Below are 57,671 nucleotides of genomic sequence, written 5' to 3' on the forward strand. Positions count from 1 at the left end.
CCAGGGCGAGCTGCCACTCGCCGCGATCCTGCGCCGACCAGACGAGCGAGACGACGCAGATCAGCGCCACCAGCGGCGGCAGGGACAGCAGCAGGACGAGGACCCCGCGCCCGAACACGCGGCCCCGGACGGCGAGCGTCGGTCGCCCGCGGGCGTGCCAGACGTACGTCACGTCGGTGAGCGACACGACCCGCCCACCGGCCCGGATCGACTCGGAGGTCACCTGCACCGCGTCGTCCCGGTAATAGACCGTCATCGTTCAGCCTAACCACGCGTCGGCAAGCTCTCGCCATCCCGCGGCCGGTTCCCGACCAGCTGCCCGCGTCCTGTCGAGCTGCCCCATTTCTGGGGCAGGCTCGGGCGGATTTGGGCGGTGGACCGGGTGGACCCGGGCGGGACGGACCGGGCGCGGTCCGGGCGGGCGGACAGGTCCGGGCGGGCGGCCGGACGAAGGGCCTTCGGTGAGTTGGAGGGACGGCCCCGAGGGCTGCCCCATATCCGGGGCAGCTCGACAGGATGCGTAGGAATGGTTGCTCGCTCCGGACCCGTCGCCGCGCGGGCTGCCGCCGGACAGCCGGACAACGCCGAAGGCTCCGGACCCGGGTAGCTTCGCGGCATGACCGAGGAGGAGCGCAACGTCGAGGTGGTGCGCAGGTACCTGCGTACCTTCGTGACGAAGGATCTGGCGGAGCTGCGCGCGGTCGTCGCGGAGGACGTGCTGATCTACGGCTCCGGCACCTCGGTGCGCGGCCGGCGCTTCGTCGAGCAGGCCGTGTCGTCGCCCGGGCTCACCGTGGTGGACCAGCGGATCCTCGAACTCGTCGCCGCCGGGGATCGGGTCACGACGGTCCTGTCGCACACCTACCGGCGGGACGCGACCGGTGCCACGGCGGTGCAGAGCGCGTGCAAGATGTACCGGCTGGCCGGAGCGCGGATCGTGCAGTTCTGGGGCGAGCAGGACCTCTACGGCCTGCTGCGCGGCCTCGGCATGCTGCCGGACGACCCGATCGTCTTCTAGCGCCGGCGCACCGGCTGCCCGTGCTCGACAGCCCGCTGCACGGCCCGGTAGATCTGGCCGAACCGCAGCGCGTCACGCGTGCACAGCAGCCGCACCGGCTGGCCGCGCCAGCGCGCCCAGATCTCCAGTTGACGGCTGCCCCGGGCGTACGAGCGGTCCAGGTGCTCGAAGAGAAAGTCGGCGACCGGCCCCACGGCGAGGCCCACCAGCACGGAGGCGCCGATGATCGCGGTCGTGACCGTGGCCGAGCGGTCCAGCCAGATCGCCAGACCGACCCCGAGGACGGCCGCCACCAGCGGCCCGGCCATCGCCGCGCCGATCGCGCCGCGACCGGCGAGCACCCGCCACGAGCGGCTGCCCCGGCGGTGCCAGACCATGCCGATCTCGGCGAGCGGGAACGTGCGCCCGTCCACCCGGATGGCGGTGGAGGTGACCTGCACGGATCTGTCGTCGTAGTACGTGACCATCGCTGGCCTCCCGGCAAGGGGCTGCTACCAGACTACGTACCCCAACGAGGCGGGCCGTAAGGTTGGCACGCGACTTCGACGAGGAAGTGAGGGCAGCGTGGGCGAGTTCGTGCGGCTGGAGACCAAGGACGGCATCGGCACCATCCGGCTGGAGCGGCCGCCGATGAACGCGCTCAACACGCAGGTCCAGGAGGAGCTGCGCGCGGCGGCGGCCGCCGCGTCCGCCGACCCCGAGGTCCGCGCCGTCATCGTGTACGGCGGTGAGAAGGTCTTCGCCGCGGGCGCGGACATCAAGGAGATGGCCGACATGTCGTACGTGGACATGGCGGCCCGCGCTGCCGACCTGTCCAGCGCGCTCGGCGCGATCGCCCGGATCCCCAAGCCGGTGGTCGCCGCCATCACCGGGTACGCCCTCGGCGGCGGCTGCGAGCTGGCCCTCGCGTGCGACTGGCGGGTGGTGGCCGAGGATGCCAAGCTCGGCCAGCCGGAGATCAAGCTCGGCATCATCCCCGGCGCCGGCGGCACGCAGCGGCTCGCCCGGCTCGTCGGCCCGGCCCGCGCCAAGGACCTCGTCATGACCGGGCGGATGGTCGACGCCGAGGAGGCGCTGCGGATCGGGCTGGCCGACCGTGTGGTCCCGGCCGCCGAGGTCTACGACGCCGCCGTCGCGTACGTGAAGCCGTTCCTGACCGGTCCCGCGCAGGCCCTGCGCGCCGCGAAGCTCGCCGTCGACGGCGGCCTGGACATGGACCTGCACTCCGGCCTGGCCTGGGAGAGTCAGCTCTTCGCGGCGCTCTTCGCCACGGAGGACCGGCGCGAGGGCATGACGGCCTTCGTCGAGAAGCGCAAGCCGGACTTCACCGGCCGCTGAGGCGTACCGCCGGCCGCCGCCCGTCCCGGCGGCGGCCGGCGCACGGTCAGACCCAGCCGCGGCGGACCGCCTCCATGCCCGCCTGGAAGCGGGTCTCGGCGCCCACCATGGCCATGAGCCGGTGCACGTGCCGGTGCACCGTCCGGACGCTCCAGCCCAGAGTGCGGGCGATCCGCTCGTCGGTGGCGCCGCCGGCCAGCAGGCCGATCAGCTCGATGTCCCGGTCGGAGAGCCGGTCCGGCCGCTCGTCGCCCGTCGGGTCGGCGCCGGTCGACTGGTTGGCGACGACGGAGCGGTTGATCGCCACGGCGCGCTCCCAGAGCGCCTCGAACAGCTCGCTGACCGCGTCCAGCAGCGACGAGGGGTGCACCAGATACGCGGCGTCGGCCAGCTGCCCGCCCGTCATCGCGGGAATGAGCGCGAGCCGGTCGTCGCAGAGCATCATCTTCATGGGCACGTGACTGGCGACCCTTGCCCGTTCGCCGCTCTGGATGCCCCGCCAGATCTCCGCCATCCGCCCCGGGATGGCCAGCGCCGACTGGTCGTAGATGACGCGGTAGACGAGCCCGCGGTCGGCGAGCTGGTGGGTCTCCTCGGAGTTGCCGCTCACCGGGTTGTCGAGGTAGGGCGCCCGGTCCAGGCCGCGGATCTGCACCCGCGCCTCGCGTTGCAGCCGGACGAGCGTGGCCCGCAGGTTCGCCGCGCCCTCGATGACCTCGACCAGCTCGGCGGGGTGCCGGCCGCCGCCGTCGCGCAGGCGGATCTCCTTGGCCAGTTGGTCGGCGTGGGTACGCAGGCGGAGCAGGTCCCGCTCCCGTTCGGCGATGAGGAACGTGGCGACCTGGTCGGGTGGCGTGGCCGCGTACCGTGTGGGACGGCCGGGCAGCCGGTTGGCCAGTCCACGGTCGACGAGGCGGCCGAGCGTCCGGGTGAGCTGCGCGCGCGAGAGCGCGACGTCGCCGAGGAGGTCGACCTGGGTCGCCTGCCGGCGGCGGGTCAGCGCCTCGTAGACGCGCTCCTCGGGCTCGGAGACCCCCACCACATTCCACATCCGAAGCCTCCGTCGGGAACCGGCCAGCTGTCCGGAACATGAACGTCCCGGGACATTGTCCGTGCTGTCGCGGCCGTGCCAAGATCGCCCGTCGAACGCGTGCCGGAATTCGTGTCAGGAACCTGGCCGGAGGTGCGCCGGGGCCTCAACGGCGAGGCGTCCCCGTGGTGTCCTTGGTAAGGAGTATTGAATGGCCGTGCCCTTACGGCCGAGACGGGTCCACAGGGGTCGTCTCGGCGGGCTGATCGCAGCCCTCACACTGGCCCTGCTGGCCACCGGCCCGCTGCCCGGCACCCCGGCGAACGCGGCACCGAAGACGACGGACCCGGGCTCCTCGTCGCCGAGCTGGCAGGCGAACCGCTACAAGCCCGCCGGCTGCAACACCGCCGCCGAGGACACCCCGCTCGCGCGCTGCTACGCCCTCGGCCTCGCCACCTCCGACGGCCGGCTCGTCCAGCGGGACGCGGCGCCACCAGAGGGCGCGCTCGGGCCGGCCGACATCCGGTCCGCGTACCGGTTGCCCGATGGCGGCGAGGGCCAGACCGTCGCCGTGGTGCTCGCGTTCGGGTACGAGGCCGCAGAGGCCGACCTCGCGGTCTTCCGCGCCCACTACGGGCTGCCGCCGTGCACGAGCGCCGACGGCTGCTTCCGGAAGGTCGACCAGCGCGGCGGTACCGACTATCCGGCCGAGGACGCGGACTGGTCGATCGAGGCCGCCCTCGACCTCGACGCCGTGTCGTCCGCCTGCCCGAAGTGCCACCTCCTGCTCGTCCAGGCCGACGACAACTCACCGGCGAGCCTGGGCGCGGCCGTCGACACCGCGGCCCGGCTCGGCGCGCTCGTCATCTCCAACTCGTACGGCATCGCCGGCGAGACCCCCTTCCAGGACCTCTACAACCCGCACTACGACCACCCCGGCGTCGCCGTGGTCGTGGCCAGCGGCGACATCGGCAACCTGCAGAGCTTCCCGGCCACCAACCCCAACGTCGTGGCCGTCGGCGGCACCCGGCTCACCCGGGACTCCTCGGCGCGCGGCTGGTCCGAGACCGCCTGGGAGAACGCCGGCAGCGGCTGCTCGCTGTACGAGGCGCGGCCCGCGTACCAGTCCGGAGTGGACACCCGCTGCGGGGACAGGCGGGCCAACGCCGACATCGCGGCGGTCGCCGACCCGGAGTCCGGGCTGGCCGTCTACAACACGCTCGGCCAGGACGGCTGGGCGCAGTGGGGCGGCACCTCGCTGGCGGCCCCGCTCGTCGCCGGCATGTACGCGCTCGCCGGCGACCCGCTGCCCGGGACGTACCCGGTGACCTACCCGTATCGGCGGGACAGGGCCGCCAATCTCTTCGACGTCACCGAGGGGTCGAACGGCTGGTGCGGCGACCTGCTGTGCACCGCGGGGCCCGGCTGGGACGGCCCGACGGGGCTCGGTTCCCCCAACGGCGTCACGGCGTTGACCCTGGGCGAGACCGGCCGGGTCACCGGCGCCGTCACGAACGGCGGGTCAGGGGCTCCGGTCGTCGGGGCCACGGTCACGGCCACCGACGGCACCGGCGCGACCTTCCGCGCGGTGACCGACGCGGCGGGCCGCTACACGCTGCCCCTGCCGGCCGGGCGTTACGACCTCGTGGCCGCCGAGTTCGGCTACCGGGCGCCCGCGCCGGTCGCGGTCACCGTCCAGGCCGGCGCCGACCTCGCCCACGACATCGCCCTCACCGCGCTCGCGAGCCGGACGGTGACCGGTACGGTGACGGACGGGTCCGGGCACGGCTGGCCGGTCTACGCCAGGATCGCCATCGACGGCTACCCGGGCGGCGCCGTCTTCACCGACCCCTACACCGGCCGTTACGAGGTCGACCTGCCGGTCGACAACGACTGGACCCTGCACGTCTCGCCCGTGGCCATGCCCGGGTACGTGGCCGGCACGGTGACCACCCGGGTGGACCCGCAGCCGAAGGGGCGGCCGAGCGACGTCCGCCAGGACGTGCGGCTCTCCGTCGACGCCACGTCCTGCCATGCCCCCGGCTACGCCCCCCGCTACGAAGGTGCGAGCGCCGACTTCACCGGCTGGTCCGGCTCCACCGGGAAGGACGGCTGGCGGGTCACCGACGCGGCCGGCGGCGGCCAGACCTGGCGCTTCGACGACCCCGGGTCCAAGGGCAACCTGACCGGCGGGGACGGCGGCTTCGCCACCGTCGACGGCTGGAGCCAGTCGGGCGTCATCGACACCAGCCTCGTCAGCCCGCCCGTCGACCTGACCGGTGTGAGCGCGCCGGTGATCGGCTTCGACACGGACTACTCCACTTGGGACGCCCAGACGGGCGACGTCGACCTCAGCCTGGACAACGGCGCGACCTGGACGGGTGTCCGGCACTACGCGGGCGACGCCGTCAACGGGCACGTGGAGATCCCGGTCCCGCAGGCGGCGGGCCGGTCCGGGGTGCTGGTGCGGTTCCGCTACCAGGGCGAGTACGACAACTGGTGGCAGCTGGACAACGTCTTCGTGGGCCGCCGGTCGTGCGCCGCGGTGCCGGGCGGACTGGTCGCCGGGCAGATCCGCGACGACAACACGGGCGCGGCCCTCGTGGGCGCCACCGTGACCGCCGGCGGGAGCGCGACGGCCACGAGCCGGGCCACCGACGAGGACACGAACCTCGGCGACGGTTTCTACTGGCTCTTCGCGGCCGGCACCGGCTCCGTCCGGATGACCGCTTCGGGCCTGCACTACGGCGACGGCACCGCCGCGGTGCGGATCGACGGCGACGGCGTCGTCCGTCGGGACTGGCGGTTGGCGGCCGGTCGGCTGGCCGTCCGCACCTCGGACCTCGCGCTGTCGGTCCGGCCGGGCCGCAGCGTCACCCGGGAGGTCCGGCTCACCAACGACGGGGACCGGCCGCTGCGGGTCGACCTCGTCGAGCAGGACCGCGGCTACGCGGTGAGCGCCGACGCGCGCCGGGCGAGCGCGCCCGGGGCGCCGCTCGTGCGGATCCGGACCGAGGCGTCGGTGGCGGCCCACGGCGGCGGCCACACACCGCGGCCCACGCCGCCGCAGCAGGCGGCGGGCGGCACGGCGTGGACGGACCTGCCCGACTACCCGGCGCTCGTGATGGACAACCTGGTGGCCGACAACGACGGCACCGTCTACTCGGTCGGCGGGAGCGGCGAGGCGGGCTCCCTGGTCGAGGGGTACGCCTTCGACCCGCAGGCCCGGACGTGGAGCCGGATCGCCGACCTGCCCGAGCCGCGGGCGGCCGCCGTCGGCGGGTTCGTCGACGGCCGGCTGTACGCGGTCGGCGGCTGGGACGAGGCGAGCAACGCCGCGTCCACGACGTACGCCTACGACCCGGCCACCGACCGGTGGTCGCGCCGGGCCGACCTGCCCAGCGGGGTGACCGCCGCCGCGGCCGCCTCGGTCGACGGCCGGCTGTACGTCGTGGCGGGTTGCACGACCGCCGAGTGCGAGCCGGCCTCGAACCGGACCTACCGCTACGACCCGCGCACGGACACCTGGGCCCGGTTGGCCGACTACCCGCTGGCCGTCGCGTTCCTCGCCTGCGCGCCGGCGGGGAACGGGGTGGTCTGCGCGGGCGGCATCGACCCGGCCGAGCGGGTGCCGGTGAACGACACCTTCCGGTACTTCGCCGACTCGGACACCTGGGTGCGGACGACCGGCCTGCCGATCTCGGCCTGGGGCATGGCGTACGCCGGTGTCGGCGGGAAACTGCAGATCGTCGGCGGCATCTCGGCCGGATCGGTGACCAACCAGGCGCTGGAGTTCGACCCCGGCACCGGCACCTGGTCGGAGCTGCCCAACGCCAACAACGCCCTGTACCGGGGCGGGGCGGCGTGCGGCCTGTACCAGGTCGGCGGCTCGCTCGGCTCGTTCGCCATCACCCCGTTCGCGCAGCAACTGCCGGGCCACGACGCCTGCGTGCGCGGCAGCGACGTGTCGTGGCTGTCGGCGGGTCGTACCGAGGTGACCATCCCGGCGGGACGGACGGTCACGGTGACCGTGACGGCGTCCGCCCCCGCCGTCGCGGGGCACGGTGAGTACCGGGCACGGCTCGCGTTCGAGACGGACACGCCGTACCGGACCGAGCCCCTCGCGGTGGTGATGAAGCTCCGCTGACACACCCCGCCGACCGCGCCCGCCCGGTGGACCACCCCCCTCCCCGGGCGGGCGCGGCCGCTCCCGGCACGACCGCGGCGCCGGCCGGGGGCGCGGTCGCCCGCCACAGGTGACCGGTGGGTAACCTGTGACCCCGGCCACGGACGAGGGGAGCGACCATGACGGAGCGGATCGAGGGGCACGGTGGGGAGCTGGCGCTCGCGGCGCTACGCGCCCACGGCGTACGGGAGATGTTCACCCTCTCCGGCGGGCACGTCTTCCCGCTCTACGACGCGGCCCACAAGACCGACTTCCCGATCTACGACGTCCGGCACGAGCAGTCCGCGGTGTTCGCGGCCGAGGCGGTGGCGAAGCTCCAGCGCCGTCCCGGCCTGGCCGTCCTCACCGCCGGCCCGGGTGTGACCAACGGCATCTCGGGCCTCACGAGCGCGTTCTTCAACGCCTCGCCGGTGCTCGTGCTCGGCGGCCGGGCGCCAGCGTTCCGCTGGGGCTCGGGCAGCCTCCAGGAGATGGACCACCTGCCGCTCGTCGCCCCGGTCACGAAGCACGCCGAGACGGTCTTCAGCACCGACGACATCCCCCGCGCGGTGACCGCGGCGCTCACCGCGGCGCTCACCCCGCACCGTGGGCCGGTCTTCCTCGACTTCCCGCTGGAGACGGTCTTCTCGGTGGCGGACGCCGAGCCGCCGGCGGCGCCCGGGATCGCCCCCGTGGAGCCCGACCCCGACGAGGTCGGGCGGGCGGCCAGCCTGATCGCCTCGGCGCAGCGGCCGGTCGTCATCGCCGGCTCCGACGTCTACGCGGGCGACGCGACGGCCGCGCTGCGCGAGGCCGCCGAGGCGTTGCAGGTGCCGGTCTTCACCAACGGCATGGGTCGCGGCTCGCTCCCGCCGGAGCACCCGCTCGCCTTCGCGAAGGCCCGCCGGGCCGCTCTCTCCGGCGCCGACGTGGTCGTGGTGGTCGGCACCCCGCTGGACTTCCGGCTCAACTTCGGCGACTTCGACGACGCGAAGGTGGTGCACATCGTGGACGCGCCGAGCCAGCGGGCGGGGCACGTCCAGCCGGCCGCCGCCCCCGCGGGCGACCTGCGGCTCATCCTCTCCGCCCTGGCCGACCACCCCGGTGACCGGGCCGACCACGCGGGCTGGATCGCCGATCTGCGCGCGGCCGAGGACGCCGCCAAGGCCCGCGACGCCGCAGAGATGGCCGCCGAGACCGACCCGATCCGACCCGCCCGCGTCTACGGCGAGCTGCGCCGGGTGCTGGCCCGCGACGCCATCACGATCGGCGACGGCGGCGACTTCGTCTCGTACGCCGGTCGCTACCTCGAGCCCGCGCAGCCCGGGACGTGGCTCGACCCGGGACCGTACGGCTGCCTCGGCACCGGGATGGGCTACGCCATGGGCGCCCGGGTCAGCCACCCGGACCGCCAGATCTGTGTGCTCATGGGCGACGGCGCCGCCGGCTTCTCGCTGATGGACGTGGAGTCGCTGGTCCGCCAGAAGCTGCCCGTCGTCATCGTGGTGGGCAACAACGGCATCTGGGGCCTGGAGAAGCACCCGATGCGCGCCATGTACGGCTACGACGTGGCCGCCGACCTCCAGCCCGAGCTGCGGTACGACCAGGTGGTGACCGCGCTCGGCGGCGCCGGCGAGACCGTGGCGAAGGCCGCCGACCTCGGGCCGGCGCTGCAGCGCGCCTTCGACGCCGGGGTGCCGTACCTCGTGAACGTCATCACCGACCCGGCCGACGCGTACCCCCGCTCGTCCAACCTGGCCTGAGCCCGCGAGCCGGGCCGTCGCCGCCGGCGGTGGCGGTGGCGGCCCGGGGCGGGCCGGCCGCCACGCCGCCCGCGGCGGACCTAGACCTCCGGGCGGTCCTGTTCGCGTGGTGGCTCGCCGTCGCGTGCCCCGCGCGGGGCGTCCGGCGACCCGGCCTCACGGCGGCGCAGGTCGTCCTCGCGGCGGCGCAGGTCTTCCTCCCACCGGCGGAAGAGCTCCTGGTCCTGCTGCCGGGAACGCTCGGCGACCCGCTTGAGGAACTCCGGGTCGTCGTCCGGCGCGACCTGCCGGTGGCGGTCCTGCTCGGCGAAGCCGTTCCCGACGGGCCACGCGGTGCGGGGGCGGGCCTGCCCCGGCTCCCGGCCGGCCACGAACCAGGCGATGGCCCCGACCAGCGGGAAGAACAGGATGATCAACACCCAGGCGATCCGGGGCAGCGCCCGGATCTGGCCCTCCTCGGCGGAGAGGCAGCTGATCAGCGCGCAGATGCCGAGCACGATCTCGGCGAGGAAGAAGAGCCCGTACAGGCGAACCATGCCAGCATCATGGACCAACGGCCGCGTTCAGCGCAGCCCGTGTAGCACCAGCAGCACACCCAACACGGCGAGCGACGCCGTGCCCAGGGCGGCCAGCGGCAGGGACCGCCCACCGCTGGGCGCCGGGCCGGTCCCGGTGCCGCGCCGCCAGCAGACCGCGAGCACCGCGCCCCAGGTGACGATGGCGAGCCCGGCCAGCACCGCACCGAACCGGCCGTCGGCCGGCGCCAGCCGTACGACGAGGACGGTCACCACGGTCGACGCGAGCGCGGTGCGTCGCCAGGCCAGCCGGGTGCGCTCCGGTTGCAGGCCGGGGTCGCGTGGCGGCCGGCCGTCGGCCGGCCCCGGGGCGTCACGGGCCACCGACGGCCCTCACGAGGACGGCCGCCACCAGGAGCAGCGCGCCCACACCGACGACGAGGGCGAGGAACGCGGGGAAGCGTGAGGCGGGCAGCTCCTCGCCGAGCCGGATGGCCCGTTCGGTACGCGCCCAGTGGTCGACGGCCCGGACGGCGACCGCGCCGCCGAGCAGCAGCAACGCGATGGCGATGGCCTCACGCAGGTGCCGCAGTGGCAGCGGGGGCAGGAACTGGGCGGCGGCCAGCCCGCCACCCACCAGCGCCAGCCCGGTGCGTAGCCAGGCCAGGAAGGTCCGCTCGTTGGCCAGCGAGAAACGGTAGTCGGGAGTGCTGCCGACCGAGCGCAGCTCCCGCGGGTCGAACCAGCGCCTGATCGACTCCCACACGACCCCGATTATCCGCTGGCCACCGGTCGTAGCCTGAAGCGATGACGGATCTTGATGCGAACACGCTGCGCGCCGCGTACGACACCCAGTTGCGGCCGGAGCTGCCCGACCCGGTGCCGGCCGGGGCGACCGTCGAGCGCGACGGCCCGCTGTACCGGGTGCTCGGCCTCGGCCGCGGCGGCTTCCTCACGTACCGGGACCTGGGTGGCCTGACCGGCGCGGCGCTGGACGAGCTGATCGCCCGGCAGGTCGAGCTGTTCCGGCGGCGGGGTGAGTCGGTGGAGTGGAAGCTCGCCGGCCACGACGAGCCGGCGGACCTGGGCGACCGGCTGCGGGCCGCCGGGTTCGTGCCGGAGGACCGGGAGACCGTCGTGATCGGCGCGGTCGCCCCGCTGGCGGCCACGATGCCGGTGGTGCCCGAGGGCGTACGCCTGCGGGAGGTGACCGCCCGCGCGGACCTGGACCGGATCGTGGCCATGGAGGAGGCGGTCTGGCAGGCCGACCGCAGCCACCTGGGCGACGCCCTCGAGGTGGAGATCGCCACCGATCCGCAGTCGATCACGGTGGTGGTGGCCGAGGCCGAGGAGACGGTGGTGAGCGCCGGGTGGGTCCGCTACCTGCCGGGCACCGGCTTCGCCACGCTCTGGGGCGGCTCGACGCTTCCGCAGTGGCGGCGGCGGGGGATCTACCGGGCGCTCGTGGTCCACCGGGCCCGGCTGGCCGCCCAGCGGGACCGCACGCTGCTCCAGGTGGACGCCTCCGACGACAGCCGTCCCATCCTGGAGCGGCTCGGCTTCGTCCCGGTCACCACGACCACCCCGTACGTCTACACTCCGTGATCATGGCGCAAGGGTTGACGGACGAGGAACGGCTCACGCTCAAGACCGGCGCGTTCGGCGCGGTCTTCCTGGTGTCGAACGTGGACCCGGGCATGCTCTCGGTGCTCAAGGAGAGCATGGCCGCGTCGGGAGCCTTCGCCGGAAGCTCCGGCGTGGTGCGGGAGGCGCTCACGACCGGCCCGCTGCCCCGGCTTCCCCGCGACTCGACGCTGGAGATCGAGGCGACCGTGCTGCCGGCGCTCGGCCGGGCCGTACGGATCCTGCGCGAGAAGTCGCCGGGGGACGTGGCGGCGTACCGCGAGGTCGTGCTCGCGGCCGCCGACCGGGTGGCCCGGGCGCACGCCGGAGTCGCCGCCGCCGAGGCGGCCGTCATCGAGCGGATCAGGACGGCGCTCGCCGAGCCCGCCTGAGCCCCGTCGGCGCGGTGAGCTGTGTCACTGCGGGTGTCAGGGAGCCCGAAGCTACTGACAGGTAACATGACGCTCGTGGGCAACTGCACAGCACCCCGCGGTTGACCGAGCGTGACGTCACGCGGGAGGCTGCGCCCCAGACCGGGCGAGCGATCGCAACACCACCACAGGAGGGGTCGTCGAAGCGCGATGAACATCGTCGTACTCGTCAAGCAGGTGCCCGACTCGGGCGCGGACCGCAACCTGCGCAGTGACGACAACACCGTCGACCGCGGTTCGGCGAACAACGTCATCAACGAGATGGACGAGTACGCCATCGAGGAGGCGTTGAAGATCAAGGAGGCGCACGGCGGCGAGGTCACCGTCCTGACCATGGGTCCGGACCGGGCGACCGAGTCGATCCGCAAGGCGCTCTCCATGGGGCCGGACAAGGCCGTACACGTCCTGGACGACGCCCTGCACGGCTCCTGCGCCGTGGCCACCTCGAAGGTGCTCGCCGCCGCGCTGGGCACCCTCAACGCGGACCTCGTCATCTGCGGCGCGGAGTCCACCGACGGCCGCGTGCAGGTCATGCCGCACATGATCGCCGAGCGGCTCGGCGTCGCGGCCCTGACCGGCGCCCGCAAGCTGACCGTCGACGGCGGCACGCTCACCGTCGAGCGGCAGACCGAGGAGGGCTACGAGGTGGTCACCGCCTCCACCCCGGCCGTGGTCTCCGTCTGGGACACCATCAACGAGCCGCGGTACCCGTCCTTCAAGGGCATCATGGCGGCCAAGAAGAAGCCGGTGCAGACCCTCTCCCTGGGCGACCTCGGCGTCGCACCGGCCGAGGTGGGCTTCGACGGCGCCACCAGCGCCGTGGTGGAGCACAGCAAGCGTCCGCCGCGCTCCGGCGGTGCGAAGATCACCGACGAGGGCGACGGCGGCGTCAAGCTGGTCGAGTTCCTCGCCACCGAGAAGTTCGTGTGAGAGGTCTGGACATGTCTGAGGTTCTCGTCGTCGTCGAAGCCACCCGTGAGTTCGGCGTCAAGAAGGTCACCCTGGAGATGCTCACCCTCGCCCGCGAGCTGGGCACCCCGAGCGCCGTCGTCCTCGGCGGCGCGGGCGCGGCCGAGGCGCTCAGCGCCAAGCTGGGCGAGTACGGCGCCGCGAAGATCTACGCCGCGGAGGGCGAGGAGATCGACGGCTACCTGGTGGCCCCCAAGGCCACCGTGCTGGCCGACCTGGTGCGGCGGGTCGAGCCCGCGGCCGTGCTGCTCGCGTCCTCCCAGGAGGGCAAGGAGATCGCCGCCCGGCTGGCGGTCAAGCTCGACAACGGCATCCTGACCGACGTGGTGGGCCTCGAGGCCGACGGCACCGCCACCCAGGTCGCGTTCGCCGGCTCCACCATCGTGAAGTCCAAGGTCACCCGGGGCCTGCCGCTGGTCACGCTCCGGCCGAACTCGGTGAACCCGGTCCCGGCCGCCGCCACCCCCGCGGTCGAGCAGCTCACCGTGACCGTGGGCGACACCGACAAGCTCGCCAAGGTGGTCGACCGGGTCGCCGAGCAGAAGGGCTCGCGTCCGGAGCTGACCGAGGCGTCGGTGGTCGTCTCCGGTGGCCGCGGCGTCGGCAACGCCGACAACTTCAAGCTGGTCGAGGAGCTGGCCGACCTGCTGGGCGGCGCCGTCGGCGCGTCCCGGGCGGCCGTCGACTCGGGCTTCTACCCGCACCAGTTCCAGGTGGGCCAGACCGGCAAGACGGTCTCCCCGCAGCTCTACATCGCGCTCGGCATCTCCGGTGCCATCCAGCACCGGGCCGGCATGCAGACCTCGAAGACGATCGTCGCCGTGAACAAGGACGGCGAGGCGCCGATCTTCGAGCTGGCCGACTACGGCGTGGTGGGCGACCTGTTCAAGGTCGTGCCGCAGGCTGCCGAGGAGATCCGCAAGCGCAAGTAGCTCCGGCCGGGGCGGCGGCTCCGCCTTCCGGCCCGGACGACACGAGTGGCCATCCGGTACGCCGGGTGGCCACTCGTCGTCTCGCGGGTCGGCCGGCGGGTGTCGGTGGTGGCGGCCGTGGGCCGGCGGGTGTCGGTGGTGGCGGCGTGGGCCGGCGGTGCCGACGGTCGGGCCCTGCGTTGGCCGATGTCGACAGGGAGCTGATCGGCGGGCCGGGGAGCTGAGCCGGCCCGCCGATCAGCCCGTCCTGGTGCCCCGCGGCGTGCGGTCGCCGCCGGGACAGGCTGGGGTCGTCCCGCCGGAGCGGAGACGTCGACAACTGAGTATGCCTGAAACGCGGCCGTCCGTGGTGCGCGCGGTCGCCGTTCCCGATTTGTTGGTACCCCGGAACGCCCCGAAGATTCGTGCCGCGCGTCACGGAGGCCAATCGGCCCCGTTATGTCCGCCCGACACGACGGCGGTGCCTCCGGCCGTCGGCCGTCCGTCGCCCGGCCGTAGGCTGAACGGTGATGGCTTACCTGGATCACGCGGCGACCACTCCGATGCTCGACGAGGCACTGGAGGCGTACGTCGCCACCGCTCGCGAGGTCGGCAACGCATCGTCGCTGCACGCGGCCGGTCGGCTCGCCCGACGGCGGGTCGAGGAGTCGCGCGAGCGGGTGGCCGCCGTGCTGGGTGCCCGACCCTCCGAGGTGATCTTCACGGGCGGGGGGACCGAGAGCGACAACCTCGCGGTCAAGGGCATCTTCTGGGCCCGGCGGGCCGCCGACGGCGACCGTCGCCGGGTCGTCTCCAGCGCGGTGGAGCACCACGCCGTGGTCGACGCCGTGGACTGGCTCGGCGCGCACGAGGGCGCCGACGTGGGCTGGTTGCCGGTCGACGGCAGCGGCCGGCTCGAACCCGCCGCCCTCCGCGCGGAACTCGAGGCGTACGGCGACAGGGTGGCGCTGGTGACCGCCATGTGGGCCAACAACGAGGTCGGCACCGTCCAGCCCGTCGGCGAGCTGGCGGCGGTCGCCGCCGAGCACGGCGTGCCCTTCCACACCGACGCGATCCAGGCCGTGGGCCAGGTGCCGGTGGACTTCGCGGCCAGCGGCGTCGCCGCGCTCACCGTGACCGGCCACAAGCTCGGCGGTCCGGTCGGTGTCGGCGCCCTGCTGCTCGGCCGGGACGTGGCGGCCACGCCGCTGCTGCACGGGGGCGGCCAGGAGCGGGACGTGCGCTCGGGCACCCTGGACACCGCCGGCATCGTGGCGTTCGCGGTCGCCGTCGAGGCGGCGGTCAAGGGCCAGCAGGAGTACGCGGCCCGCGTCGCCGCGCTCCGGGACGATCTGGTCGAGCGGGTCCGCCACGCGGTGCCCGAGGCGGTCTACAACGGTGACCCGGTCGACCGGCTCCCCGGCAACGCGCACTTCTCGTTCCCCGGTTGTGAGGGGGACGCGCTGCTCCTTCTGCTCGACGCGCAGGGCATCGCCTGCTCCACCGGGTCGGCCTGCTCGGCCGGCGTGGCCCAGCCGTCGCACGTCCTGCTGGCCATGGGCGCCGACGACGACCGCGCCCGGTCGTCACTGCGCTTCACCCTCGGCCACACCTCCACCCGCGAGGAGGTCGACGCGCTGATCGCGGCCCTGCCCGGCGCCGTCGAACGCGCCCGCCGAGCCGCCGCCTACCGCACCCCCCGCTAACCCCTGCCCCTGCCCCTGCCCCTGCCCCCGGCCCCCGCGCCCCGCCCTCGCCGAGGTCGATCATGCAGTTGTGGTGCCTGGTCTGCGCCCGCTCGCCCGTTTCGTCCACCACCACAACTGCATGATCGACTTTGTGTGGCGCCGCGCCTGCCTCGTCGGCGGGGAGCGCGGGTGGCGAGCGCGGGTGGGAGCGTCGGTGGGGTGGGGCGGCTTGGTGGTTAGGGTTGGGATGGCGCGGGGGCGCGGGAGGGCGCGGGGCGCGAGGGGAGTGGGCTGGTGAGGGTTCTGGCGGCGATGTCCGGCGGGGTGGACTCCGCGGTCGCGGCGGCGCGTGCGGTGGACGCCGGGCACGACGTGACCGGGGTGCACCTGGCGCTGGCCCGCAACCCGCAGACGTACCGCACCGGCGCCCGGGGCTGCTGCACCCTGGAGGACTCCCGCGACGCCCGCCGGGCCGCCGACGTGATCGGCATCCCGTTCTACGTCTGGGACATGGCGGACCGCTTCCACGAGGACGTGGTGGACGACTTCGTGGCCGAGTACGCGGCCGGGCGTACGCCCAATCCCTGCCTCCGCTGCAACGAGAAGATCAAGTTCGCCGCGGTGCTGGACCGCGCCGTGGCCCTGGGCTTCGACGCGGTGGTCACGGGCCACCACGCCCGGCTCGGGGCGGACGGGCTGCTGCGCCGCAGCGTCGACGTGGCGAAGGACCAGTCGTACGTGCTCGCCGTCCTCACCCGCGAGCAGCTGGACCGGTCGATCTTCCCCCTCGGCGACTCGACGAAGGCGGAGGTGCGGGCCGAGGCGGCCCGGCGCGGGCTGGCGGTCGCCGACAAGCCCGACTCGCACGACATCTGCTTCATCGCCGACGGTGACACGCGGCGTTTCCTCGCCCAGCGGCTGGGCGAGCAGCCGGGGGACGTGGTGGACGCGTCCAGCGGCGCGGTGGTCGGCAGCCACGCCGGCGCGTACGCCTACACGGTCGGCCAGCGGCGCGGCCTGCACCTGGACCGGCCCGCGCCGGACGGCCGGCCGCGCTACGTGCTCTCCATCACGCCGAAGACCAACACCGTGACCGTGGGCCCCGCCGAGGCACTGGAGGTCTCCCGGGTCCGCGCCGAGCGCCCGGTCTGGACCGCGGGGCCGCGTCCCGAGGCGCCGGTCGAGTGCGAGGTGCAGTTGCGCGCGCACGGCGACGTGGTGCCGGCCACCGTGGCGCTGGACGGCGACACGCTCCACGCCGAGCTGCGCCGTCCGGTCCGGGGCGTGGCCGCCGGTCAGGCCGTGGTGGCGTACCGGCCGGACCCCGCCGGCGACGTGGTCCTCGGCTCGGCGACCATCGCCGGCTGAACACCGCCGGAGCGCCGGGCCCGGCCGTCCCGGCACCGGATACCCTTCGCCCGTGACAGATGAGGCGTGGCCGTGGCCGGCCGGGGCGGCGACCGGCATCGGATCGCTGCCCGGCACCGACATCGCCGAGGCGCAGCGGATCGTCCTCGGTGAACTTCCCGCGCTGCCCCACCTGCCGGAGCTGCCGGCGCGCGGTCCGGGCGCCGACCTGATCGGCCGCACCGCCGGCCTGCTGGTCGAGCTGCCGGTGGAGTTGTACGCGGCCCGCTGGCGTATCGCTCCGCGTCCCGGCCGCGACCTGCGTCGGGCCCGGGACCTCATGGAACGCGACCTCGACCAGCTCGCCGAGCAGGCCGAGGGGTACGCGGGACCGGTGAAGGTGCAGGCGGGCGGGCCGTTCACGCTGGCTGCGTCCGTGGAGCTGCCGATCGGCGGCCGGCTGCTGCGGGACCCGGGGGCCGTACGCGACCTGGCCGGCTCCCTGGCCGAGGGGCTGCGTGAGCACGTGGCGGCCGTGAGCCGCCGGCTGCCCCGGGCGTCGGTGCTGCTCCAGCTCGACGAGCCGTCGCTGCCGGCGGTCCTCGCGGGCCGGGTGCCCACCGAGAGCGGCCTCGGCACCTACCCGGCGGCCGAGTCCGGCATCGCGGCGACCCTGCTGCGCTCGATCATCGAGACGGTCGGGGTGCCGACCGTCGTGCACTGCTGCGCCCCCGACGTGCCGCTGGAGCTGATCCGCACGACCGGCGCCGTCGGTGTCGCCCTCGACCTGTCGCTCGTCACCGACCTGGATTCGCTCGGCGAGGCCATCGACGCCGGGTTGGGGCTGCTGGCCGGCGCCGCGCCCACGCGTCCACCGTCGACCGGTCGCGCGCCGACCTCGGCCCAGGTGGCCGATCAGGTACGCACGCTCTGGGAGCGGCTGGGCTTTCCCCGCGCCCGCCTGCCCGAGCAGGTCGTGGTCACCCCGGCCTGCGGGCTGGCCGGCGCCACCCCCGAGTACGCGCGGGCCGTGTTGACGGCGTGCCGCGACGCGGGGCGGCGGCTCGCGGAGGAGTGAGGTTCTCCGTCGTACCGGCGGGGCACGATGAGGCGCATGATTGGACAGCTGCGTTCGACGGTGATCGACTGCCCGGATCCCCGGGCCCTGGCCGCGTTCTATTCGGAGCTGCTCGGCCTGCCGGTCGTGGCCGCCGACGAGGACGACTGGATCGTCCTCGGCGGTCCGCCCGGGCACCAGCCGCGGCTCGCGTTCCAGAAGGCACCGGGCCTGCGCCCGCCCGCCTGGCCGGACCCGGAGCGTCCCCAGCAGTTCCACCTCGACGTCACGGTCGACGACATCGAGGCCGCCGAGAAGGCCGCGCTGGCGCTCGGCGCCCGGCGACTGCCCGGTGAGGGTGAGGGTTTCCGGGTCTACGCCGACCCGGCGGGCCACCCCTTCTGCCTCTGCTGGGACTGACCCCTCGACCCGGCCGCCGCCTCCCCTCCGCGGCGGCGGGAGCATCCCGTCGGTTGCTGGTCACGGTGTGGCGGGCGGCAGGCGGGTTGTCGCACCTTCCGGATACGGTGCCCAGGTAGCGTGATCAGGGAGGTCGGTCTGGTGGCTGAGGGTGGCGGCGTGTCCGAGGAGCAGATCGGCCAGCAGGTGAGCCCGGCGCAGGAGGCGGCGGCGGGTGGCGAGCCGACCCCCGAGGCACGCGACCGGCACACCACGCTGAGCCGCGAGCTGACCGAGCACCAGTACCGCTACTACGTGCTCGACGCGCCCACCATCTCCGACGCGGAGTTCGACCGGCAGCTGCGCGAGCTGGAGGCGCTGGAGGCGGAGTACCCGGCGCTGCGCACACCCGACTCGCCCACCCAGCGGGTCGGCGGCACCTTCTCGACCGAGTTCACGCCGGTCCAGCACGCGGAGCGGATGCTCTCGCTCGACAACGCCTTCGCCGACGAGGAGCTCGCCGCCTGGGCCGAGCGCGTCGAGCGCGACGCCGGCGGGCCCGTGCCCTACCTGTGCGAGCTCAAGGTCGACGGCCTGGCGATCAACCTCACCTACGAGCGCGGGCGGCTGGTCCGGGCCGCCACCCGGGGCGACGGCCGCACCGGTGAGGACGTCACCGCCAACGTCCGCAGCATCCGGGACGTCCCCGGCACGCTCACGCCGTCCGCGGAGTACCCCGACGTGCCCGAGCTCCTCGAGGTCCGCGGCGAGATCTACTTCCCGGTGGCCGCCTTCGCCGACCTCAACGCGGGCCTGGTCGAGCAGGGCAAGGCGCCGTTCGCCAACCCGCGCAACGCCGCGGCCGGCAGCCTCCGCCAGAAGGATCCCCGGATCACCGCCTCGCGGCCGTTGCGGCTCGTGGTGCACGGCATCGGCGCCCGGCGCGGCTTCCAGCCGGTCGCGCAGTCCGAGTCGTACGCGGCACTGAAGGCGTGGGGCCTGCCGACCAGCGACCGCTGGCGGGTCGTGCCCGACCTGGCGGGTGTCGCCGAATACATCGCCTACTACGCCGAGCACCGGCACGACGTCGAGCACGAGATCGACGGTGTGGTGGTCAAGGTCGACCCGGTGTCCATCCAGGGCCGGCTCGGCTCGACCAGCCGCGCGCCCCGCTGGGCGATCGCCTTCAAGTACCCGCCGGAGGAGGTGACCACCAAGCTGCTCGACATCGACGTCAACGTGGGGCGCACCGGCCGGGTCACCCCGTTCGCGGTCCTCGAACCGGTCCGGGTGGCCGGCTCCACCGTGGCCCTGGCCACCCTGCACAACGCCCGGGAGGTCGAGCGCAAGGGCGTGCTCATCGGCGACACGGTCGTCGTCCGCAAGGCCGGCGACGTCATCCCCGAGGTGCTCGGCCCGGTGGTCGACCTGCGCCCGGCCGACGCCCGGCCCTTCGTGATGCCCACCACCTGCCCGGCCTGCGGCACCCCGCTCGCCCCCGCCAAGGAGGGCGACGTCGACATCCGCTGCCCCAACACCCGCAGCTGCCCAGCGCAGTTGCGGGAGCGGGTCTTCCACCTCGCGGGCCGCGGCGCGTTCGACATCGAGGTGCTGGGTTACAAGGGCGCGGCGGCCCTGCTCGACGCGGAGATCATCCACGACGAGGGCGACCTGTTCCAGCTCGACGCCGAGCAGCTGTCCCGGTCGCCGTTCTTCGTCAACAAGGACGGCAGCCTCGGCAGCAACGCCGTGAAGCTGCTCGACAACCTGGCCGTCGCCAAGGAGCGCGACCTGTGGCGGGTGCTCGTCGCGCTCTCGATCCGGCACGTCGGGCCGACGGCCGCGCAGGCGCTCGCCCGGCACTTCCGCTCGATCGAGGCGATCGACAAGGCCAGCGAGGAGGAACTCTCCTCGGTCGACGGGGTCGGTCCCACCATCGCCGCGAGCATCCGCGAGTGGTTCGCCGTGGACTGGCACCGCGAGGTCGTACGCAAGTGGGCCGACGCCGGCGTACGCATGGCCGAGGAGGCCGTCGACGAGGGGCCCCGCCCGTTGGAGGGCGTCACCGTGGTGGTCACCGGCACGCTGGCCGGGTTCTCCCGGGACCAGGCGGCCGAGGCGGTGCAGAGCCGCGGCGGCAAGGTCAGCGGCTCGGTCTCCAAGAAGACGAGCTTCGTGGTGGTGGGCGAGAACCCGGGTTCCAAGGCCGACAAGGCGGCCAGCCTGAAGGTGCCGGTCCTCGACGAGGCCGGCTTCCAGCGCCTGCTCGACGCGGGGCCCGACGCCGCCCGCGAGGTGGCCCGGGTCGAGGGCTGACCACCGATCCGACAGCACCGACCCGGGGTCGTCGTGGTCCGGGTCGGTGGCGGCACGGTCGAGACGGCCACCGGTGTCTCGGGAGGCTGGGCGGGCCTCGGCCCGGTTCGTCGGCGCTCGGCCCGGTCCCCTTGGCCGTCTCGGACATTGGCCACTCACGAGCAGGGGCATGAGCCGTGATCCGCTCGGGCGCTCGGGCAGGAGCCTGATCGACGTAGACGGCCCGGACGCGAACCATGATCCACTCGACTTCCGTGAAGGCGCGCCATCGGGCCGGTCGGGACACCGCGACTTCAGGGAAACGGAGTCGATCTCGCTTCGGACGGAGGCTGATCGACACCAGCTCGCCGATATGGCGGTATCCGGTGCGGCGGGACCCCGCCACATCGCCGGAATGGAGTCGATCACGGCTGGGCGAGGAGTTTCGCCCGCTCCCGGTGCCGGCGAGCGCGCGGAGGCGTATACCAAGTTAATTACGACTACGACCGATTCGTGACTGTCATACCGGGAACTGCGGCATCGAGGGCGTTTCATTGGTGCACGGCGTGTGCACGGGCACGCCGACCGTTGTCCGGGAGGGTGTGATGGAGGTCGCCGACCCGCGCAACGTCGTCCCGCCGGGGCGGGTGGCGCCGTTCGGCGCCTTCATCGCGGGCGTCCTGGCCCTGGCGGTGCTCGTCACCGTCGGTCCACTGGTGACGTTGCCGGAGCTGCTGCCCCGGATGCCGGTGGCGTTCTGGACCATGGCGGTGCTCGCCGTGGTGTGCGACGCCCGCCCCTTCGTGCCACCGGGCCGACGACAGTCCTCGGCGGTCTTCCCGTCCACCTGCTTCACCTTCGCGATCCTCCTCGGCTGGGGCTTGGGCCCGGCGGTGGCCGTGCAGGCGGTCGCCGTGGTGGTCTCCGGCTGGCGGCTGCGCCACGCGGCGTGGCGGACGGCGTTCAACGTCGGCCAGTACGCGTGCGCCCTGGCCGCCGCGTACGCCGTCACCCGCCTCGGGCCCGGCACCGTCTTCTCCGGCGGCGCGCTGCACGGCTCCGACGTGGCGGCCGTCGGCGGCGCCACGGTGGCCTGGTTCGTGGTCAACTACGTGCTGGTGAGCATGGCGGTGCGGCTGCGCTTCGGTGAGCGGTGGTGGCCGAGCTTCCGGCAGGGGCTCGGCTTCGAACTGCTCTCCACCGGGTCGCTGCTGCTGCTCGCCCCGGTGCTGGTGGCCGCGGCCCGCACCAGCGCGGCGCTGATCCCGCTGGTGCTGGTGCCGCTGTTCGCCGTCTACCGGATGGCCCGGCTCACGGTCGAGCAGCAACAGCTCGCCTCCCTGGACCCGCTCACCGGCCTGCCCAACCGCAAGGCGCTGCTCGCCGAGGTCGCCGAGCAGGTGCACCTGCACGCCGAGCGCTCCGCAAGGGGCGCACCGGACGGGCGCCTCGCGCTGCTGCTCATCGACCTGGACCGGTTCAAAAACGTCAACGACGCGCTCGGCCACGCGGTGGGGGACCGGCTGCTGGTGGAGGTCAGCCAGCGGTTGACGGCGCTGGTGGCCGGCCGGGAGATGGTGGCCCGGCTCGGTGGGGACGAGTTCGCCATCGTGATGACGGGTCTGCGGGACGTCACCGAGGCCCGCGAGCTGGCCGACCGGGTGGTCCGTACGCTCGCCGAGCCGGTGCCGCTCGACGGGCTGCCGCTGGACGTGGGCGGGTCCATCGGGATCGCGCTCTACCCGGAGCACGGCGAGGACTTCGCGACCCTCATGCGCCACGCGGACGTGGCGATGTACGACGCGAAGCACCGCAACGACACGGTGGCGGTCTACGCCGCGGAGTCCGACCACAACTCCGCCGAGCGCCTGGGCCTCCTCGCGGACCTGCGCCGGGTGCTGGAGGTCGGCCCCGTGCTCGACGACCCGGCCGACGTCGACCGGACGGTGGGCGACAGCCCCGGCGGGGAGAGCCCACCCGACCGGGAGTCGTCTGCCGCTTCCGCGTCGGCGAAGGCGCCCCTCGTCTCCGGGGGAACGCGTGGCGGGGACGGCGCGGCGCTCCGTACGCCCGCCGACGCCCGCGGCGGGCCGGGGCTGTCCGTCGCCGCGGTGGCGGGAAGCCGGACGGGCCGGTGGTGGCCGCGGCGGCGCGGCCGGCGTCCGGACCCGGTGCCCGACGACGAGCTGATAAGCCGGATCGTTGCCGGCGCCGACCCGATCCGCCGGCGTGCCGGCCGCACCGGCGGGGCGGTGGTGAACCGCGGCCCGGTCCTCGACCGGCGGCCGGTCAACGGCCGTGCCCCGACGGCCGAGCCGGCTCACCGGGGCGCCGCGGTCGAGCACGGTGACGGACGACTGAGCGCCGACGCCGGGACGGAAACGACCGCCGGTACGACGCCACGGACCGTCGGGGGCGAGCCCGCGACGGGACCGGCCGTGGGCGAGCCCGTGACCGGACCGGCCGCCGCCCCAGCCGGGGCCGAGCAGACCGCCCTCGCCGGGGCCGACCCGCTTCCGACGGGGCGCGGGACCCGGGGGCGGGCCGGCGCACGGGGGACCGACGCCGACCACGCCGCCGACGTCGGCGAGATCACCATGTACTACCAGCCGCAGGTCGCCATCGCCACGGGCGAGGTGGTGGGCGTCGAGGCGCTGCTGCGCTGGCGGCACCCGCGGCGCGGGATGGTCGACCCGGAGGAGCTGATCCGGGTCGCCGAGCAGAGCGCCGTGATGCGGCTGCTCACCCGACGGGTGGTCGACGACGTCGTGGAACAGTTGGCCAAGTGGTCGGCCGCCGGCATCGGACTGCGCGCCGCGCTGAACGTGAGCGTGCGCGACCTGCACACCGGCGAGATCGCCGACCAGATCGCCGACCGGCTGGCGCGGTTCGGCGTACCGCCCGAGCGGCTGCAACTGGAGATCACCGAGGGGGCGCTCATGGCCGACCCCCGGCGGGTGCTGGCCACCATCTCCCGGTTGCACCGGATCGGGGTGGCCATCTCGCTGGACGACTTCGGCACCGGGTACTCCTCGCTGCAACACCTGCGCCGGTTGCCGCTCTCCGAGGTCAAGGTCGACCGCAGCTTCGTGCTCGGGATGGCGGAGGACGCCGACGACGCGGCGATCGTCCGGTCCATGATCGAGCTGGCCGGCGCGCTCGGGCTGCGGGTGGTCGCCGAGGGCGTGGAGGACGAACGCACCTGGCGCATGCTGTACGCGGCCGGCTGCGACGCCGCCCAGGGCTGGTTCTACGCCCGGCCCATGCCGGCGGAGGAGCTTGTCGCGTGGTTGGCCCGGTACCGGCCGGTCCGTCCCACCGGCGGCCCGGACCCGGACACCCGGCGCCGGCACGCACGGTGACCCGTACGCCGGGCGGAGGCGCCGCCGGGCGGGGACGGAGGGGGAGTCGGGGACGTCGGGCCGGCGCGGAACAATAGACTCGCTCCGGTCACCGCGCGTCACGCACCATGGCCGTGCGGTCGGCACACCGGCCGGACACTGGACCGTTTCACGAAGGGGGCACCGATGGCCGCCATCTCCCGCGAGGAGGTCGCGCACCTCGCGCGCCTGTCGCGGCTCGCCGTCACCGAGGAGGAGCTGGACACGTTCGCCAACCAGCTCGACGTGATCCTCCAGGCGGTCGCCCAGGTCGGCAAGGTCGCCGCCGCGGACATCCCGCCGACCTCGCACTCGGTGCCGCTCACGAACGTCCTCCGCGAGGACGTCGAGACGCCGTGCCTCACCCCCGAGGAGGCGCTGTCGGGCGCGCCGGACGCCGACCAGCAGCGGTTCCGCGTCCCCCGGATCCTGAACGAGGACCTCGCGTCATGAGCGGGCGCAGCGAGCGAAGTGAGGCGGCATGAGCGACCTGACCACGAAGACCGCGGCGGAGATCGCCGCCCTGGTGGCCGGCGGGGAGGCCTCCGCCGTCGAGGTCACCCAGGCCCACCTCGACCGCATCGCCGCGGTCGACGACCGGGTGCACGCGTTCCTGCACGTCGACGGTGAGGGCGCGCTGGCCGCCGCCCGCGCCGTGGACGAGCGCCGTGCGGCCGGCGAGCCGCTCGGCCCCCTCGCCGGGGTGCCGGTGGCCGTGAAGGACGTGCTCGCCACGAAGGGCGTGCCCACCACGGTCGGGTCGAAGATCCTGGAGGGCTGGCGCCCGCCGTACGACGCGACGATCGTCGAGCGGCTGCGCGCCGCCGGCACGGTGATGCTCGGCAAGACGAACATGGACGAGTTCGCCATGGGCTCCTCCACGGAATACTCGGCGTACGGGCCGACCCGCAACCCGTGGGATCTCGACCGGATCCCCGGCGGCTCCGGTGGCGGCAGTTCGGCGGCCATCGCCGCGTACGAGGCGCCGCTCGCCATCGGCTCGGACACGGGCGGCTCGATCCGCCAGCCGGGCGCGGTCACCGGCACCGTCGGGGCGAAGCCGACGTACGGCGGCACCTCCCGCTACGGTCTGGTGGCGTTCTCCTCGTCGCTGGACACGCCCGGCCCGTGCGCGCGTACGGTGCTGGACGCCGCGCTGCTGCACGAGGCGATCGGGGGGCACGACCCGCGTGACTCGACGTCCATCCCGCAGCCGGTGCCGGCCGTGGTGGCGGCCGCGAGGCAGGGCGCGAGCGGTGACCTGACCGGTGTGAAGCTCGGCATCGTGACCGAGTTCGCCGGCGAGGGCGCGGAGCCGGGCGTGCTGGCGGTCTTCCGGGACGCGGTCGACACGCTCACCAAGCTGGGCGCGGAGATCGTGGAGATCTCCTGCCCGCACTTCACGTACGCGCTGCCGGCCTACTACCTCATCGCGCCGAGCGAGTGCTCCTCCAACCTGGCCCGCTTCGACGGGGTTCGGTTCGGGCTGCGGGTCGGCGACGACGGCACCCGGTCGCTCGAGGAGGTCATGTCGCTGACCCGGGAGGCAGGCTTCGGCCCGGAGGTCAAGCGCCGGATCATGCTCGGCACGTACGCGCTCTCGTCGGGCTACTACGACGCCTACTACGGGCAGGCCCAGAAGGTCCGTACGCTGATCAGCCGCGACTTCACGGCGGCGTTCGAGCGGGTGGATGCGTTGATCTCGCCGACCACCCCGTTCGTGGCGTTCCCGATCGGCGCGCGCACCTCCGACCCGTACCAGATGTACCTGGCCGACCTGTTCACCATCCCGACGAACCTGTACGGCGGGCCCGGCATCTCCGTGCCGTGCGGCCTGTCCGACGGGCTGCCGGTCGGCCTGCAGGTCATGGCCCCGACGATGGCCGACGACCGGATGTACCGGGTCGCCGCCGCGCTGGAGAGCGCCGTCGGCACGTTCACCCCACCGGCACTGTGAGGCAGGAGCACCGATGACGACGACACTGCCCGCGTACGACGAGGTCGTGGCGCGCTACGAACCGGTGATCGGCCTGGAGACCCACGTCGAGCTGGGCACCCGGACGAAGATGTTCTGCGGCTGCCCGACCGACTTCGGCGGCGAGCCGAACACCCGGGTCTGCCCGGTCTGCCTGGGCCTGCCCGGCTCGCTGCCGGTGGCCAACAAGGCGGCCATCGAGGCGACGATCCGGATCGGCCTCGCGCTCAACTGCTCCATCGCCGAGTGGTGCCGGTTCGCCCGGAAGAACTACTTCTACCCGGACATGCCGAAGAACTTCCAGATCAGCCAGTACGACGAGCCGCTCTGCGTCGACGGCTACCTGGACGTCGAGGTGAACGGCGAGACCGTGCGCATCGGCATCGAGCGGGTGCACCTGGAGGAGGACACCGGCAAGACGCTGCACGTGGGCGGCGCCACCGGCCGGATCCACGGCGCCACCGAGTCGCTGGTCGACTACAACCGGGCCGGCATCCCGCTCGTGGAGATCGTCACGAAGCCGATCCCCGGCACCGGGGCGCTCGCCCCCGACGTGGCCCGGGCGTACGTGACCGAGCTGCGTGACGTGATCCGCTCGCTGGGCGTCTCCGACGTCCGGATGGAGGAGGGTTCGCTGCGCTGCGACGTCAACACGTCGCTGAACCTGCCCGGCGAGGAGTGGGGCACGCGCACCGAGACGAAGAACGTCAACTCGCTGCGGTCGGTGGAGCGGGCGGTCCGCTCGGAGATGCTGCGGCAGGCGTCGGTGCTCGACGCGGGCGGCCGGATCACGCAGGAGACCCGGCACTTCCACGAGGACACCGGGGACACCACCCCGGGCCGCTCGAAGGAGACGGCGACCGACTACCGGTACTTCCCGGAGCCGGACCTCGTGCCCCTCGCGCCGGACCCGGCGTGGGTGGCCGAGCTGAAGGCGGCCCTGCCGGAGCTGCCCCGGGTGCACCGGAGGCGGCTCCAGGAGCAGTGGGGGCTGTCTGACCTGGACATGCAGTCGGTGCTCAACGCGGGCGCGGTCGAGCTGATCGAGGAGACCGTGGCGGCGGGCGCGACCCCGGCCGCGGCGCGGAAGTGGTGGCTCGGCGAGCTGTCCCGGCGGGCCAACGAGACCGGTGTGGAGCTGGCCGACGTCGGGGCCACGCCGGCCCAGGTGGCCGAGCTTCAGGGCCTCGTGGACGCCGGCAAGCTGAACGACAAGCTGGCCCGTACGGTGCTCGAGGGCGTGGTGGCCGGCGAGGGCTCGCCGACCGAGATCATGAGCAACCGTAACCTCGGGGTGGTGTCGGACACGGGCGCGCTCACGGCCGCCGTGGACGAGGCGATCGCCGCCAACGCGGCCATCGCCGACAAGGTCCGCAGCGGCAAGGTGGCGGCGGCCGGCGCGCTGGTCGGCGCGGTCATGAAGAGCACCCGCGGCCAGGCCGACGCCAAGACGGTCCGTGACCTGATCCTGGCCCGCCTGGGCGTGGAAGGCTGACCCGCCCACCTCCCATCCCCGTGCCGACCCGTTGATCATGAGGTTGGTGGCAGTCGCCGATCCGCGGACCGCCGTCAACCTCATGATCGACGCGTTTCGGCGCCACCCCTCGGCAGGGCGTCAACGGCGACGCCCGGATGGAGTTTCCGTGAACCAGCACGACCTCGACGTCCTCGACGACATCCAGCGGCGGGTGCTCTGGCTCGCCACCCGCATCGTGGACGCCGCCAACCACGACCGGGACACCGGCGACGGGGTGAAGGTCGGCGGGCACCAGGCGTCCAGCGCCTCGCTGGTCACCGCGATGACCGCGCTCTGGTTCGCGCACCTGGACGCCGCCGACCGGGTCGCCGTGAAGCCCCACGCGTCCCCGGTCTTCCACGCCATCCAGTACCTGCTCGGCAACCTGGACCGGTCGTACCTGACCCGGCTGCGCGCCCGGGGCGGCCTCCAGTCGTACCCGTCGCGCACCAAGGACCCGGACGAGGTGGACTTCTCCACCGGATCGGTGGGTCTCGGCGCCGCGGCGCCCCTGTTCGCGGCGGCCACGCGGCGCTACGTGGACGCGCACTTCGGCCCCCGGCCCCGGTCCCGCTTCATCGCCCTGATCGGTGACGCCGAGCTGGACGAGGGCAACATCTGGGAGGCCGTGGCCGACCCGGCGACCACCGGGCTGGGCGACGTGATGTGGCTCGTCGACTTCAACCGCCAGTCGCTGGACCGCGTGGTCCCCGGTGTGCGGATCAACCAGTGGCGTGGCCAGTTCGAGGCGGCCGGCTGGCACGTGGTGGAGGTCAAGTACGGCCGCCGGCTCGCCGAGGCGTACGGGCGGCCGGGCGGCGAGGCGCTGCGGGACTGGATCGACGCCATGCCCAACGAGCAGTACCAGTCGCTGTTCGGGCTGGCCGGGCCGGCGCTGCGCAAACAGTTCCTCGACGGGGCGCCGGAGTCGGTCGCCACGTTCGTCGCCGACATCCCCGACGACGAGCTGGGCCCGCTCGTCACCGACCTCGGCGGGCACGACCTCGCGGCGCTGCTCGACGCGTACGCCCAGTGCGACGCGGTCACCGACCGGCCCAGCGTCGTGTTCGCGTACACGGTGAAGGGGTGGGGTCTGCCCATCGCCGGCAATCCGCGCAACCACTCGGCGCTGCTCACCACCGAACAGGTCGACGCGCTGCGCGCCGCGCACGGCCTCACCCCGGAGACCGAGTGGGACCGGCTCGACCCGGCGACCCCGGCCGGCATCCGGGCCGGCGAGCGCCGGGAGGCGCTGTCCCGACCGCCGCGCGAGCGTGCGCTGGGGGTCACCGTCCCGGAGACCACGCGGGTACGCGCCAACAAGCCGATCTCCACCCAGGAGGTCTTCGGCCGCGTCCTCGTGGACCTGGCCCGCGACCCCGAGGTGGGCCGCTACCTGGTGACCACCGCCCCGGACGTAGCCACCTCCACCAACCTCGCCGGGTTCATCAACAAGACCGGGGTGTTCGCCCCGACCGAGCAGCGCTCGTGGACCGAGGACCGGATGCTGCGGTGGACCGAGAGCCCCGCCGGCCAGCACATCGAGCTGGGCATCTCGGAGATGAACCTGTTCCTGCTGCTGGGCCAGCTCGGCCTCGCCTGGGACCTGTCGGGGCAGCCGCTGCTGCCGGTCGGCACGGTCTACGACCCGTTCGTGCTGCGTGGCCTCGACGCGTTCCTCTACGGCACGTACTCCGGCTCCCGGTTCGTGGTGGCCGGCACGCCCTCCGGGATCACGCTCGCCCCCGAGGGCGGCGCCCACCAGTCGACGATCACCGCCTCGGTCGGTCTGGAGCTGCCCGGGGTGACGTTCGTCGAGCCGGCGTACGCCGTGACGCTCGACTGGCTGCTCTGCGACGCGCTCGGCCAGATCGCCGCCGGAACGGCCCCGTCGGCCACGGCGGCGCCGGCCGAGGACGGCGCGTACTACTTCCGGCTCAGCACCCGACCGCTGGACCAGGCGCCGTTCGAGGCGGCCCGCGCCCGGCTCGGTGACGCGGTGCTGCGCCGGCAGGTGGTCGCAGGGGCGTACCGGCTCGTCGACGCCCACCAGGCGTACCCGCACCTGGCCGACGCGCCGGTGGTGCAGCTCGCCGCCTCCGGGGCGGTGCTGCCCGAGGTGCTGGCCGCGGCGGCGGAGCTGGCGGACGAGGGCATCGCCGCGCACGTCGTGGACATCACCTCGCTGGACCGGATCTACCGGGCCTGGCAGCGCACGCTGCGGCAGGGCGTCCGCACGGCCACCGTGCCGAGCGTGCCCAGCGCGCTCCGGTCCGCCTTCGACGACCGGGCGCCGATCGTGACCGTGCACGACGCCGCCTCGCATGCCATGGCGTGGCTCGGCTCGGCGCTGGGGGTGCCGGCGGTGCCGCTCGGCGTGGACGAGTTCGGCCAGTCGGGCAGCGTGACCGAGCTGTACGAGCTGCACGACCTGCTCCCCGGCAGCATCGTGAACGCCGCCCTCGCAGCCCTCTCCCTACGCCGCTGAGCCCCGCCCCGCCCTGCCCTGCCCCGCGCGATCATGCAGTTGTGGTGCCCGGTGTGTGGGCATCGGCGCCTTACGTCCCCCACCACAACTGCATGATCGACGGCGTGGGCGTGTCGGGCGCGTCGCACGGCGCGCCCCGGGGGGGGGGTCAGCGCGTGGGGGTTGGGGTTATCGGGACCTGGTCGCCGGCGCGGGGGTCGTTGATGACGTGGCGTTCCAGGTTCACCTGGGCCTGCCCGGTGCCGCCGACGGTGATGTCGTCGTACGCCTGGAGCAGCTTGTCCTTGTCGAAGTAGAGGACGCTCATCGACAGCGGAGTGGGCTTCTCGCCCTCGAGCCCGCGCAGCCCGGCGCCGCCCGTGGAGCCCTCCACGAACAACTGGGTCGGCATCAACCCCGGCTGCTGCGGCAGCTTCGAGACCTGCCGGGTGTGGGTGTGACCGGCCAGCACGAGCGGGCAGGTGCCGGAGAGCGGCCCGGCGGAGGCCGGGTCGTGCACCAGCGCGATGTTCACGGGCCGCGGCGAGTTGCGGACCGTGTCGGCGAGTTGCTCACCCACGCCGATGACCTGCTCGGCCACCGGCTTCGTGAGCCCGCTCCCGGCCGGTGAGGTGTTCTTGTCGGGGGTGAAGCGGGGGTCGCCGATGCCGGCGATGGTGAGCCCGGCCACCGTGGTGGTCGAGTTGTTCAGCACGATCGCGTTGGGCTGCCGCGCCACCGCCGCGGCCGTACGGCCCGAGTCGTGGTTGCCCCGGATGTAGACGTACGGCCGTTTCAGCACCCCGATCGACCCGACGAACGACGCCTCGGGCTCGCTGCCCCAGTCGGTGATGTCGCCGGTGTCGACGACCACGTCGATGTCGAACTGCTCCACCACCGTGCGGATGAGCGACCAGCCCGTCGGGTTGAGGTGCATGTCGGAGACGTGCAGCACCCGGGTCGTGTCCGGCGCCGGCTCGAACACCGGCAGGCCCGACACGGTCGTGTAGAGCTGGCTCACGTTGCCCACGAGCCGCTGGAGCTGCTCGGCGTACCGGGTGTAGTCGTTGGCGATCCGCCGGGCGTCACCCACGATCGCCGGCGCGTTGACGAGTAGGCCCTCGTACCGGGGCTCCTCGATCGCCCCCGGGCGCAGCGTCCCCGCGGCCGCGCCCAGGCTGCCGAGGCTGACCACGAGCGCCAGGGCCCCGGACAGGGCGGTGCGGCGGACGTTGCGGAACACCAGGGCGGCAAGCAGCAGCGTGGCCAGCACCGCGGACGCCACGGTGCGCAGCCCGAGCCGCATGACGCCGGACCGCACGTCCTCGACGGCGGAGATGCTCGCTCGCTGGATGCTCGCGGGGTCGTCGATCAGCGCCTCGGTGCGCATCTGGTCGAGCGCGCCGAGCCGGACCGTGAGGTGGGTGGGCCCGTCGTGGCTGTCGATCAGCAGCGCGCCGAGCGGCGGGATGTCGACCGTGGTGCCGCCGGACGTGTCCGGGGTGAGGGTGAGGGTGGCCTGGAACGGCCCGATGTCGGTGTCGACCCGGCCGCCGGCGAGGACGCCGGCCACCACGCCGGCCAGGGTGACCAGCAGCACCGCCAGGGTCAACCCGGCCAGGCGCAGGGGACGGCGCGCACCGCCCCCGGTGGCGCCGCGGCGCAGCGGCCAGGGGCGGCGGCGCGCGCCCGCCGGGGTCTCACCCGCGGCGGGGGTCTGCTCGTTCTTGTCCCCGTCCATGCTGACGATTCTGATCCGTTCCGGTCAGCTCCGGCCCGCGCCACCGTCGGCGAAGACCAACCGCAGGATCCGGTCGTCCTCCGGCGTCGGCTGGCCCCGGCCGTCATGGTTGGAGGTGGTCACCCAGATGGATCCGTCGGGGGCGGCGGCCACCGCCCGCAACCGCCCGTAGCGGTTGGTGAGCAGCTCACGCGGCTGGCCGAGCATCGTGCCCGTGTCGGTCAGCTCGACCACCCAGAGCCGCTCGCCGCGCAGGCAGGCGGTGACTAGGAGCCGTTCCACGGCGGCCAGCCCGGAGCAGGAGGCGTCCGCCGTCGACCACTGGGTGAGCGGGTTCACGAAGCGCTTGTCGTCGCTGCGCCCCTCCACCTCCGGCCAGCCGTAGTTCTTTCCCTCGTCGATGCGGTTGATCTCGTCCCACGTGTTCTGACCGAACTCCACCGCGTACATGCGCTTGGCGTCGTCCCAGGCGAAGCCCTGCACGTTGCGGTGCCCGAGCGACCAGACGGGCGAGCCGGGGAACGGGTTGCCGGGGGCCGGTTTGCCGTCACGGGTGATCCGCAGGATCTTGCCGCCGAGGCTCTTGACGTCCTGCGAGTTCGGGCGCTGCCCGGCGTCCCCGGTGCTCGCGTAGAGCTGCCCGTCGGGACCGAAGCCCAGCCCGCCCCCGTTGTGGACGCTCGCCTTCGGGATGCCGGTCACGATGGGCGTGGGCTGCTCGCCGAGCCGCAGCCGGACGATTCGGTTGTCCCGCTCGGTGGTGTAGTAGACGAAGAGCGTCTGGTCCCGCCGGTAGTCGGGGGAGACCGCGATGCCGAGCAGCCCGCCCTCGCCGGCCGCGGCCACGTCGGTGATGGTGTGCGCCACGCTGACCCGCAGCCCGTCGGGCCCGGACTCGGGCCCGACCTTGAGGATCCGGCCGCTGTCGCGCTCCGTCACGAGGGCCCCGCCGTCGGGCAGGAACCCGATCGCCCAGGGCACCCGCAGCCCCTTGGCGAGGACCGTGGCCACCACCTGTTGGCCGGCGCCACCGGGGCTGGCCGAGGCCGACGGGGTGGGGAAGGTCGGAGGCTCGCCGGCCGGGTCCGGATCCGGCTCGCCGAAACTGCATCCGGTGGCCGCCAGCAGCAGGGCCGCGCAGGACGCCGCGAGCGCGCCACGGGCGGCGCGGGTGCGCGGGTACGGGGGACGGGGGCTCACCCGGCCCAGGGTAGCCCGCCGGCGCGTCCCGTACCGGGTGTGCACCCGCGTGGGCACCTGCGGCGGGGGCTATCGTCGGCGGGCGTGAAGGTATGGATTCCGCACGAGGCCGGGCCGGCGCTCCTCGGTGAGCTGCCCGCGGAGGTCACCGTCGAAGTCGTCGACCACCCCGACAAGCTGCCGTCCGACCCGGCCGGCGTCCGGTTCTGGGTGCCCCCGTTCCTCGCCGGTTCGGACGCGACAGCGCTCCTGCACGAGCTGCCCGACCTCGAGGTGGTGCAGCTCCTTTCGGCGGGCGCGGACGCCTGGGTCGGCCGGGTGCCGCACGGGGTGACGCTCTGCGACGCGCGCGGCGTCCACGACCCGTCCACCGCGGAGTGGGTCGTCACGGCGATCCTCGCCCAGCTTCGGGCGTTTCCGGCCTTCGCGCGGGCGCAGGCCCGCCGGGAGTGGGCGTACGACGGGGTCGCTCCCACCGACGAGCTGACCGGCAAGCGGGTGCTGATCGTCGGCGCCGGTTCGATCGGCACGGCGGTACGCAACCGGCTCGCCCCCTTCGAGGTGGAGTTCACGCTCGTGGCCCGGACGGCCCGGCCGGAGCAGGGGGTTCACGGCGTCGAGGAGCTGCCCCGACTGCTGCCCGACGCTGACGTGGTGGTGCTGCTCGTGCCGCTCACCGAGCAGACCCGCGGGCTCGTCGACGCGGATTTCCTGGCCGCCATGCGGGACGGCGCGCTGCTGGTCAACGCCGCACGGGGGCCGGTGGCGCGGACGGAGGCGCTCGTGGCGGAGCTGCGCACGGGGCGGATCTCCGCGGCGCTGGACGTCACCGACCCGGAGCCGCTGCCCGCCGACCACCCCCTGTGGGAGATGCCCAACGTGCTGCTCACGCCGCACGTCGCGGGGTCGGTGCGCGGCCTGCTGCCCCGGGCGTACCGGCTGGTCGGCGACCAGGTGCGGCGTTTCGCGGCGGGTCAGCCGCTCATCAACACGGTGGTCGACGGCTACTGAGCGCTGGCGTCCGGCAGCGCCTGACCGGTGGCCGAGACCAGGCGGGGCAGGTCGTCGCCGCGGACGGCCGGCAGCACGACCTGCTGGCCGTCGTCGAGCCGGGCCACCGCCCGCCCGCGCGGGTCGGTGGCCAGCTCGACCACCCGCTCCCACGGAATCCGCCGCTGCCCGACCAGCGCCCGCACGCGCAGCTCGCGCGCGTCCACGTCGGTGCCCGCCCGCCAGGCCCAGATGCCGACGGCGAGGGGGACGAGAAGCACCGGCACGAGGTACGCCCGGGCGTTGGCCAGCGGCAGGGCGCCGATGAAGGCGATGATCGCCGCGGCCAGGAGGGCCTGGTTGTGCCGGAAGCGGACGGTGGCGGGCTTACTCACCCTCCGATGATCCCACCCCGGACGGTACGGCCGGTGGTCGGCCCGGGCCGTGTCAGCTTTCGTCGGGGTTGACGCCCTGCGCCTGCCACGGCCGGTGTTCGGCGATCCATGCCTCCACGTCCTCCACGAGCCACACCGCTCCTCCCGCGAGGCGATCGAACGGTGCCGGGAAGTCGGGCCGGCTGGTGATCTGCACGATGCGCGCGCGGGAGACGCCAAGGCGCTCCTGTAGTTCGGCGCTGCCGTACAGCCTGCGGACCATGGATCGACGCTATGCAACGCGAGACTGACAGATACGACAGCTGTCATACTTGACACTGCTGGGTGTGGCAGGGCAAGTTCCTTATGGGCCCTGCGGCCGGCGACGGGTCGGGGCTCTCCGGTGAGCGGTCCGGGTACGTGAACGGGGTTCCGTGCCCGGACCTGCCCGGGAGTGGAGGTGGTCATGATCGAACGGGAGCTGTCTCGGGCGGAGTGGGTGCCGGAGGTGGCAAAGAGGATCATCCGGCGACACTGGATCCTCGGTTACTGCGAGCGGTGCGAGGATCGGATCGGCTCGTGTGCGGCGCTGCGGTGGGCACAGGATCGGCTCCGGGCTCTCCGCCTGGCCGGCAACCGGCCGTCCCGTTCTGAGCATTGCCCGGCCGGTCGGTGACGGAGGTCACGGCCCGCGGCGGTGGGTGGCTCGTAACCACCCGCGGTTTCGGGTCGTTGCCCCACATTGGGCACCGGACTCGTCCGGCGTCCCGCACCGCCCCCGTGCCCCCTCACGAAGGCGACCGCCGTGCTCCTCGCCCCGCCCCCACCCGTACCCGTCCGTCGCCGCCCCGCGCCGGAGGCCGCCGCGCTGGCGGTGGTGGCGCTGCTCGTCCTCGCCGGTGTCACCGGCCCGCTTCCGGCCGCGGCCGCGATCGCCCTCGGCGGCGGGGTCGGTGCGACGCTCACCGGCGTACGCCTGTCCCGGCTCGCCGGGCGTCCCGCCACCCGCCCGGCCGTCCTCCTGCTCGACGCCGGCGTCGTGGCCGCCGGGCTGGCCGCCGCCGTCCCCCCGCTGCTGGGGCCGTGGCACCGGATCGCGTCCGCAGCCGGCCCGGCCGTGGTCGCCGCCCTCGCCGTCCCCGGCCTGCGCCGGCTGCCCGGCCGGGTGCGGCGGGCGGCCCGGACCCGGTGGCGCCGGCTCACCGAGGCCGGCGCCCCGGCGGTCGGCCTCGTCCTGGCCGGCTGGCTGCTGCTGCCCCGTTCGATGGTCCCGACGCCGGCCCGGTTGGTCACGGCGGTGCTGCTCGGCGTGCTCGCCATGGCCGGTCTCACCGCGCTGACCGGCGTCCACCGCCGGCCCGGTCCGGCCACCTGCCGGGGCGGCCTCACGCTCACCCTGCTCGGGCTCGTGCTGCTGGCCGTCGTCGCGTCGGCGCCGGAGGCGGGCGCGTGGGCGCTGCTGGCCGTACCACCGTTGGTGCTCGGGATGCTGCTGGTCGCCGCCGGGGTCGAGCGCGCGGTCACGGGCGACCCGCCGCCCGCGCGGTCGGCGCCGGTGTGGCTGCGCGCGGTCGTCCCGGCCGTGGCGCTCCTGCTGGCCGCGGCGCGGCAGCTCGGATCGGGCCAGCCGCCCGACCGCGTCACGATGCTGCTCGTCCTCGCCGCGGTGCCGCCACTCGTGCTCCGCGAGGTGTTCCGCGCCGGCGGCCGGGTCGCGCGCCCCGCCGCCCCGCCGTCGACGCGCCCGCACCGTGTCGAACGCGCGCCCGGCGCGCGGCGTCCACCGGTCGCCGAGCAGCCGCCACCCGGCCCACCGGTCGGCGGGACCGCGTCCAAGGCGCGGCCCGCCGACCGCCGGGCGCTGCTGCGCGCCCTCGGGGCGCTGGCCAACGCGCCGGTGCCGGCCGGGTCGCTGCTGGTGGTGGACCTGCACGCCGCGGGCGCCGCGCCGCCGCTGCGGGACGACGTCGTGGCGGAGGCGGTCCGTCGGGCCCGCGCGCTCCTCGGCCCGCGGGACCTGCTCGCCGCGGCCGGCGGGTCCGGGTTCGCGGTGGCCACCGGCAGCGGGCCGGTGCTGGCGTACGCGCTGGGCACCCGCCTGCTCGCGGCCCTCACCGAGCCCTACCGGCTCGGCGGGGCGGTGCTCCGGGTGCAGGTGAGCATCGGTCTCGCCGAGGTCACCGCGAACGGGCCGGAGGACGTGCTGCGCCAGGCCGACCTGGCCCGGCGGCGGGCCGTGCAGCTCGGCCGGGACCGGGTCGAGTGGTACGACGCGTTCCTGGAGGAGCAGCTCGTCCGGCGGCTCGACCTGGAACGGGAGCTGCCCGGCGCGGTCGCCCGGGGCGAGCTGGACCTCGTCTACCAGCCGGTCGTGGGGCTCGCCGACCGGCTGCCCGTGGGCACCGAGGCGCTGCTGCGGTGGCGCAGCCCCGCGCTCGGCACGGTGCTCCCGCCCGAGCTGCTGCCCGTCGCCGAGGACCTGGGCATCGTCGGCGAGCTGGAGTGGTGGGTGCTCGACCGGGCCTGCCGGCAGCTCGCCGAGTGGTCCGCGGGCGGCCGCGACCTGTGGATGTCGGTCAACCTCACCACCGGGGAACTCACCACGCCGGACTTCGTGCAGCGGACGGCCGCGGTCCTGGCCGCGTACGGGGTGGCGCCCGACCGGCTGGTGGTCGAGGTCGCCGAGCCGCGGGTCGGCGCGGACCTGTCCACGGTGGTCGCCCGGCTGGCCGGGCTGCGCTCGCTCGGTGTGCGCACCGCGCTGGACGACTTCCGCGCCGAGCACGCCTCGCTGGCGCAGCTCCGCCGGCTGCCGATCGACCTGCTCAAGGTCGGCGCCGACCTCGTCGACCCGACCCCGGACGCGCCGCGCCCGCTCATCGACGTGGTGGTGAACGTGGGTGACCGGCTCGGCGTCGAGGTGGTGGTCGAGAACCTGGAGTCACCCGCGCAGGTGGACGGCGCGTTCCGGGCCGGCTGCCGGTACGGGCAGGGCTTCGGCCTCGCCCGGCCCGTCACCGCGGAACGGGTCGAGGCGTACCTCGAGGAGTTCCCGTCGGCGTCGCGCTGAACCGCATGCGCGATGCTGGTCGCCGGTGGACGCCAGATTCGTGGAAAGGCGCGGTGACATCGTGGACCAGCAGACGCTGCACGAGGGTTGGACACTGCGGGCCGTACCCGGCCCGCAGGTGCCGGGGGAGGTGGCCGGCCGGGCGATCCCCGCGACCGTGCCCGGTTGTGTGCACACGGACCTGCTCGACGCCGGGTTGATCCCCGATCCGTACCTGGACGACAACGAGCACGCCGTGGCGTGGATCGGGCGTACGGACTGGGTCTACGAGACCGGCTTCCGGCACGAGCCGGGCGGCGCGGACCGCGTCGACCTGGTCTGCGCCGGCCTCGACACGGTGGCCACGGTCGGCGTCAACGGCGTCGAGGTCGGCCGCACCGAGAACATGCACCGCGGCCACCGCTTCGACGTCCGGTCGGTGTTGCGCCCGGGCGACAACACGCTGACCGTGCGGTTCGACTCCGCCTACCGGTACGCCGAGGCGCAGCGGGACCGGCTCGGCGACCGCCCGAACGCGTATCCGGAGCCGTTCCAGTTCATCCGCAAGATGGCCTGCAACTTCGGCTGGGACTGGGGGCCGACCCTCGTGACGGCCGGCATCTGGCAGCCGATCGGGTTGCACGCCTGGTCGACGGCGCGGTTCGCGACCGTACGCCCGCTGGTGACCCTCGACGGCGCGGACGGCCGGGTGGAGCTTCACGTCGAGGTCGAGCGGGCCGGCGACGAACCGCTCACGGTGCGGGCTGCGGTGGCCGGCGTGAGCGCCGAGGCGACGATCCCGGCGGGGGAGCGAGGCGCCGTGCTCCTCCTCTCGGTCCCGACGCCGGCGCGCTGGTGGCCGCGCGGGCACGGCGAGCCGACCCGGCACCCGCTGGAGGTGACCCTGTCCGCCGCGGACGGCCGGACCCTGGACACCTGGTCCCGGCGGATCGGCTTCCGCTCGGTACGCCTCGACACCGCGCCGGACGCGCACGGCTCGGCGTTCACCCTGCACGTCAACGACGTCCCGGTCTTCGTCCGCGGGGTCAACTGGATCCCGGACGACGCGTTCCCGACCCGGATCACCCGGGGCCGGCTCGCCGAGCGGCTGAGCCAGGCCGCCGAGGCCAACGTCAACCTGCTGCGGGTCTGGGGCGGCGGCCGGTACGAGTCGGACGACTTCTACGACCTCGCCGACGAGCGGGGCTTCCTGGTGCAGCAGGACTTCCTCTTCGCCTGCGCCGCGTACCCGGAGGAGGAGCCGTTCCGCACCGAGGTCGAGGCCGAGGCGCGCGAGCAGGTGACCCGGCTCGCCGCCCACCCGTCGCTGGTGCTCTGGACCGGCAACAACGAGAACATCTGGGGCTGGCACGACTGGGACTGGCAGGAGCCGCTCGCGGGGCGCACCTGGGGCCGCGGCTACTACCTCGACCTGCTGCCCCGGGTCGTGGCCGAGCTGGACCCGACCCGGCCGTACTGGCCGGGCAGCCCCTGGTCGGGCAGCGAGGACGTGCACCCGAACGACCCGGCGCACGGCACCACCCACATCTGGGACGTCTGGAACACCGACGACTACACGAAGTACCGCGAGTACACGCCACGGTTCGTGGCCGAGTTCGGCTACCAGGCGCCGCCGGCGTACGCCACGCTGCGCCGGGCCCTCTCCGACGAGCCGCTCGCCTCCGACTCGCCCGGCATGGCGCACCACCAGAAGGCGGCCGGCGGTGACGCCAAGCTCCAGCGGGGCCTCGACGCGCACCTGCCGGCGCCGCGCGACTTCGACGACTGGCACTGGTTGACCCAGCTCGACCAGGCCCGCGCCATCCAGCTCGGCGTCGAGCACTTCCGTTCGCTCCGGCCGGTCTGCATGGGCGCCATCGTCTGGCAGCTCAACGACTGCTGGCCGGTCACCTCCTGGTCGGCCGTGGACGGGGACGGCCGGCGCAAGCCGCTCTGGTACGCGCTGCGCCGGGCGTACGCCGACCGCCTGCTCACCGTGCAGCCGCGCGACGGCGGCCTGGCCGTGGTGGCGGTGAACGACGGCGGCACCCCGTGGCGCGGCACCGTCTCGGTGACCCGGCTGACCGTGGCCGGCGAGCCACGGGCGAAGGCCGAGCTGGAGCTGGACGTGCCCGCGTACGGCTCGGTGACGCTGGCGCTGCCGGCGGAGCTGGCGCGGCCGGACGAAGCGCGGCGCGAACTGCTGGTCGCGGAGGCCGGCGACACCGCCGAGCGCGCACTGTGGTTCTTCGCCGAGGACAAGGACGTCGACTGGCCGGCGGCGCGGTTCGACGCGGCGGTCGAGCCCGTCGACGGTGGCCAGCGGGTACGGGTGACGGCCGGTACGGTGCTGCGCGACCTCACCCTCTTCCCGGACCGCCTCGACCCGGCGGCCACCGTGGACGAGGCGCTGGTCACGCTCCTGCCCGGAGAGTCGGCCACGTTCACCGTGCGGTCTGCGCGCCCGCTCGACCGGGCGGCGCTGACCGCCCGTCCGGTGCTGCGCTGCGTCAACGACATGTGAGCAGCGGCGTTGCGGGGAAAGACGACGATCCGGCGGGGGCGCCTCCCCGCCGGATCGTCCGGTCGGCCGTTCCGTGGCCGGGTGTCAGGCCCGGGCCGCGGCGAGCACCTGGCCGACCAGTTCCCCCGAGGTGCCCGAGCGCTCGTACTCGGGGCGGTGCAGGGTGCCGCCCATGAGCGGGCGGGGGTTCCGGTGCACCGCCGGGCTGTCCGACGTCACCAGCGCCGCGAAGTGGAACTCGGTGGCGCCGGTGGCCTCGATGATGCGGGTGATGTTGCGCGGGGTGATGCCGCCGCCGGGCATGACGATGATGCGGTCACCGGCCCGGCGGACCAGCTCGGCGATGAGCGGTGCCCCCTCCAGCACGCTCACCTCCTGGCCCGAGGTGAGCACCCGGTCGACGCCCAGCTCGACGAGCTGTTCCAACGCCTCGAACGGGTCCCGCACCATGTCGAAGGCGCGGTGGAAGGTGACGCTCGCGTCGCCCGCCGCCTCGATCAGCTTGCGGGTCGTGGGGACGTCGACGTCCCCCTCGGCGGTCAGCGCGCCGATCACCACGCCGTGCGCCCCGGCCGCCACGGCGGCCCGCACGTCGACCACCATGGCCTCGATCTCGGCGGGTGAGTAGATGAAGTCGCCGGCGCGGGGCCGGACGATGACGTGCACCCGGATCCGGTCCACGCTGCGCAGGGCGGTCTCGATGGTGCCGATGCTCGGGGTGAGCCCGCCGTCGAAGAGCGCGGAGCACAGCTCCACCCGATCGGCGCCGGCCGCCTCGGCGGCGATCGCCCCCTCGACGCTGTCGATGCAGATCTCGAATGTCGTCATCTGTCTTCCTTCTCCGTGCGGGGCGATCCCGCGGTCCAATCGATGGCGGCGGTGATCTCGCCCACCGGCTTCCCGCCGCCGAGCACCGGCACGCGGCGCAGCTCCCGGGCGCCGTCGACCGGCACCCCGGCCGCCGCCAGGGCGGCGAGCGCGATCGCGGTGGTGGCCCGGGGGCTGCCGTCGACCACCTTCACGGCGACCGCGTGGCCGTCGGGCGTGGCCACCCCGAGGACGCCCTCGGCGCCGCCCTTGGCGAGCACACCGGGCAGTGCCCGCATGAGGTCGGTGTTCGGGTGGCCGTGCCACCCGCCGACGTACTCCGGGTGGCGGCGCATCGCCTCGGCCACCCGCGCCTCGTCGCTGTCCGGCTTCGCGGTGGCCAGGGCCTGGAACGTGCGGGCCAGGCCGGTCAGCGGCAGACCGAACAGCGGCGCGCCGCAGCCGTCCACGGCGACGGCGCTGACCGGCGCGCCGGCCAGCCGCTCGACGGCGGCGGCGACCTCCTGCTGCACGGGGTGTGCCCGGTCCAGGTAGTCGTCGGTCGACCAGCCGCGGGCCGCGGCGGCCAGCAGCATGGCGGCGTGCTTGCCCGAGCAGTTCATCCGGATCCGGGACCGCTGCTCGCCGGCGCGGATCAGCCGCTCCCGCGTCGGCTCGTCCTCGGGCCAGTCGACGGGGCAGCCGAGTGCCTCCTCGGCAAGCCCCGCGGTGGCGAGCAGCTCGCGTACCACGGCGACGTGGCGGTCGTCGCCGGTGTGGCTGCCCGCGGCGATGGCCAACGCCGGCCCGGTGAGCGCGCCGGCGGCCGGCGAACCGGGCCCGGCGGCCGTCACGACGGCGAGGCACGCGAGCGCCTGCACCGGCTTGAGGGTGGAGCGGGGCAACACCGGCTCGTCGGGCACGCCCGCGCTCAGCGCGACCGCGCCGGACGGGTCGAGCACGACGGCGCTGCCGACGTGGCGGCTCTCCACGAAGCCGTTGCGGACCACCCGGGCCAGTTCGGCGTACGGGGCGATGGTCATCGGGCGGTACCCCCTCGGGTGAGCGGCGGCGCGTCGGTTCCCGGCGCGGCGCTGCGGCCGCGGGTGGTGAGCCGGCCGTTGCGGGCCTGCAGGACGCGGGCGACCTTCGACAGCGAGGCGTTGACCGCCAGGTAGACCAGCGCCACCACGAGGAAGGTCTGGATGAGCAGGTTGGTGTACGACGCGAGCACCTGGCCGCTGTAGAGCAACTCGGTGTAGCTCACCACGAAGCCGAGCGACGTGTCCTTGAGCAGACCCACCAGTTGGCTCACCAGCGACGGGGTGAGCCGCAGGAGGGCCTGCGGCAGCACCACGAGCCGCATGACCTGTCCCCGGCGCAACCCGATGGCCAGGCCCGCCTCGGTCTGGCCGCGGTCCAGCGCCTTGATGCCGGCGCGGAAGATCTCGGCGAACGCCGCCGAGTTGGACACCACGAGCGGCGCCACGAGCTTCCAGAACAGCGGGAAGTTGAGCCCGTACTTCGGCAGCGCGAACAGCGTCACGTAGACCAGCAGCAGCGCCGGCACGGTCCGGAAGATCTCCACGTACGCGCCGGCCAACCAGCGCAGCGGTCGGTGCGCCGACAGCCGGCCGAGCGCGAGCAGCAGCCCGAGCGCGGCGCTGAGCACGGCGGTCGCCGCGGCCGCGAGCAGGGTGGCCTTGAGCGCGTCGAGCAGGTAGCGCCAGATCGGCCAGGTGGTGAAGGGCTGCCACCGCTCGGCGGCGAGTTCGCCGTGGCTCGCGAACTGGTGGACCGCCCAGGCGAGCCCGCCCACGAGCGCGAGCGCGCCGACCGCGGTGGCGATCCGGATCCGGCGCTGGGCCCGGGGGCCGGGCACGTCGAAGAGGATCTGCTGGTTGGGGCTCATCGGACGATCGCCAACCTTCGCTCCAGCAGGCCGGTGAGCCGGCCGATCACCAGCGCCAGCAGCATGTACGCGAGACCCGCGCCGGTGAAGACGGCGATCGGCTGGGCCTCGACGAGGTTCACGTTGTTGGCGGCCTGGGTCAGCTCGACCACGCCGACCGCGGCGGCCAGCGAGGTGTTCATGAGCAGCGCGATGATGATGTTGCCCATCGGCTGGATCACCGCGCGCAGCCCCTGCGGCAGGATGACGTACCGCAGGGACTGGCTGAAGGTGAGCCCGATGGCGCGGGCCGCCTCGGCCTGTCCGACGCCGACCGTGTTGATGCCGGCGCGGATGGCCTCGGCGAGGTACGCCCCCTCGTACGCGGCGATCACGATGGCCGCCGAGGTGAACAGCGGGAACGTGATGCCGATCGTGGGCAGGGCGAAGACGAAGAGCACCAGCAGGGCCAGCAGCGGCAGGTTCTGCAGCACCTCGACGTAGACGGTGCCGACGCCGCGCAGCAGCGGCACCGGGCAGACCCGCAGTGTCGCCACGACGACGCCGAGCAGCAGCGCGCCGATGGTGGTCACGACGGTCAGCTGGACCGTCGTGACCAGCCCGTGGCCGAGTTCGTCGAGGTGACCGGTGAGGGCGTCCATGTCGGGGTGACGATCCTCAGGAGCCCTCGACGGAACCGATCGCCGGCGGGGTGGGCGTGCCGCCCTCCACCACCGAGCCGAGGGTGCTCTGCCACACCTTCGCCCAGGTGCCGTCGGCCTGGATCTTCCGCAGCCAGTTGTTGACGAACTCCTTGAACTGCGCGTCCTCCCGGTTGAGGCCGATGCCGTACGCCTCGGTGGTGAACGGCTCGCCGACCACCTTCATCCCCGGGTTCGACTTGGCGTTCGAGGCGAGGAGGGTGAAGTCCTGCACGTACGCGTCGCCGCGCTTCTGGAGCAACGCCTGGACGGCCTGCGGGTCGGTGGCGAAGGCGACCTGCTTGGAGCCGGGGGCGGCGCTCGGCAGGGCGGTGACGGCCGGGGTGTTGGCGCCCACGATGACGGTCTTGCCGGCCAGGTCCTTGACGCTCTTGATGCTCGTCTCGTCCTTGCGCACCGCCACCGCGAGGCCGGAGGTCAGGTACGGCCCGGCGAAGTTGACCTGGGTGGCCCGCTGCGGGGTGATCGTGTAGGTCTGGAAGACCGCGTCGACCTCCTTGGCCTGGAGCATCGCCTCCCGGGTCTGGGTGCCGATGGTCACGGTCTTCACCTCGGGCTTGCCGATGATGTACTTGGCCAGCAGCTTGGCCATGTCGGCGTCGAAGCCCTCGATCTCGCCGGTCGTGGGGTTCTGCTGGGACAGCAGCGGCGCGTCCAGCGACCCGCCGACGCTCAGGTAGCCGCGCTTGCGGATGGCGTCCATGGTGGAGCCGGCCGGGATGTCGGCGTCGGACGCCACCGGCGCGGCGTCGAACACGGACTGGTCCACCTTCTGGCCGCCGGGCTTGCCGGGCAGGGCCGGGGCGGAGCCGCCGTCGCCGCACCCGGCGGCAGCGAGCGCGACCGTGACGGCTGTGGCGGCGATCGTCAGCGCACGGCGGCGCGTGACGTTCGTGGAGAGGATCGACATGCCACCCTCCTTCGGGGGTCAGTGTTGGAGGATCTTGGAGAGGAAGTCGCGCGCCCGGTCGGTGCGGGGCGCGGCGAAGAACTCGTCGGGGGTGCCGGTCTCGAGGATCCGGCCGTCGTCCATGAAGACGACCCGGTCGGCGGCGCGGCGGGCGAAGCCCATCTCGTGCGTCACCACGATCATGGTCATCCCCTCGGCGGCCAGGGAGACCATGACGTCCAGCACCTCGTTGACCATCTCCGGGTCGAGGGCCGAGGTCGGCTCGTCGAAGAGGAGCACCTTGGGCCGCATGGCCAGCGCGCGGGCGATGGCCGCGCGCTGCTGCTGCCCGCCGGAGAGCTGGGCGGGGTAGCGGTCCGCCTTGTCGGCGATGCCCACCCGGTCGAGCAGGGCCATTGCCTCCTCGCGGGCCGCGGCCTTCGACACGCGCCGCACCCGGAGGGGGCCGAGCGTGACGTTGTCGAGCACCGTCCGGTGGCCGAACAGGTTGAACGACTGGAAGACCATGCCCACGTCGGCGCGCAGTCGGGCGAGCTTGCGACCCTCGGCGGGCAGCGGCTCGCCGTCGATCTCGATGCTGCCGGCGCCCGCGACCTCGAGCCGGTTGAGGCAGCGGCAGAGCGTCGACTTGCCGGAGCCGGACGGCCCCACCACGACCACCACCTCGCCGGCGGCCACCGTGAGGTCGACGTCCTTGAGCACGTGCAGCGGGCCGAACCACTTCTGCAGGCCGCGGACGGCCACCATCGGCCGGTCGGGACGGGTGGGCCCGGTCCGGCCCGCGAGGTCGGTTGCCGCCGTCGGTGCCACAGCTCGCCTACTTCCTACGACGCTCGAACTAAGTTTCCGTTCACTTCGAATCAACGTCGCCATCTAAAGCGACACGCCAAAGCAAGTCAACCGCTTGCTGGAACGAAGTTCGGGGTGTTAAGAACCTCGGGTGACGATCGGTGACGCCCCACGTGAGGGCCTGCGCGGCGGCGCCCCCCGTGACCTGCTCCGGCTGGTGGCCAGCGGCGCCGCGGCCAGCCGCGCCGATCTCGCCCGGCTGTCCGGGCTCTCACCGTCCACCGTGTCCCTGCGCGTCGAGGCGCTGATCAGCGAGGGGCTGCTCCAGGAGACCGGCGACGGGAAGTCCCGGGGCGGCCGGCGCCCCAGACGACTCGCGCTGCCCACCGGCGGCGCCCTGGTCGGCGCCATCGACCTGGGCGCGCACCACGCCCGCCTCGGCACGCTCGACCTCTCCGGGCGGGTGGTCGAGGTGCGGTCCCGTCCGGTACGCATCGAGGACGGGCCGGAGGCCGTGCTCGGCGCGCTCCTCGACGAGGTAGCCGCGCTGGCGCCCGCGACCGCGCCGGTGCCCGCCCAGCGGGGCGACGGCACGGCGGCCGACGCGCTGCGCGGCATCGGCATCGGCATCCCCGGTCCCGTGCAGTTCGACACCGGCCGGATCGTCAGCCCGTCACGGATGCCCGGGTGGAACGGCTTCGACGTGCGCGCCTTCTGCGCCGAGCGGATCGACGTGCCGGTCGTCGTCGACAACGACGCCAACCTCATGGCGCTCGGCGAGCACCGGGCCGCCCACCCCGACCTCGACCACGCCGTCTACGTGAAGGCCGGCACCGGCATCGGCGCCGGGGTCATCTCCGGCGGGCGGCTGCACCGGGGCGCCCAGGGCTCCGCCGGGGACATCAGCCACTGCCGCGTGATGGCCGATCCGGAGCCCCTGTGCAGCTGCGGGAACACCGGCTGCCTGGAGGCGGTGGCCAGCGGCGCGGCCCTGGTCGCCGCGCTGCGCGAGCAGGGCGTGCCGGTCGAGGACCTCACCGGCGTCATGCGGCTCATCGAGGACGGCGACCGGCACGCCACGGCGCTCGCCCGCCGGGCCGGCCGGTCGATCGGAGAGATCCTGGCCGTCGTGGTCAACTTCTTCAATCCGCAGGTCGTGGCGATCGGCGGGCGGCTCGCCGACTGCGAACCGCTGCTGGCCAGCATGCGGGCCACGCTCTACGAGCGGTGCCTGCCGCTCGCCACGCAGGCGCTGCTCATCGAGCGGGTCGTGGCCGGCCCGGACGTCGGCATCATGGGCGCGGCCCAGCTCGTCATCGACCGGATCGTCGACCCCGCCTGACCGGGCGTGGGCGACGGACCGGGTCGCGGCCGGATCCGGGCCCGACGCGGGGTTGTCGCGCCGGGACCCGGAGCGTCGGTCACTCGGGGACGCGGCGGTAGGCGCCGTCGCTGGCCGAGGTCGCCATCGAGGCGTACGCCCGCAGCGCCGCGGAGACCGGCCGCTGCCGGTCGGCCGGGGTGTACGGCCGGTCCCGCTTCTCCTCGGCGACCCGGCGGGCCTGGAGCACGTCCTCGGGCACGTTCAGCTCGATCGACCGGGCCGGGATGTCGATGACGACCTCGTCGCCCTCCCGCACCAGCGCGATGAGGCCCCCGGAGGCGGCCTCGGGCGAGACGTGCCCGATGGACAGGCCCGACGTGCCGCCGGAGAACCGCCCGTCGGTCAGCAGCGCGCACGCGCGGCCCAACCCGCGGCCCTTGAGGAACGAGGTCGGGTAGAGCATCTCCTGCATGCCGGGGCCGCCCTTCGGCCCCTCGTACCGGATCACCACCACGTCGCCGGCCACGATGCGCTTGTTGAGGATGGCCTCGACGGCGTCGTCCTGCGACTCGAACACCTTCGCCGGGCCGCGGAAGGTCAGGCACTCCTCGGGCACACCGGCCGTCTTCACGACGCAGCCGTCGGGCGCGAGGTTGCCGTGCAGGATCGCCAGCCCGCCGTCGGCGCTGTAGGCGTGTTCCCGGTCCCGGATGCAGCCGCCGGCCGCGTCGGTGTCCAGCGACGACCAGCGGTTGGTGGTCGAGAACGGCTCGGTGGTGCGCACCCCGCCCGGCGCGGCGTGGAACAGCTCGACGGCCTCCGGCACCGCGGCGCCGCCGCGGACATCCCAGTCGGCGAGCCACCGGTCGAGGGAGGGGGAGTGCACGGCGTGCACGTCCCGGTGGAGCAGCCCGGCGCGGTCCAGCTCGCCGAGGATGGCCGGGATGCCGCCGGCCCGGTGCACGTCCTCCATGTGGTACTGCGGCGAGTTCGGCGCGACCTTCGCGAGGCACGGCACCCGGCGGGAGATCGCGTCGATGTCGGCCACGCCGAAGTCGAGCTCGGCCTCGCGGGCGGCGGCCAGCAGGTGCAGCACCGTGTTCGTGGAGCCGCCCATGGCCACGTCGAGGGCGACCGCGTTCTCGAAGGCCGGCCGGGACGCGATCGCGCGCGGCAGCACCGAGGCGTCGTCCTGCTCGTACCACCGCTTGGCGATCTCCACGACGGTGCGCCCCGCCTCGACGAAGAGCGACCGGCGCGCGGCGTGCGTGGCCAGCGTCGAGCCGTTGCCGGGCAGCGCGAGCCCGATGGCCTCGGTGAGGCAGTTCATCGAGTTGGCGGTGAACATGCCGGAGCACGAGCCGCAGGTCGGGCAGGCGGAGCGTTCGATGGCGCCCAGCTGGTCGTCGGTGACCGCCTCGTTGGACGAGGCGATCATCGCGTCGATCAGGTCGATCTTGCTGTGCACGATGCCCTCGATGGCCACCGTCTTGCCGGCCTCCATCGGGCCGCCGGAGACGAAGACCGTGGGGATGTTGAGCCGGAGCGCGGCGAGCAGCATGCCCGGCGTGATCTTGTCGCAGTTCGAGATGCACACGAGGGCGTCCGCGCAGTGCGCGTTGACCATGTACTCCACGGCGTCGGCGATCAGCTCCCGGCTGGGCAGGGAGTAGAGCATGCCGCCGTGCCCCATGGCGATGCCGTCGTCGACCGCGATGGTGTTGAACTCCCGCCCCACCCCGCCGGCCTCGGCGACCGCGTCGGCGACCAGGCCGCCGAGGTCCTTGAGGTGGACGTGGCCCGGTACGAACTGGGTGAAACTGTTGGCGATGGCGACGATCGGCTTGCCGAAGTCGTCGTCGGTCATCCCGGTGGCCCGCCAGAGGGCCCGGGCACCGGCCATCGTCCGACCGTGCGTGGAGGTCTTCGACCGCAGCTCAGGCATACGTACCAGTCTGGCACTGCGGCGGGGCAGGGCGGCCGGGCGCGGGCACCGTGTCCCAACAGATGCACACCCGGGCCCCCACGGCGAGGGCTCATCCGGCAGAGTTGAGACGTGAATCTCCCCCCGGGTCCGGCCGCCGCCGCGGCGCTGAGCTGGCTCGTCGCCGCCTCGGCCACCGCGCTGCTCGCGGCCGGCGCCCGGCGGCGGTCCGGCGCGCAGCGGCAGGCGCTCGTGCTGGTCGCGGTGGCCGCGGGCGTCGCCCTGGTCACCCTGCTGGCCGGGCTCGGCGCCGCGCTCGACTCCGCCCCACACTGGGCGCACGAGCAGGAGCGGCGCACGGGCTGGGCGACGCTGGTCTCGACCGGTGTGACGGCGAGCGGGCTGGTCTTCCTCGCCGGGCTGCTGCGCCTGCCCGGGGTGGTGGCCTCCGCGGCGGCCGCCGTGCGGCTCGTCCTCGACGGCCTGATCATGGCGGCGGCCATCTGGTTCGTCGGCTGGGTGCTCGTCGCCGAGCCGACGCGCCTGCTCGGCGACGCCACGCCCATGGCCTGCCTGCCCATCCTGCTCGCCACGGTCGCCACGGCCCTGACCCTCGGGCTCGCGCCGATCGCCGTCTGCCGGGCCGCCGCCCCGCGCGGTGGGCTGGCCGTCCTCGCCACCGGGATCACGGCGGTGACCTGCGGCGGGCTCGTCTCCGCGGGCGGGCTCTGCCAGGCCGGGCCGGCCGTCGTCATGATCGGGGCCGGGGTGCTCGCGGCCGGCCTGCTCGCCGCCGCTCTCGCGGTGCTCCGGGTCGGCCCGCCGCGCCCGGTCGAGCCGGCCCTGATCGACCGGGACCCGGACTACACGATCCTCGCCGTGGTGGCCATGACCGTCGCGGGGATGTGCCACCTGTTGGAGGGTGGCCGGTTCACGGCGCTGAGCCTCCTCGCGAGCGCCGTCGAAGGCTTCGCCCTCGTGGCCCGCCAGTACCTGACGCTGCGGGACATGCGCGGCTACGCCGGCCGGCTGGCGGAGCGCGAGGCGCACTTCCGCGAGCTGGCGCACACCGACGCGCTGACCGGGCTCGCCAACCGGCGCGGGTTGATGCGGGCCCTGCACCGCTGCGTCGAGTCGGGCACCGCGTGCGTGCTGCTCGGCCTCGACCTCGACGGCTTCAAGAACGTCAACGACATGCGCGGGCACGACGTGGGCGACGCGGTGCTGGCCGAGGTGGGCCGGCGGCTGCGCGCCACCCTCCGGCCGGAGGACGTGGCGGCCCGGCTCGGCGGTGACGAGTTCGCGGTGCTCATGCCCGGCAGCCCCGCCGAGGCCGACCGGATGGCCGAGCGGCTGCTCGGGGTGCTCGGCCAGGCGTACGACCAGGTGGACGGGCCGGTCTTCCTCTCGGTGAGCATCGGGGTGGCCGGCTGCGGCGGGGTGCCCGAGGTCGAGCTGCTGCTGCGCCACGCCGACCTCGCGCTCCGCTACGCCAAGCAGCGGGGCAAGAACCGGATCGAACGCTACGACGCCGCGTACGACCAGCTGCTGCGCCGGCGGACGACGCTGGAGCACGAGCTACGTGGGGCCATCGAGCGCGACGAGCTGCGGCTGGCGTTCCAACCGGTGGCCTCCCTGCCCTCGGTGCGCCCGGTGGGCGCCGAGGCGCTGCTCCGTTGGCACCACCCCGAGCTGGGCAACGTCCGTCCGGACGAGTTCATCCCCCTCGCCGAGGAGTGCGGGATGATCGCCAAGCTGGGCGCCTGGGTGCTCAACCAGGCCTGTCACCAGCTCTCCCGGTGGCTCGCCGAGGGGCACGACGTCTGGGTCTCGGTGAACGTGTCGCCCCGCGAGCTGCACGCCCCCGAGTACGTCGTGCTGGTCACCGAGGCGCTGCGCGCCCACCACGTCCCGCCGCAGCGGCTGGTGCTGGAGGTGACCGAGCACGCCGTGGCCACCGACCTCGACGAGCTGATCCGCCGGCTGGTCGCGCTGCGGCAGACCGGTGTGCGGATCGCCCTCGACGACTTCGGCGCGGGCTACTCCTCGCTCGGGCAGCTCCGCCGGCTCCCGATCGACATCCTGAAGATCGACCACAGCCTCGTCGCCGAGCACGAGCCCGTCCGTCCCGTGGACCGGGACGGGCCGGCCTTCGCGCCGATGGTCGACATCGTGATGCGCCTGGGCCACCAGCTCGGGCTGGAGGTCATCGCCGAGGGCGTCACCACCCCCACCGAGCTGGCCGCGGTGGTCGCCGCCGGTTGCCGGTTCGGGCAGGGCGCGGCGTTCGGCTGGGGCGTGCCGGCGGAGCACCTGGAGGCGATGCTGGAGGCGGCCACCTCGCCCGGCGCGCGGCCCGCGGGCACGTCGCCCGGCACCCCGTCCACGGGCCCCGGCGTCCGGCCCACGGCCGCCGGTCTCCGGCCGACCGCGCTGCCCGTCCCGCGCCGCCAGCAGCCCGGGTCCGGGCAGCTCAGTCCCGGTGCCGAGGGCGCGTCGCGCGGTGACGCGCCGATCCCCGTCAACCAACATGTGGGATCAGTTGACTCATCGCGTGAGATGCGTCAGGCTTGAGCCCATGTCGTCGTACCGGTCGCTGCGAGTACTTATCTGAGCGCACTCTCCTCCGTCGAGAGTGCGCTGGCCCCGTGCATCTGCACGTGGGCCGTTTTTATTGCCGTCGGAACCCGAACGGGGCGGGCCCCGCCCGATCCCCACCGCACCAGCTGCCGCACCCACTCCAGCCGAAGGCCTGAACCGCCATGACGAGACCCACGCCAGAGACACTCGCCCACTCCGCCCGGCGGGCCCGCGCGGCCACCGCGCCCGCGCCCGACGCCGAGGCCGCCGCCCGGGTCACCGCCACACCGGCCGCCCCGGCCGTACGGTCGCCCGCCCCGGCCCAGGTCTCCGGGGCCGGCTCGCTCGTGCGGTCCCTCGAAGCGCTCGGCGTCGACGTGGTGTTCGGCATCCCGGGCGGGGCGATCCTGCCGGCGTACGACCCGCTCTACGACTCCACCGTCCGGCACATCCTGGTCCGGCACGAGCAGGGCGCCGGGCACGCGGCCACCGGTTACGCGCAGGCCACGGGCCGGGTCGGCGTCTGCATGGCCACCTCCGGCCCGGGCGCCACGAACCTCGTGACCCCGATCGCCGACGCGTACATGGACTCGGTGCCGGTGGTCGCCATCACCGGCCAGGTGGCCCGGCCCGCCATCGGCACGGACGCCTTCCAGGAGGCGGACATCCAGGGCATCACGCTGCCGATCACCAAGCACAACTTCCTCGTGCAGAGCGCCGACGAGATCCCGCAGGTGCTGGCCGAGGCGTTCCACCTGGCGAGCACGGGTCGCCCCGGCCCGGTGCTGGTGGACATCCCCAAGGACGTGCTCCAGGCGGCGACCACGTTCACCTGGCCGCCCACCCTCGACCTGCCCGGCTACCGCCCCACCCTGCACCCGCACGGCAAGCAGATCCGCGAGGCGGCCCGGCTCATGAGCAGCTCCCGCCGCCCCGTGCTGTACGTCGGCGGCGGGGTGCTCAAGGCCGGCGCCACCGACGGGCTGCGGCGGCTCGCCGAGCTGACCAACATCCCGGTGGTCACCACGCTCATGGCGCTCGGCGCGTTCCCGGACTCGCACCCGCAGCATCTGGGCATGCCGGGCATGCACGGCACGGTCGCCGCGGTGTACGGCCTGCAGAAGGCGGACCTCATCGTGGCGCTGGGCGCGCGCTTCGACGACCGGGTCACGGGCCGGCTGGAGTCCTTCGCGCCGGACGCCGCTGTCGTGCACGCCGACATCGACCCCGCGGAGATCGGCAAGAACCGGCACGCGGACGTGCCGATCGTCGGGGACGCCCGGCACGTCATCGACGAGCTGATCGCCGCCGTCGAGGTCGAGCGGGCGGCCGGCCGCACCGCGGACCTCGCCGACTGGTGGACGCAGCTCGACGACCTGCGCAAGCGCTACCCGCTGGGGTACGAGGAGCCGGCCGACGGCACCCTCTCTCCCCAGTACGTGATCAAGCGGCTGGGGGAGATCGCCGGCCGGGACGCGGTCTACGTGGCGGGCGTCGGCCAGCACCAGATGTGGGCCTCGCAGTTCATCTCGTACGAGAAGCCGTACACCTGGCTGAACTCGGGCGGGCTCGGCACGATGGGCTACGCCGTGCCCGCCGCGATGGGCGCCAAGGTCGGCAAGCCGGACACGGTGGTCTGGGGGATCGACGGTGACGGCTGCTTCCAGATGACCAACCAGGAGCTGGCGACCTGTGCCCTGGAGGGCATCCCCGTCAAGATCGCCGTGATCAACAACGGCAACCTCGGCATGGTGCGGCAGTGGCAGACGCTGTTCTACGGCGAGCGCTACTCCAACACGGACCTCGGCACCCACAAGCACCGGATCCCGGACTTCGTGAAGCTCGCCGAGGCGCTCGGTTGCGTCGGCCTGCGCTGCGAGAACGCCGCGGACGTCGACAAGACCATCGCCGCCGCCATGGAGATCAACGACGCCCCGGTGGTCATCGACTTCGTGGTCGGCAAGGACGCCATGGTGTGGCCGATGGTCGCCGCCGGCACCAGCAACGACGAGATCATGTTCGCCCGCGGCGTCCGCCCGGTCTTCGACGAGGATGAGATCTGATGACGATGCACACTCTTTCGGTGCTCGTGGAGAACAAGCCGGGTGTCCTGGCGCGCGTCTCCGGGCTGTTCTCCCGCCGCGGGTTCAACATCGACAGTCTCGCCGTCGGCGAGACCGAGAACCCGGACGTCTCGCGGATCACCATCGTCGTCAACGCCGAGTCGTCCCCGCTGGAGCAGGTCACCAAGCAGCTCAACAAGCTGGTCAACGTGATCAAGATCGTCGAGCTGGACCCGCAGGTCTCGGTGGCCCGGGAGCTGCTGCTCGTCAAGGTCCGCGCCGACCGGTCGGCCCGCGGCCAGGTGCTCGACACGGTGAACCTGTTCCGGGCCCGGGTGGTCGACGTGGCACCGGACACGCTGACCATCGAGGCCACCGGCACGCCGGACAAGCTGGACGCGCTGCTGCGCGACCTCGAACCCTTCGGCATCAAGGAGATGGTCCAGTCCGGACTGGTGGCGATCGGGCGCGGCTCGCGGTCGATCACCGCCGGTCCGGCCCTGCGGGCCGCCTGAAGCCACCTGCGGGCCGGCATGGGGGCCGGCCGCGCGGGCCCCGCCTGACCCAACCGCACAACCACGACGGGCCACCCGGGCCGCCGTACTGGAAAGGGAAGTTCATGACCGTTGAGGTGTACTACGACGACGACGCCGACCTGGGCATCATCCAGGGCCGGAAGGTCGCCGTCATCGGTTACGGCAGCCAGGGCCACGCCCACGCGCTGTCGCTGCGCGACTCGGGTGTCGACGTGGTCATCGGCCTGCCGGTGGGCTCGAAGAGCCGGCCGAAGGCCGAGGAGCAGGGGCTGCGGGTGGTCACCCCCGCCGAGGCGGCGGCCGAGGCCGACGTGATCATGCTGCTCGCGCCGGACACCGTCCAGCGCACGCTCTACACCGAGGCCATCGCGCCGAACCTGGCCCCGGGCAAGGCCATCTTCTTCGGCCACGGCTTCAACATCCGCTACGACCTCATCAAGCCGCCCGCCGACGTCGACGTGGCGATGGTCGCGCCGAAGGGCCCGGGCCACCTGGTCCGCCGGCAGTACGTCGACGGCAAGGGCGTGCCGTGCCTCGTCGCCGTCGAGCAGGACGCCTCGGGCAACGCGTTCGCGCTGGCCCTCTCGTACGCCAAGGGCATCGGCGGCACCCGGGCCGGCGCCATCCGGACCACGTTCACCGAGGAGACCGAGACCGACCTGTTCGGCGAGCAGGCGGTGCTCTGCGGCGGCGCGACCGCGCTGGTGCAGACCGGGTTCGAGGTGCTCACGGAGGCCGGCTACGCGCCGGAGATCGCCTACTTCGAGTGCCTGCACGAGCTGAAGCTCATCGTCGACCTCATGTACGAGGGCGGCATCGCCCGGATGCGCTACAGCGTCTCCGACACGGCCGAGTACGGCGACTACTCCCGTGGCCCGCGCGTCGTCGACGCCCGGGTGAAGGAGGAGATGCGCAAGATCCTCAGCGAGATCCAGTCCGGCGAGTTCGCCCGCGAGTGGATCGCCGAGGACGACGCGGGGCGGCCGAACTTCGCGAAGTGGCGCGCCGAGGGCGCGGCACACCCGATCGAGGAGACCGGCCGGAAGCTGCGCGGGATGATGAGCTGGGTCGACCGCCCGATCACCGAGACCGCCTGAGGCACTCGCAGGGCCGCCCGCACGCGTGGGCGGCCCGCCCGACGGCCCCGACCCGACGCTCTCCCCGGCGCCGGGTCGGGGCCGTCGGCCGCGCGGGCCCCGTTCTTCTTTCACCTGGTGGGACGCGTGACGAACGCCGCTGCCGCGGCACGGCCCGCCCGTCGGAGACGTGAGCGCCGGATGAACGGGGGATGGATGCCGTCCGACCCGCCGTGTGAGGGCGCTCACCCCGCGGTCCGGGACACGCCCGCCACCTCGACCCCTACGATCGCGGTAGGTGCTGAGTCGGCACCTGACGGCCATGATCCGGTTCGGCGCAGGGCGCAGTGCGGCGTCCGACAAGCCCCGGCCGACCGCATTCGACTACAGCTACGAGGACCGATGAATCCTGTCGTACTGATCGCCGAAGAACTCGCTCCCGCCGCCATCGAGGTGCTCGCGCACGACTTCGACGTCCGCCACGTCGACGGCACCGACCGCCCCGCACTGCTCTCCGCGCTCGCCGAGGCCGACGCCGTCATCGTCCGCAGCGCCACCCAGATCGACGCCGAGGCGGTCGCCGCCGCGCCCCGGCTTAAGGTCGTGGCCCGCGCCGGTGTCGGTCTCGACAACGTCGAGGTGCCCGCCGCCACGGCCCGCGGCGTCATGGTCGTCAACGCGCCCACCTCGAACATCGTGTCCGCTGCCGAGCAGGCCGTCGCGCTGCTGCTCGCCGTGGCCCGCAACACCGCGAGCGCCAGCGCCGCGCTGAAGGCCGGGGAGTGGAAGCGGTCGAAGTACACCGGGGTGGAGATCCAGGGCAAGACCGTCGGCGTGGTGGGGCTCGGCCGCATCGGCGTGCTCTTCGCGCAGCGGATCGCCGCGTTCGGCACCCGGCTCATCGCGTACGACCCGTACATCCAGCCGGCCCGCGCCGCGCAGCTCGGCGTCCGCCTGGTGGGCCTCGACGAGCTGCTGCGGGAGAGCGACTTCATCTCCATCCACCTGCCCAAGACGCCCGAGACGGTCGGCCTCATCGGCGAGAAGGAGCTGGCCGTCGTCAAGCCCGGCGTCCGGATCGTGAACGCCGCCCGCGGCGGTCTCGTCGACGAGCAGGCCCTCGCCGACGCGATCGCGGAGGGGCGCGTCGCGGGCGCCGGCGTGGACGTCTACGCCAAGGAGCCGTGCACCTCCTCGCCGCTGTTCGCGTTCGACAACGTGGTGGCCACCCCGCACCTGGGCGCCTCGACCCACGAGGCACAGGACAAGGCGGGCCTGGCTGTGGCGAAGAGCGTGAAGCTCGCGCTGCAGGGCGAGTTCGTGCCGGACGCGGTGAACGTGCAGGCCGGCGGCGTGGTCGCCGAGGACGTCCGGCCGCTGCTGCCGCTGGCCGAGAAGCTGGGGCGGGCGTTCACCGCGGTGGCGGGCGGCGTCGCCGCGAGCGTGACCGTCGAGGTGCGCGGCGAGGTCGTCGCCCACGACGTGTCGGTGCTCAAGCTCGCGGCCACCAAGGGGCTGTTCAGCTCGGTGGTCGAGGAGCAGGTCACGTACGTCAACGCACCGCACCTGGCCGCCGAGCGGGGCGTCGAGGTCACCCTCGTCACCGCGGCCGAGACGGCCGAGCACCCCAACCTCGTCACCGTCCGCGGCGCGCTGCCCGACGGTCGTACGGTCAGCGTCTCCGGCACGGTGACCAGCACGGGCGCCCGCGACGTCATCAAGCTGACCGAGGTGGACGGGTTCGACGTGGAGATCGGCGCGGAGGGCATCCTGCTCTTCCTGCGCTACGTCGACCGGCCCGGCGTGGTCGGCACCGTCGGCACGCTGCTCGGCGAGGCCGGCATCAACATCGCCGCGATGCAGGTGGCCCGCCGCGAGGCCGGCGGCGAGACGCTCATGACGCTCACCGTGGACCAGGCCCTCGGCGCCGACCTGCTCACCTCGGCGGCCGACTCGATCGGCGCGACCGCGGCGAGCGCGGCCGACCTGCGCGACGAGTGAGCTGACGCAGCACGACGGGGGGCCCGGCGAAACGCCGGGCCCCTTGCCGTACCGGGGCCGCTTCCGGCCACCGGCCAGGAGTACCGGGGCCGCTTCCGGCCACCGGCCAGGAGTACCGGGGCCGTTTCCGGCCGTCCGCCCTCCGGGCGGGGCCGGACTCCGGCCGTCAGCCGGGCATCCGGGCCGGCGGCGGGTAGACCGAGCCGTCCTGGGCGTCGAAGAGCATCAGCCCGTTCTCGCCGGCGAGCCGCTCGATGTCGAGCAGCACCTGGTCCTCGCAGGCCGGATTCAGGTTCATCTCGATGTGGTCGCTGGCCGCGTGCAGCGGCGCGACCTCCCACGGGCTGTCGGGCCGGGCCGGCCGGTCCGGGTACGCGGCGGTGATCGCACGGTAGAAGGCGACCAGCCGGGGGTCGGGCTGGCGGTCGACGTGCTGCCCTCCCCGGCACCGCCGCACCGCCGCCCGGACGTCCTCGGGCGTCGCCCCGTCCGCCAGGGCCCACACGCTCAGATCGAAACTCACGGCGGACAGCGTGCCATTCAACGTTCACCATGTCGAAACTGCCCCGCCGCAGGCCAGCCGCCGAGTTGCCGCGATCCCCACGCGACGGTCCGCTGTGGAGACTCTTGCGTCGAGTTGCGTCGATTCGCTAGCGTACCGGTGCGGTCACCGGCCGAGGCCGCGTTGTCGGCCCGTCTTCGGGTGGCGCGGTCGACGCCCGGCCCGACCGGCCCGCACCCCTCGATTGCGCGAGCCACGCGCACTCGTCGCTGACCGGCCCCCACGGCCGTTGCCGCGGGCGTGGGGGCCGATCGCCAGCCCCCGAGCGGGTCAGCGGCGGTCGGCGAAGAGCGCCCGGTAGTCCGAACCGCCCTTGAACCAGGCCAGTCCCGCCGGCCCGGCCGCGTAGAGCGCGGTCGCGTACGCGTCGGCCACCGTGAGGTCCGGGCCCACCACGGTCGCGGCGACCAACTGGTCGGCGGGCTCCCCGGTGTGCGGGTCGATCACGTGCCCCTGTCGACCGCTGACCCCGGACGTGCCGACCGCACCCGCCGTCATCTCGAGCACGAGCGGCGCGCGGTCCTGCTCGACGGGATGGTGCACGGCCACCCGCCACGGGCCGCCGTGCGGGGCGCGGCCGCGCACCACGAGATCGGCTCCGGCGACCACCGCGTAGTCGTGCACGCCGTTGGCGCGCAACCTCGCGGCCGCGCGTTCGACAGCCCATCCGCCGAGCAGGCCGCCCGGGTCGAAGCCGCCGGGCACCGCCCAGGCGTCGAAC

General features: G+C 74.0%; 46 protein-coding genes (2 of these 46 running past the window's edge). 27 read left to right on the top strand and 19 right to left on the bottom strand.

Annotated features, from left to right (window positions below):
• On the bottom strand, window positions 1-256 hold the 5' portion of the coding sequence (locus tag ACSNOA_RS07900; protein ID WP_436657274.1) for a DUF6232 family protein. 227 nt of this gene lie to the left of the window's left edge; 256 of the gene's 483 nt are visible here — the first part of the coding sequence; the start codon lies at window positions 254-256; its stop codon lies beyond the left edge, outside the window.
• A 360-nt stretch (window positions 257-616) separates the two neighbouring features.
• Between ACSNOA_RS07900 and ACSNOA_RS07905 the strand changes: the two genes are divergently transcribed.
• Window positions 617-1,018 carry a nuclear transport factor 2 family protein gene (locus ACSNOA_RS07905; protein WP_436657275.1) on the top strand — a complete coding sequence of 134 codons (402 nt, stop codon included), beginning with the start codon at window positions 617-619 and terminating at the stop codon, window positions 1,016-1,018.
• Here the strand turns inward: ACSNOA_RS07905 and ACSNOA_RS07910 are convergent.
• Window positions 1,015-1,485, bottom strand: coding sequence for a DUF6232 family protein (locus tag ACSNOA_RS07910; RefSeq protein WP_436657276.1), 471 nt, complete (start codon window positions 1,483-1,485; stop codon window positions 1,015-1,017). The two genes, ACSNOA_RS07905 and ACSNOA_RS07910, sit on opposite strands and share 4 nt — an antisense overlap.
• A gap of 97 nt (window positions 1,486-1,582) precedes the next feature.
• Between ACSNOA_RS07910 and ACSNOA_RS07915 the strand changes: the two genes are divergently transcribed.
• A complete protein-coding gene (locus tag ACSNOA_RS07915) occupies window positions 1,583-2,356 on the top strand; it encodes an enoyl-CoA hydratase/isomerase family protein (protein WP_436657277.1) in 774 nt (257 codons plus the stop codon).
• 46 nt (window positions 2,357-2,402) lie between these two features.
• On the opposite strand, the gene ACSNOA_RS07920 is transcribed toward ACSNOA_RS07915, so the two are convergent.
• Window positions 2,403-3,407: a helix-turn-helix domain-containing protein gene (locus ACSNOA_RS07920; RefSeq protein WP_436657278.1), complete on the bottom strand. Its 1,005-nt coding sequence runs from the start codon at window positions 3,405-3,407 to the stop codon at window positions 2,403-2,405.
• A 190-nt stretch (window positions 3,408-3,597) separates the two neighbouring features.
• Between ACSNOA_RS07920 and ACSNOA_RS07925 the strand changes: the two genes are divergently transcribed.
• Both ACSNOA_RS07925 and ACSNOA_RS07930 read left to right on the top strand, forming a co-directional pair.
• A complete protein-coding gene (locus ACSNOA_RS07925; RefSeq protein WP_436657279.1) occupies window positions 3,598-7,533 on the top strand; it encodes a kelch repeat-containing protein in 3,936 nt (1,311 codons plus the stop codon).
• 158 nt (window positions 7,534-7,691) lie between these two features.
• Window positions 7,692-9,314, top strand: a complete 1,623-nt coding sequence (locus tag ACSNOA_RS07930; protein WP_436657280.1) for an acetolactate synthase — start codon at window positions 7,692-7,694, stop codon at window positions 9,312-9,314.
• A gap of 80 nt (window positions 9,315-9,394) precedes the next feature.
• Here the strand turns inward: ACSNOA_RS07930 and ACSNOA_RS07935 are convergent, their stop codons facing one another.
• The 3 genes from ACSNOA_RS07935 to ACSNOA_RS07945 are packed head-to-tail and all read right to left on the bottom strand — an operon-like array spanning window position 9,395 to window position 10,595.
• Window positions 9,395-9,850, bottom strand: coding sequence for a PLDc N-terminal domain-containing protein (locus tag ACSNOA_RS07935; RefSeq protein WP_436657281.1), 456 nt, complete (start codon window positions 9,848-9,850; stop codon window positions 9,395-9,397).
• A 27-nt stretch (window positions 9,851-9,877) separates the two neighbouring features.
• Window positions 9,878-10,213 (bottom strand): DUF202 domain-containing protein, encoded by a 336-nt coding sequence (locus ACSNOA_RS07940; protein ID WP_436657282.1) that lies wholly within the window; start codon window positions 10,211-10,213, stop codon window positions 9,878-9,880.
• Window positions 10,203-10,595, bottom strand: coding sequence for a YidH family protein (locus tag ACSNOA_RS07945; RefSeq protein ID WP_436657283.1), 393 nt, complete (start codon window positions 10,593-10,595; stop codon window positions 10,203-10,205). The genes ACSNOA_RS07940 and ACSNOA_RS07945 overlap by 11 nt, the downstream gene beginning before the upstream one ends.
• A 41-nt stretch (window positions 10,596-10,636) precedes the next feature.
• Here ACSNOA_RS07945 and ACSNOA_RS07950 point away from each other — a divergent pair, with 41 nt between their 5' ends.
• The 14 genes from ACSNOA_RS07950 (at window position 10,637) to ACSNOA_RS08015 (ending at window position 29,908) form a co-directional block, all read left to right on the top strand.
• Window positions 10,637-11,434, top strand: coding sequence for a GNAT family N-acetyltransferase (locus ACSNOA_RS07950; protein ID WP_436657284.1), 798 nt, complete (start codon window positions 10,637-10,639; stop codon window positions 11,432-11,434).
• Window positions 11,431-11,844 (top strand): hypothetical protein, encoded by a 414-nt coding sequence (locus ACSNOA_RS07955; protein WP_436657285.1) that lies wholly within the window; start codon window positions 11,431-11,433, stop codon window positions 11,842-11,844. Before ACSNOA_RS07950 ends, ACSNOA_RS07955 begins: the two co-directional genes overlap by 4 nt.
• 189 nt (window positions 11,845-12,033) lie before the next feature.
• The gene (locus tag ACSNOA_RS07960) at window positions 12,034-12,813 is read left to right on the top strand and encodes an electron transfer flavoprotein subunit beta/FixA family protein (RefSeq protein WP_436657286.1); all 780 of its coding nucleotides are present in this window, start codon (window positions 12,034-12,036) and stop codon (window positions 12,811-12,813) included.
• 11 nt (window positions 12,814-12,824) lie between these two features.
• Window positions 12,825-13,784 (top strand): electron transfer flavoprotein subunit alpha/FixB family protein, encoded by a 960-nt coding sequence (locus ACSNOA_RS07965; protein WP_436657287.1) that lies wholly within the window; start codon window positions 12,825-12,827, stop codon window positions 13,782-13,784.
• Between the two features lie 509 nt (window positions 13,785-14,293).
• Complete coding sequence (locus ACSNOA_RS07970) at window positions 14,294-15,469, top strand: cysteine desulfurase family protein (RefSeq protein WP_436657288.1); 1,176 nt, start codon at window positions 14,294-14,296, stop codon at window positions 15,467-15,469.
• Window positions 15,470-15,745: 276 nt separating this feature from the next.
• On the top strand, window positions 15,746-16,819 hold the full coding sequence (mnmA, locus tag ACSNOA_RS07975) for a tRNA 2-thiouridine(34) synthase MnmA (protein WP_436657289.1): 1,074 nt from the start codon (window positions 15,746-15,748) through the stop codon (window positions 16,817-16,819).
• Window positions 16,820-16,871: 52 nt separating this feature from the next.
• Window positions 16,872-17,876 carry a methionine synthase gene (locus ACSNOA_RS07980; protein WP_436657290.1) on the top strand — a complete coding sequence of 335 codons (1,005 nt, stop codon included), beginning with the start codon at window positions 16,872-16,874 and terminating at the stop codon, window positions 17,874-17,876.
• A gap of 36 nt (window positions 17,877-17,912) precedes the next feature.
• The gene (locus ACSNOA_RS07985; RefSeq protein ID WP_436657291.1) at window positions 17,913-18,275 is read left to right on the top strand and encodes a VOC family protein; all 363 of its coding nucleotides are present in this window, start codon (window positions 17,913-17,915) and stop codon (window positions 18,273-18,275) included.
• A gap of 159 nt (window positions 18,276-18,434) precedes the next feature.
• Window positions 18,435-20,570: an NAD-dependent DNA ligase LigA gene (gene ligA / locus ACSNOA_RS07990; protein WP_436657292.1), complete on the top strand. Its 2,136-nt coding sequence runs from the start codon at window positions 18,435-18,437 to the stop codon at window positions 20,568-20,570.
• 584 nt (window positions 20,571-21,154) lie between these two features.
• The gene (locus tag ACSNOA_RS07995) at window positions 21,155-23,911 is read left to right on the top strand and encodes an EAL domain-containing protein (protein ID WP_436657293.1); all 2,757 of its coding nucleotides are present in this window, start codon (window positions 21,155-21,157) and stop codon (window positions 23,909-23,911) included.
• A gap of 165 nt (window positions 23,912-24,076) precedes the next feature.
• Window positions 24,077-24,382, top strand: a complete 306-nt coding sequence (gene gatC / locus ACSNOA_RS08000; RefSeq protein WP_436657294.1) for an Asp-tRNA(Asn)/Glu-tRNA(Gln) amidotransferase subunit GatC — start codon at window positions 24,077-24,079, stop codon at window positions 24,380-24,382.
• Between the two features lie 28 nt (window positions 24,383-24,410).
• The gene (gatA, locus tag ACSNOA_RS08005) at window positions 24,411-25,886 is read left to right on the top strand and encodes an Asp-tRNA(Asn)/Glu-tRNA(Gln) amidotransferase subunit GatA (RefSeq protein WP_436657295.1); all 1,476 of its coding nucleotides are present in this window, start codon (window positions 24,411-24,413) and stop codon (window positions 25,884-25,886) included.
• Window positions 25,887-25,899: 13 nt separating this feature from the next.
• Complete coding sequence (gatB, locus tag ACSNOA_RS08010; RefSeq protein WP_436657296.1) at window positions 25,900-27,399, top strand: Asp-tRNA(Asn)/Glu-tRNA(Gln) amidotransferase subunit GatB; 1,500 nt, start codon at window positions 25,900-25,902, stop codon at window positions 27,397-27,399.
• Window positions 27,400-27,547: 148 nt separating this feature from the next.
• Entirely contained in the window at window positions 27,548-29,908 is a 2,361-nt protein-coding gene (locus tag ACSNOA_RS08015; protein WP_436657297.1) for a transketolase-like TK C-terminal-containing protein, read from the top strand.
• A 148-nt stretch (window positions 29,909-30,056) separates the two neighbouring features.
• Here ACSNOA_RS08015 and ACSNOA_RS08020 read toward each other — a convergent pair whose 3' ends face one another.
• On the bottom strand, window positions 30,057-31,628 hold the full coding sequence (locus ACSNOA_RS08020) for a metallophosphoesterase (protein WP_436657298.1): 1,572 nt from the start codon (window positions 31,626-31,628) through the stop codon (window positions 30,057-30,059).
• A 24-nt stretch (window positions 31,629-31,652) separates the two neighbouring features.
• Window positions 31,653-32,828 (bottom strand): PQQ-dependent sugar dehydrogenase, encoded by a 1,176-nt coding sequence (locus ACSNOA_RS08025; protein ID WP_436657299.1) that lies wholly within the window; start codon window positions 32,826-32,828, stop codon window positions 31,653-31,655.
• 84 nt (window positions 32,829-32,912) lie between these two features.
• Here ACSNOA_RS08025 and ACSNOA_RS08030 point away from each other — a divergent pair, with 84 nt between their 5' ends.
• Complete coding sequence (locus tag ACSNOA_RS08030; RefSeq protein ID WP_436657300.1) at window positions 32,913-33,839, top strand: 2-hydroxyacid dehydrogenase; 927 nt, start codon at window positions 32,913-32,915, stop codon at window positions 33,837-33,839.
• Here ACSNOA_RS08030 and ACSNOA_RS08035 read toward each other — a convergent pair.
• Window positions 33,833-34,213 (bottom strand): PH domain-containing protein, encoded by a 381-nt coding sequence (locus ACSNOA_RS08035; RefSeq protein WP_436657301.1) that lies wholly within the window; start codon window positions 34,211-34,213, stop codon window positions 33,833-33,835. The two genes, ACSNOA_RS08030 and ACSNOA_RS08035, sit on opposite strands and share 7 nt — an antisense overlap.
• Before the next feature lie 52 nt (window positions 34,214-34,265).
• Window positions 34,266-34,475 (bottom strand): helix-turn-helix transcriptional regulator, encoded by a 210-nt coding sequence (locus ACSNOA_RS08040; RefSeq protein WP_436657302.1) that lies wholly within the window; start codon window positions 34,473-34,475, stop codon window positions 34,266-34,268.
• Window positions 34,476-34,997: 522 nt separating this feature from the next.
• Between ACSNOA_RS08040 and ACSNOA_RS08045 the strand changes: the two genes are divergently transcribed.
• Both ACSNOA_RS08045 and ACSNOA_RS08050 read left to right on the top strand, forming a co-directional pair.
• The gene (locus tag ACSNOA_RS08045) at window positions 34,998-37,262 is read left to right on the top strand and encodes an EAL domain-containing protein (protein ID WP_436657303.1); all 2,265 of its coding nucleotides are present in this window, start codon (window positions 34,998-35,000) and stop codon (window positions 37,260-37,262) included.
• 58 nt (window positions 37,263-37,320) lie between these two features.
• Window positions 37,321-39,765, top strand: coding sequence for a glycoside hydrolase family 2 protein (locus ACSNOA_RS08050; RefSeq protein ID WP_436658344.1), 2,445 nt, complete (start codon window positions 37,321-37,323; stop codon window positions 39,763-39,765).
• Window positions 39,766-39,849: 84 nt separating this feature from the next.
• On the opposite strand, the gene ACSNOA_RS08055 is transcribed toward ACSNOA_RS08050, so the two are convergent.
• The 6 genes from ACSNOA_RS08055 to ACSNOA_RS08080 are packed head-to-tail and all read right to left on the bottom strand — an operon-like array spanning window position 39,850 to window position 44,842.
• A complete protein-coding gene (locus tag ACSNOA_RS08055) occupies window positions 39,850-40,593 on the bottom strand; it encodes a copper homeostasis protein CutC (protein ID WP_436657304.1) in 744 nt (247 codons plus the stop codon).
• On the bottom strand, window positions 40,590-41,615 hold the full coding sequence (locus ACSNOA_RS08060) for an asparaginase (RefSeq protein ID WP_436657305.1): 1,026 nt from the start codon (window positions 41,613-41,615) through the stop codon (window positions 40,590-40,592). Before ACSNOA_RS08060 ends, ACSNOA_RS08055 begins: the two co-directional genes overlap by 4 nt.
• Window positions 41,612-42,484: an amino acid ABC transporter permease gene (locus tag ACSNOA_RS08065; protein ID WP_436657306.1), complete on the bottom strand. Its 873-nt coding sequence runs from the start codon at window positions 42,482-42,484 to the stop codon at window positions 41,612-41,614. The genes ACSNOA_RS08060 and ACSNOA_RS08065 overlap by 4 nt, the downstream gene beginning before the upstream one ends.
• On the bottom strand, window positions 42,481-43,125 hold the full coding sequence (locus ACSNOA_RS08070; RefSeq protein WP_436657307.1) for an amino acid ABC transporter permease: 645 nt from the start codon (window positions 43,123-43,125) through the stop codon (window positions 42,481-42,483). Before ACSNOA_RS08070 ends, ACSNOA_RS08065 begins: the two co-directional genes overlap by 4 nt.
• A gap of 16 nt (window positions 43,126-43,141) precedes the next feature.
• Window positions 43,142-44,095, bottom strand: a complete 954-nt coding sequence (locus ACSNOA_RS08075; RefSeq protein WP_436657308.1) for a glutamate ABC transporter substrate-binding protein — start codon at window positions 44,093-44,095, stop codon at window positions 43,142-43,144.
• An 18-nt stretch (window positions 44,096-44,113) separates the two neighbouring features.
• Window positions 44,114-44,842 (bottom strand): amino acid ABC transporter ATP-binding protein, encoded by a 729-nt coding sequence (locus tag ACSNOA_RS08080; RefSeq protein ID WP_436658345.1) that lies wholly within the window; start codon window positions 44,840-44,842, stop codon window positions 44,114-44,116.
• A gap of 193 nt (window positions 44,843-45,035) precedes the next feature.
• On the opposite strand from ACSNOA_RS08080, the gene ACSNOA_RS08085 reads away from it, so the two are divergent.
• Complete coding sequence (locus ACSNOA_RS08085) at window positions 45,036-46,226, top strand: ROK family protein (RefSeq protein WP_436657309.1); 1,191 nt, start codon at window positions 45,036-45,038, stop codon at window positions 46,224-46,226.
• A 79-nt stretch (window positions 46,227-46,305) separates the two neighbouring features.
• Here ACSNOA_RS08085 and ilvD read toward each other — a convergent pair whose 3' ends face one another.
• Window positions 46,306-48,153: a dihydroxy-acid dehydratase gene (gene ilvD, locus ACSNOA_RS08090; protein WP_436657310.1), complete on the bottom strand. Its 1,848-nt coding sequence runs from the start codon at window positions 48,151-48,153 to the stop codon at window positions 46,306-46,308.
• Between the two features lie 111 nt (window positions 48,154-48,264).
• Between ilvD and ACSNOA_RS08095 the strand changes: the two genes are divergently transcribed.
• The 5 genes from ACSNOA_RS08095 to serA all read left to right on the top strand — a co-directional run bounded on the left by ACSNOA_RS08095 (window position 48,265) and on the right by serA (window position 56,388).
• A complete protein-coding gene (locus ACSNOA_RS08095) occupies window positions 48,265-50,706 on the top strand; it encodes a putative bifunctional diguanylate cyclase/phosphodiesterase (RefSeq protein WP_436657311.1) in 2,442 nt (813 codons plus the stop codon).
• 188 nt (window positions 50,707-50,894) lie between these two features.
• Complete coding sequence (locus ACSNOA_RS08100; RefSeq protein WP_436657312.1) at window positions 50,895-52,775, top strand: acetolactate synthase large subunit; 1,881 nt, start codon at window positions 50,895-50,897, stop codon at window positions 52,773-52,775.
• A complete protein-coding gene (ilvN, locus tag ACSNOA_RS08105) occupies window positions 52,775-53,290 on the top strand; it encodes an acetolactate synthase small subunit (protein ID WP_436657313.1) in 516 nt (171 codons plus the stop codon). The genes ACSNOA_RS08100 and ilvN overlap by 1 nt, the downstream gene beginning before the upstream one ends.
• A gap of 104 nt (window positions 53,291-53,394) precedes the next feature.
• Window positions 53,395-54,408, top strand: a complete 1,014-nt coding sequence (ilvC, locus tag ACSNOA_RS08110; protein WP_436657314.1) for a ketol-acid reductoisomerase — start codon at window positions 53,395-53,397, stop codon at window positions 54,406-54,408.
• 381 nt (window positions 54,409-54,789) lie between these two features.
• Window positions 54,790-56,388, top strand: coding sequence for a phosphoglycerate dehydrogenase (gene serA / locus ACSNOA_RS08115; protein ID WP_436657315.1), 1,599 nt, complete (start codon window positions 54,790-54,792; stop codon window positions 56,386-56,388).
• Between the two features lie 166 nt (window positions 56,389-56,554).
• On the opposite strand, the gene ACSNOA_RS08120 is transcribed toward serA, so the two are convergent.
• Window positions 56,555-56,911, bottom strand: a complete 357-nt coding sequence (locus ACSNOA_RS08120) for a hypothetical protein (RefSeq protein WP_436657316.1) — start codon at window positions 56,909-56,911, stop codon at window positions 56,555-56,557.
• Between the two features lie 309 nt (window positions 56,912-57,220).
• Window positions 57,221-57,671, bottom strand: the 3' portion of a protein-coding gene (locus tag ACSNOA_RS08125; protein ID WP_436657317.1) for an FAD:protein FMN transferase. The gene runs 395 nt beyond the window's last position; the window shows 451 of its 846 coding nt (coding positions 396-846); its start codon lies beyond the right edge, outside the window; the stop codon is at window positions 57,221-57,223.

Origin of the sequence: Micromonospora sp. URMC 103, assembly GCF_051386435.1 — a bacterium.
GTDB lineage: Bacteria > Actinomycetota > Actinomycetes > Mycobacteriales > Micromonosporaceae > Micromonospora.

Coding starts and splice junctions, on each gene's coding strand:
- ilvC (WP_436657314.1), top strand. CDS start 53,395: ATGACCGTTGAGGTGTACTACGACGACGACGCCGACCTGGGCATCATC.
- ACSNOA_RS07910 (WP_436657276.1), bottom strand. CDS start 1,485: ATGGTCACGTACTACGACGACAGATCCGTGCAGGTCACCTCCACCGCC.
- ACSNOA_RS08055 (WP_436657304.1), bottom strand. CDS start 40,593: ATGACGACATTCGAGATCTGCATCGACAGCGTCGAGGGGGCGATCGCC.
- ilvN (WP_436657313.1), top strand. CDS start 52,775: ATGACGATGCACACTCTTTCGGTGCTCGTGGAGAACAAGCCGGGTGTC.
- ACSNOA_RS08070 (WP_436657307.1), bottom strand. CDS start 43,125: ATGGACGCCCTCACCGGTCACCTCGACGAACTCGGCCACGGGCTGGTC.
- ACSNOA_RS08080 (WP_436658345.1), bottom strand. CDS start 44,842: ATGGTGGCCGTCCGCGGCCTGCAGAAGTGGTTCGGCCCGCTGCACGTG.
- gatA (WP_436657295.1), top strand. CDS start 24,411: ATGAGCGACCTGACCACGAAGACCGCGGCGGAGATCGCCGCCCTGGTG.
- ACSNOA_RS08065 (WP_436657306.1), bottom strand. CDS start 42,484: ATGAGCCCCAACCAGCAGATCCTCTTCGACGTGCCCGGCCCCCGGGCC.
- ACSNOA_RS08075 (WP_436657308.1), bottom strand. CDS start 44,095: ATGTCGATCCTCTCCACGAACGTCACGCGCCGCCGTGCGCTGACGATC.
- ACSNOA_RS07950 (WP_436657284.1), top strand. CDS start 10,637: ATGACGGATCTTGATGCGAACACGCTGCGCGCCGCGTACGACACCCAG.
- ACSNOA_RS07995 (WP_436657293.1), top strand. CDS start 21,155: ATGGAGGTCGCCGACCCGCGCAACGTCGTCCCGCCGGGGCGGGTGGCG.
- ACSNOA_RS07925 (WP_436657279.1), top strand. CDS start 3,598: ATGGCCGTGCCCTTACGGCCGAGACGGGTCCACAGGGGTCGTCTCGGC.
- ACSNOA_RS07930 (WP_436657280.1), top strand. CDS start 7,692: ATGACGGAGCGGATCGAGGGGCACGGTGGGGAGCTGGCGCTCGCGGCG.
- ACSNOA_RS08040 (WP_436657302.1), bottom strand. CDS start 34,475: ATGGTCCGCAGGCTGTACGGCAGCGCCGAACTACAGGAGCGCCTTGGC.
- ACSNOA_RS07905 (WP_436657275.1), top strand. CDS start 617: ATGACCGAGGAGGAGCGCAACGTCGAGGTGGTGCGCAGGTACCTGCGT.
- ACSNOA_RS07965 (WP_436657287.1), top strand. CDS start 12,825: ATGTCTGAGGTTCTCGTCGTCGTCGAAGCCACCCGTGAGTTCGGCGTC.
- ACSNOA_RS07970 (WP_436657288.1), top strand. CDS start 14,294: ATGGCTTACCTGGATCACGCGGCGACCACTCCGATGCTCGACGAGGCA.
- ACSNOA_RS07920 (WP_436657278.1), bottom strand. CDS start 3,407: ATGTGGAATGTGGTGGGGGTCTCCGAGCCCGAGGAGCGCGTCTACGAG.
- ACSNOA_RS08020 (WP_436657298.1), bottom strand. CDS start 31,628: ATGGACGGGGACAAGAACGAGCAGACCCCCGCCGCGGGTGAGACCCCG.
- ACSNOA_RS08100 (WP_436657312.1), top strand. CDS start 50,895: ATGACGAGACCCACGCCAGAGACACTCGCCCACTCCGCCCGGCGGGCC.
- ACSNOA_RS07960 (WP_436657286.1), top strand. CDS start 12,034: ATGAACATCGTCGTACTCGTCAAGCAGGTGCCCGACTCGGGCGCGGAC.
- ACSNOA_RS07985 (WP_436657291.1), top strand. CDS start 17,913: ATGATTGGACAGCTGCGTTCGACGGTGATCGACTGCCCGGATCCCCGG.
- serA (WP_436657315.1), top strand. CDS start 54,790: ATGAATCCTGTCGTACTGATCGCCGAAGAACTCGCTCCCGCCGCCATC.
- gatC (WP_436657294.1), top strand. CDS start 24,077: ATGGCCGCCATCTCCCGCGAGGAGGTCGCGCACCTCGCGCGCCTGTCG.
- ilvD (WP_436657310.1), bottom strand. CDS start 48,153: ATGCCTGAGCTGCGGTCGAAGACCTCCACGCACGGTCGGACGATGGCC.
- ACSNOA_RS08060 (WP_436657305.1), bottom strand. CDS start 41,615: ATGACCATCGCCCCGTACGCCGAACTGGCCCGGGTGGTCCGCAACGGC.
- ACSNOA_RS07935 (WP_436657281.1), bottom strand. CDS start 9,850: ATGGTTCGCCTGTACGGGCTCTTCTTCCTCGCCGAGATCGTGCTCGGC.
- gatB (WP_436657296.1), top strand. CDS start 25,900: ATGACGACGACACTGCCCGCGTACGACGAGGTCGTGGCGCGCTACGAA.